The 53,663-nt window shown below is 61.2% G+C and carries 61 protein-coding genes (2 of these 61 cut by a window edge); 37 read left to right on the top strand and 24 right to left on the bottom strand.

Annotation, left to right across the window (positions count from 1 at the left end; translation table 11 throughout):
• A protein-coding gene (locus AAIE04_RS00290; protein WP_498576298.1) for a hypothetical protein crosses the window boundary here: on the top strand, nt 1–134 show its end. It extends 967 nt beyond the left edge of the window; only the last 134 of its 1,101 coding nucleotides appear in the window; the start codon falls outside the window, past its left edge; it ends in the stop codon at nt 132–134.
• Nucleotides 135–137: 3 nt separating this feature from the next.
• Here the strand turns inward: AAIE04_RS00290 and AAIE04_RS00295 are convergent, their stop codons facing one another.
• The 5 genes from AAIE04_RS00295 to AAIE04_RS00315 form a co-directional block, all read right to left on the bottom strand.
• Entirely contained in the window at nt 138–842 is a 705-nt protein-coding gene (locus tag AAIE04_RS00295) for a hypothetical protein (RefSeq protein WP_498576299.1), read from the bottom strand.
• A gap of 16 nt (nt 843–858) precedes the next feature.
• Complete coding sequence (locus tag AAIE04_RS00300) at nt 859–2,034, bottom strand: hypothetical protein (protein WP_019454285.1); 1,176 nt, start codon at nt 2,032–2,034, stop codon at nt 859–861.
• Nucleotides 2,031–3,317 (bottom strand): hypothetical protein, encoded by a 1,287-nt coding sequence (locus tag AAIE04_RS00305; RefSeq protein WP_498576300.1) that lies wholly within the window; start codon nt 3,315–3,317, stop codon nt 2,031–2,033. The genes AAIE04_RS00300 and AAIE04_RS00305 overlap by 4 nt, the downstream gene beginning before the upstream one ends.
• Before the next feature lie 53 nt (nt 3,318–3,370).
• On the bottom strand, nt 3,371–3,895 hold the full coding sequence (gene cybB / locus AAIE04_RS00310; RefSeq protein WP_197667589.1) for a cytochrome b561: 525 nt from the start codon (nt 3,893–3,895) through the stop codon (nt 3,371–3,373).
• A gap of 276 nt (nt 3,896–4,171) precedes the next feature.
• The gene (locus AAIE04_RS00315; RefSeq protein WP_019454282.1) at nt 4,172–5,773 is read right to left on the bottom strand and encodes an ABC transporter substrate-binding protein; all 1,602 of its coding nucleotides are present in this window, start codon (nt 5,771–5,773) and stop codon (nt 4,172–4,174) included.
• A 174-nt stretch (nt 5,774–5,947) separates the two neighbouring features.
• On the opposite strand from AAIE04_RS00315, the gene AAIE04_RS00320 reads away from it, so the two are divergent.
• Nucleotides 5,948–6,529, top strand: a complete 582-nt coding sequence (locus AAIE04_RS00320; RefSeq protein ID WP_019454281.1) for a flavin reductase family protein — start codon at nt 5,948–5,950, stop codon at nt 6,527–6,529.
• Here the strand turns inward: AAIE04_RS00320 and AAIE04_RS00325 are convergent.
• Nucleotides 6,526–6,906, bottom strand: coding sequence for a winged helix-turn-helix transcriptional regulator (locus AAIE04_RS00325; protein ID WP_063918802.1), 381 nt, complete (start codon nt 6,904–6,906; stop codon nt 6,526–6,528). The two genes, AAIE04_RS00320 and AAIE04_RS00325, sit on opposite strands and share 4 nt — an antisense overlap.
• Before the next feature lie 84 nt (nt 6,907–6,990).
• On the opposite strand from AAIE04_RS00325, the gene AAIE04_RS00330 reads away from it, so the two are divergent.
• Nucleotides 6,991–7,758 (top strand): NAD(P)H-dependent oxidoreductase, encoded by a 768-nt coding sequence (locus tag AAIE04_RS00330; protein WP_498576301.1) that lies wholly within the window; start codon nt 6,991–6,993, stop codon nt 7,756–7,758.
• Here AAIE04_RS00330 and AAIE04_RS00335 read toward each other — a convergent pair.
• Complete coding sequence (locus AAIE04_RS00335; RefSeq protein ID WP_019454278.1) at nt 7,755–8,003, bottom strand: hypothetical protein; 249 nt, start codon at nt 8,001–8,003, stop codon at nt 7,755–7,757. The two genes, AAIE04_RS00330 and AAIE04_RS00335, sit on opposite strands and share 4 nt — an antisense overlap.
• A gap of 195 nt (nt 8,004–8,198) precedes the next feature.
• Between AAIE04_RS00335 and AAIE04_RS00340 the strand changes: the two genes are divergently transcribed.
• Nucleotides 8,199–8,603 (top strand): Exc2 family lipoprotein, encoded by a 405-nt coding sequence (locus AAIE04_RS00340; protein ID WP_498576302.1) that lies wholly within the window; start codon nt 8,199–8,201, stop codon nt 8,601–8,603.
• Between the two features lie 108 nt (nt 8,604–8,711).
• Nucleotides 8,712–9,353 (top strand): protein disulfide oxidoreductase DsbA, encoded by a 642-nt coding sequence (locus AAIE04_RS00345; RefSeq protein ID WP_019454276.1) that lies wholly within the window; start codon nt 8,712–8,714, stop codon nt 9,351–9,353.
• A gap of 35 nt (nt 9,354–9,388) precedes the next feature.
• On the opposite strand, the gene AAIE04_RS00350 is transcribed toward AAIE04_RS00345, so the two are convergent.
• The gene (locus AAIE04_RS00350; RefSeq protein ID WP_019454275.1) at nt 9,389–10,111 is read right to left on the bottom strand and encodes an acid phosphatase; all 723 of its coding nucleotides are present in this window, start codon (nt 10,109–10,111) and stop codon (nt 9,389–9,391) included.
• 225 nt (nt 10,112–10,336) lie between these two features.
• On the opposite strand from AAIE04_RS00350, the gene feaR reads away from it, so the two are divergent.
• Complete coding sequence (gene feaR / locus AAIE04_RS00355; RefSeq protein WP_019454274.1) at nt 10,337–11,236, top strand: transcriptional regulator FeaR; 900 nt, start codon at nt 10,337–10,339, stop codon at nt 11,234–11,236.
• A 33-nt stretch (nt 11,237–11,269) separates the two neighbouring features.
• Here the strand turns inward: feaR and AAIE04_RS00360 are convergent, their stop codons facing one another.
• Nucleotides 11,270–12,769: an aldehyde dehydrogenase family protein gene (locus tag AAIE04_RS00360; RefSeq protein ID WP_498576303.1), complete on the bottom strand. Its 1,500-nt coding sequence runs from the start codon at nt 12,767–12,769 to the stop codon at nt 11,270–11,272.
• Between the two features lie 159 nt (nt 12,770–12,928).
• A complete protein-coding gene (leuE, locus tag AAIE04_RS00365) occupies nt 12,929–13,567 on the bottom strand; it encodes a leucine efflux protein LeuE (RefSeq protein ID WP_016928933.1) in 639 nt (212 codons plus the stop codon).
• A gap of 237 nt (nt 13,568–13,804) precedes the next feature.
• On the opposite strand from leuE, the gene ada reads away from it, so the two are divergent.
• Together ada and AAIE04_RS00375 are read left to right on the top strand one after the other, a co-directional pair.
• Nucleotides 13,805–14,860, top strand: coding sequence for a bifunctional DNA-binding transcriptional regulator/O6-methylguanine-DNA methyltransferase Ada (ada, locus tag AAIE04_RS00370; RefSeq protein WP_019454271.1), 1,056 nt, complete (start codon nt 13,805–13,807; stop codon nt 14,858–14,860).
• Entirely contained in the window at nt 14,857–15,570 is a 714-nt protein-coding gene (locus AAIE04_RS00375) for a 2OG-Fe(II) oxygenase (protein ID WP_063918805.1), read from the top strand. Before ada ends, AAIE04_RS00375 begins: the two co-directional genes overlap by 4 nt.
• Here AAIE04_RS00375 and tehB read toward each other — a convergent pair.
• Entirely contained in the window at nt 15,565–16,428 is an 864-nt protein-coding gene (gene tehB, locus AAIE04_RS00380; protein WP_063918806.1) for an SAM-dependent methyltransferase TehB, read from the bottom strand. The two genes, AAIE04_RS00375 and tehB, sit on opposite strands and share 6 nt — an antisense overlap.
• A 178-nt stretch (nt 16,429–16,606) precedes the next feature.
• Between tehB and AAIE04_RS00385 the strand changes: the two genes are divergently transcribed.
• Nucleotides 16,607–17,713, top strand: coding sequence for a DUF1615 domain-containing protein (locus AAIE04_RS00385; RefSeq protein WP_498576304.1), 1,107 nt, complete (start codon nt 16,607–16,609; stop codon nt 17,711–17,713).
• Nucleotides 17,714–17,724: 11 nt separating this feature from the next.
• Here the strand turns inward: AAIE04_RS00385 and AAIE04_RS00390 are convergent, their stop codons facing one another.
• Complete coding sequence (locus AAIE04_RS00390) at nt 17,725–18,567, bottom strand: alpha/beta fold hydrolase (protein WP_498576305.1); 843 nt, start codon at nt 18,565–18,567, stop codon at nt 17,725–17,727.
• Between the two features lie 69 nt (nt 18,568–18,636).
• Here AAIE04_RS00390 and AAIE04_RS00395 point away from each other — a divergent pair, with 69 nt between their 5' ends.
• The gene (locus tag AAIE04_RS00395) at nt 18,637–19,545 is read left to right on the top strand and encodes a LysR family transcriptional regulator (RefSeq protein WP_498576306.1); all 909 of its coding nucleotides are present in this window, start codon (nt 18,637–18,639) and stop codon (nt 19,543–19,545) included.
• A gap of 19 nt (nt 19,546–19,564) precedes the next feature.
• Here AAIE04_RS00395 and AAIE04_RS00400 read toward each other — a convergent pair whose 3' ends face one another.
• Nucleotides 19,565–21,244 carry an alpha-keto acid decarboxylase family protein gene (locus AAIE04_RS00400; RefSeq protein ID WP_498576307.1) on the bottom strand — a complete coding sequence of 560 codons (1,680 nt, stop codon included), beginning with the start codon at nt 21,242–21,244 and terminating at the stop codon, nt 19,565–19,567.
• A 675-nt stretch (nt 21,245–21,919) separates the two neighbouring features.
• Here AAIE04_RS00400 and AAIE04_RS00405 point away from each other — a divergent pair.
• The 4 genes from AAIE04_RS00405 to AAIE04_RS00420 all read left to right on the top strand — a co-directional run bounded on the left by AAIE04_RS00405 (nt 21,920) and on the right by AAIE04_RS00420 (nt 24,078).
• Nucleotides 21,920–22,348 carry a universal stress protein gene (locus AAIE04_RS00405; RefSeq protein WP_498576308.1) on the top strand — a complete coding sequence of 143 codons (429 nt, stop codon included), beginning with the start codon at nt 21,920–21,922 and terminating at the stop codon, nt 22,346–22,348.
• Nucleotides 22,349–22,555: 207 nt separating this feature from the next.
• On the top strand, nt 22,556–23,146 hold the full coding sequence (gene pagP / locus AAIE04_RS00410) for a lipid IV(A) palmitoyltransferase PagP (protein WP_025160075.1): 591 nt from the start codon (nt 22,556–22,558) through the stop codon (nt 23,144–23,146).
• 126 nt (nt 23,147–23,272) lie between these two features.
• Nucleotides 23,273–23,761 (top strand): YjjA family protein, encoded by a 489-nt coding sequence (locus AAIE04_RS00415; RefSeq protein WP_498576309.1) that lies wholly within the window; start codon nt 23,273–23,275, stop codon nt 23,759–23,761.
• Between the two features lie 53 nt (nt 23,762–23,814).
• On the top strand, nt 23,815–24,078 hold the full coding sequence (locus AAIE04_RS00420) for a putative hemolysin (protein ID WP_019454261.1): 264 nt from the start codon (nt 23,815–23,817) through the stop codon (nt 24,076–24,078).
• 35 nt (nt 24,079–24,113) lie between these two features.
• On the opposite strand, the gene AAIE04_RS00425 is transcribed toward AAIE04_RS00420, so the two are convergent.
• The 3 genes from AAIE04_RS00425 to AAIE04_RS00435 are packed head-to-tail and all read right to left on the bottom strand — an operon-like array spanning nt 24,114 to nt 25,526.
• Nucleotides 24,114–24,731 carry a hypothetical protein gene (locus tag AAIE04_RS00425; RefSeq protein WP_019454260.1) on the bottom strand — a complete coding sequence of 206 codons (618 nt, stop codon included), beginning with the start codon at nt 24,729–24,731 and terminating at the stop codon, nt 24,114–24,116.
• Nucleotides 24,667–24,822, bottom strand: a complete 156-nt coding sequence (locus tag AAIE04_RS00430; protein WP_198636236.1) for a hypothetical protein — start codon at nt 24,820–24,822, stop codon at nt 24,667–24,669. The genes AAIE04_RS00425 and AAIE04_RS00430 overlap by 65 nt, the downstream gene beginning before the upstream one ends.
• 14 nt (nt 24,823–24,836) lie before the next feature.
• Nucleotides 24,837–25,526 (bottom strand): ZIP family metal transporter, encoded by a 690-nt coding sequence (locus AAIE04_RS00435; RefSeq protein ID WP_498576310.1) that lies wholly within the window; start codon nt 25,524–25,526, stop codon nt 24,837–24,839.
• A gap of 138 nt (nt 25,527–25,664) precedes the next feature.
• Here AAIE04_RS00435 and AAIE04_RS00440 point away from each other — a divergent pair, with 138 nt between their 5' ends.
• Complete coding sequence (locus AAIE04_RS00440) at nt 25,665–26,447, top strand: DeoR/GlpR family DNA-binding transcription regulator (protein WP_498576311.1); 783 nt, start codon at nt 25,665–25,667, stop codon at nt 26,445–26,447.
• Between the two features lie 2 nt (nt 26,448–26,449).
• On the top strand, nt 26,450–26,833 hold the full coding sequence (locus AAIE04_RS00445; RefSeq protein ID WP_063918813.1) for a glyoxalase/bleomycin resistance/extradiol dioxygenase family protein: 384 nt from the start codon (nt 26,450–26,452) through the stop codon (nt 26,831–26,833).
• Here the strand turns inward: AAIE04_RS00445 and AAIE04_RS00450 are convergent, their stop codons facing one another.
• Nucleotides 26,834–27,742: a LysR family transcriptional regulator gene (locus AAIE04_RS00450; RefSeq protein WP_019454256.1), complete on the bottom strand. Its 909-nt coding sequence runs from the start codon at nt 27,740–27,742 to the stop codon at nt 26,834–26,836.
• A 125-nt stretch (nt 27,743–27,867) separates the two neighbouring features.
• On the opposite strand from AAIE04_RS00450, the gene AAIE04_RS00455 reads away from it, so the two are divergent.
• The 5 genes from AAIE04_RS00455 (at nt 27,868) to AAIE04_RS00475 (ending at nt 30,843) form a co-directional block, all read left to right on the top strand.
• Nucleotides 27,868–28,749: a pirin family protein gene (locus AAIE04_RS00455; RefSeq protein WP_019454255.1), complete on the top strand. Its 882-nt coding sequence runs from the start codon at nt 27,868–27,870 to the stop codon at nt 28,747–28,749.
• A gap of 117 nt (nt 28,750–28,866) precedes the next feature.
• The gene (gene ycaC, locus AAIE04_RS00460; RefSeq protein ID WP_004928476.1) at nt 28,867–29,493 is read left to right on the top strand and encodes an isochorismate family cysteine hydrolase YcaC; all 627 of its coding nucleotides are present in this window, start codon (nt 28,867–28,869) and stop codon (nt 29,491–29,493) included.
• A 154-nt stretch (nt 29,494–29,647) separates the two neighbouring features.
• A complete protein-coding gene (locus AAIE04_RS00465) occupies nt 29,648–29,977 on the top strand; it encodes a hypothetical protein (protein WP_498576312.1) in 330 nt (109 codons plus the stop codon).
• 75 nt (nt 29,978–30,052) lie between these two features.
• Complete coding sequence (locus tag AAIE04_RS00470) at nt 30,053–30,505, top strand: thiol-disulfide oxidoreductase DCC family protein (RefSeq protein ID WP_498576313.1); 453 nt, start codon at nt 30,053–30,055, stop codon at nt 30,503–30,505.
• 86 nt (nt 30,506–30,591) lie between these two features.
• Nucleotides 30,592–30,843 carry a hypothetical protein gene (locus AAIE04_RS00475; RefSeq protein WP_063918814.1) on the top strand — a complete coding sequence of 84 codons (252 nt, stop codon included), beginning with the start codon at nt 30,592–30,594 and terminating at the stop codon, nt 30,841–30,843.
• Here the strand turns inward: AAIE04_RS00475 and AAIE04_RS00480 are convergent.
• The 3 genes from AAIE04_RS00480 to AAIE04_RS00490 form a co-directional block, all read right to left on the bottom strand.
• Entirely contained in the window at nt 30,834–31,379 is a 546-nt protein-coding gene (locus AAIE04_RS00480; RefSeq protein ID WP_019454251.1) for a GNAT family N-acetyltransferase, read from the bottom strand. The genes AAIE04_RS00475 and AAIE04_RS00480 overlap by 10 nt on opposite strands.
• Nucleotides 31,380–31,476: 97 nt before the next feature.
• Nucleotides 31,477–32,229, bottom strand: coding sequence for a DUF2076 domain-containing protein (locus AAIE04_RS00485; protein WP_019454250.1), 753 nt, complete (start codon nt 32,227–32,229; stop codon nt 31,477–31,479).
• A gap of 125 nt (nt 32,230–32,354) precedes the next feature.
• The gene (locus AAIE04_RS00490; RefSeq protein WP_498576314.1) at nt 32,355–33,140 is read right to left on the bottom strand and encodes a helix-turn-helix transcriptional regulator; all 786 of its coding nucleotides are present in this window, start codon (nt 33,138–33,140) and stop codon (nt 32,355–32,357) included.
• A 117-nt stretch (nt 33,141–33,257) separates the two neighbouring features.
• Here AAIE04_RS00490 and AAIE04_RS00495 point away from each other — a divergent pair, with 117 nt between their 5' ends.
• On the top strand, nt 33,258–34,028 hold the full coding sequence (locus tag AAIE04_RS00495) for a class I SAM-dependent methyltransferase (RefSeq protein WP_019454248.1): 771 nt from the start codon (nt 33,258–33,260) through the stop codon (nt 34,026–34,028).
• Nucleotides 34,029–34,084: 56 nt separating this feature from the next.
• Here AAIE04_RS00495 and aqpZ read toward each other — a convergent pair whose 3' ends face one another.
• Nucleotides 34,085–34,780, bottom strand: coding sequence for an aquaporin Z (gene aqpZ, locus AAIE04_RS00500; protein ID WP_498576315.1), 696 nt, complete (start codon nt 34,778–34,780; stop codon nt 34,085–34,087).
• Between the two features lie 427 nt (nt 34,781–35,207).
• On the opposite strand from aqpZ, the gene AAIE04_RS00505 reads away from it, so the two are divergent.
• Entirely contained in the window at nt 35,208–36,569 is a 1,362-nt protein-coding gene (locus AAIE04_RS00505) for an esterase-like activity of phytase family protein (RefSeq protein ID WP_063918818.1), read from the top strand.
• A gap of 199 nt (nt 36,570–36,768) precedes the next feature.
• Here the strand turns inward: AAIE04_RS00505 and AAIE04_RS00510 are convergent, their stop codons facing one another.
• On the bottom strand, nt 36,769–37,944 hold the full coding sequence (locus AAIE04_RS00510; protein WP_063918819.1) for a low temperature requirement protein A: 1,176 nt from the start codon (nt 37,942–37,944) through the stop codon (nt 36,769–36,771).
• A 309-nt stretch (nt 37,945–38,253) separates the two neighbouring features.
• Here AAIE04_RS00510 and AAIE04_RS00515 point away from each other — a divergent pair, with 309 nt between their 5' ends.
• Nucleotides 38,254–38,538, top strand: coding sequence for a YdgH/BhsA/McbA-like domain containing protein (locus tag AAIE04_RS00515; RefSeq protein ID WP_019454243.1), 285 nt, complete (start codon nt 38,254–38,256; stop codon nt 38,536–38,538).
• A 241-nt stretch (nt 38,539–38,779) separates the two neighbouring features.
• The gene (locus AAIE04_RS00520) at nt 38,780–39,337 is read left to right on the top strand and encodes a class I SAM-dependent methyltransferase (protein ID WP_025160073.1); all 558 of its coding nucleotides are present in this window, start codon (nt 38,780–38,782) and stop codon (nt 39,335–39,337) included.
• On the opposite strand, the gene AAIE04_RS00525 is transcribed toward AAIE04_RS00520, so the two are convergent.
• Nucleotides 39,338–39,799 carry a GNAT family N-acetyltransferase gene (locus AAIE04_RS00525; protein WP_498576316.1) on the bottom strand — a complete coding sequence of 154 codons (462 nt, stop codon included), beginning with the start codon at nt 39,797–39,799 and terminating at the stop codon, nt 39,338–39,340. It lies immediately after the preceding gene.
• 217 nt (nt 39,800–40,016) lie between these two features.
• Here AAIE04_RS00525 and AAIE04_RS00530 point away from each other — a divergent pair, with 217 nt between their 5' ends.
• From AAIE04_RS00530 to aroL, 4 genes are all read left to right on the top strand, one after another.
• A complete protein-coding gene (locus tag AAIE04_RS00530; RefSeq protein ID WP_435981125.1) occupies nt 40,017–41,132 on the top strand; it encodes an ABC transporter substrate-binding protein in 1,116 nt (371 codons plus the stop codon).
• Nucleotides 41,125–43,248 (top strand): TonB-dependent siderophore receptor, encoded by a 2,124-nt coding sequence (locus AAIE04_RS00535; protein WP_498576317.1) that lies wholly within the window; start codon nt 41,125–41,127, stop codon nt 43,246–43,248. The genes AAIE04_RS00530 and AAIE04_RS00535 overlap by 8 nt, the downstream gene beginning before the upstream one ends.
• Nucleotides 43,249–43,301: 53 nt before the next feature.
• The gene (locus AAIE04_RS00540) at nt 43,302–43,820 is read left to right on the top strand and encodes a GNAT family N-acetyltransferase (RefSeq protein ID WP_019454238.1); all 519 of its coding nucleotides are present in this window, start codon (nt 43,302–43,304) and stop codon (nt 43,818–43,820) included.
• 109 nt (nt 43,821–43,929) lie between these two features.
• Complete coding sequence (aroL, locus tag AAIE04_RS00545; protein ID WP_063918821.1) at nt 43,930–44,454, top strand: shikimate kinase AroL; 525 nt, start codon at nt 43,930–43,932, stop codon at nt 44,452–44,454.
• 36 nt (nt 44,455–44,490) lie between these two features.
• Here aroL and AAIE04_RS00550 read toward each other — a convergent pair whose 3' ends face one another.
• Nucleotides 44,491–45,231, bottom strand: a complete 741-nt coding sequence (locus AAIE04_RS00550; protein WP_154747764.1) for a helix-turn-helix domain-containing protein — start codon at nt 45,229–45,231, stop codon at nt 44,491–44,493.
• A gap of 98 nt (nt 45,232–45,329) precedes the next feature.
• Here AAIE04_RS00550 and AAIE04_RS00555 point away from each other — a divergent pair, with 98 nt between their 5' ends.
• The 8 genes from AAIE04_RS00555 to AAIE04_RS00590 all read left to right on the top strand — a co-directional run.
• The gene (locus AAIE04_RS00555; protein ID WP_498056845.1) at nt 45,330–45,734 is read left to right on the top strand and encodes a nuclear transport factor 2 family protein; all 405 of its coding nucleotides are present in this window, start codon (nt 45,330–45,332) and stop codon (nt 45,732–45,734) included.
• 47 nt (nt 45,735–45,781) lie between these two features.
• On the top strand, nt 45,782–45,982 hold the full coding sequence (locus AAIE04_RS00560) for a YaiA family protein (RefSeq protein WP_004940491.1): 201 nt from the start codon (nt 45,782–45,784) through the stop codon (nt 45,980–45,982).
• 144 nt (nt 45,983–46,126) lie between these two features.
• Nucleotides 46,127–46,627 carry an RNA polymerase sigma factor gene (locus AAIE04_RS00565; RefSeq protein WP_019454234.1) on the top strand — a complete coding sequence of 167 codons (501 nt, stop codon included), beginning with the start codon at nt 46,127–46,129 and terminating at the stop codon, nt 46,625–46,627.
• 76 nt (nt 46,628–46,703) lie between these two features.
• A complete protein-coding gene (locus tag AAIE04_RS00570) occupies nt 46,704–47,657 on the top strand; it encodes a FecR family protein (protein ID WP_498576318.1) in 954 nt (317 codons plus the stop codon).
• 156 nt (nt 47,658–47,813) lie between these two features.
• Nucleotides 47,814–50,501: a TonB-dependent receptor gene (locus AAIE04_RS00575; protein ID WP_498576319.1), complete on the top strand. Its 2,688-nt coding sequence runs from the start codon at nt 47,814–47,816 to the stop codon at nt 50,499–50,501.
• 78 nt (nt 50,502–50,579) lie between these two features.
• Nucleotides 50,580–51,146 carry a heme acquisition protein HasA gene (locus AAIE04_RS00580; RefSeq protein ID WP_004940479.1) on the top strand — a complete coding sequence of 189 codons (567 nt, stop codon included), beginning with the start codon at nt 50,580–50,582 and terminating at the stop codon, nt 51,144–51,146.
• A gap of 72 nt (nt 51,147–51,218) precedes the next feature.
• Entirely contained in the window at nt 51,219–53,003 is a 1,785-nt protein-coding gene (locus tag AAIE04_RS00585; protein ID WP_498576320.1) for a type I secretion system permease/ATPase, read from the top strand.
• Nucleotides 53,000–53,663 carry the beginning of an HlyD family type I secretion periplasmic adaptor subunit gene (locus AAIE04_RS00590; protein WP_498576321.1) on the top strand. Its footprint extends 668 nt past the window's final position, so 664 of the gene's 1,332 nt are visible here — the first part of the coding sequence; it begins with the start codon at nt 53,000–53,002; its stop codon lies beyond the right edge, outside the window. The genes AAIE04_RS00585 and AAIE04_RS00590 overlap by 4 nt, the downstream gene beginning before the upstream one ends.

Below are 53,663 nucleotides of genomic sequence, written 5' to 3' on the forward strand. Positions count from 1 at the left end.
GGCCGGACGGGCGCGAGCCGCGCGTGGCGGCTCCGCCGGTTCTGGTTGTCGCGGTGAGCTGGCAGGACGCGCCGCTGCAGCTGCCCACGGCGAATAACCGCATGACCGTGCGCTTGCCCAACGCCACGGCATGATGCTTAAGGCAGCACCCTGACTTCGCCGTTCTGCAGGGTCAGCACGGCGATCGGGCTGCCGGAGAAGCATTCCCTGAACGTCCAACCGCTGGGCCGAAACGCCGCCGCTGGCAGCCCGGCTTGCCACTCCTCCCACTGCACGGCCGGCTGATCCGGCGGCAAAAAGAAGGTGACCAGCCAACCGGCTTCGCAGCGTACCGTTTGGCCGCTCGGGCGGGTAAAGGTATGCGCGCTCGCCAGCTCCATCACCGGCGGTGAAACCTCGAAGGCGACGATCGGCACGCCGGCCACGTTTTGCGGCTGAGGGAAGCGCACTGCGGTGACGCCGTTCATCGTAACGGGGCTGTTTTCGCTGCCGGGCAGGCGCGGATCCTGCCGGTTTACCCAACTTCCTTTTGGCAGCGCGATCTCACCAAACGGCCTGGCCTCGTCGAGCGTCAGGTAGCTGCGTTGGTTCCAACGATCTTCAGCCCGTTGGCTCTTGATATCCTGGATGAGGGTGCCGATCAGCGCCAGCATGCATGCCACCGGGTACACCGCCAGCGCCGAGGCGAGCAGATAGCCGCCCCAGGAGAGCGGCGGACGCGGGCGGCCGCAGCGGGCGGCGACGTAGCGCCAGCCCCACCAGGCGATCAGGATGCCGGCGAGCAGCAAGGCCAACAACAGCGCCAGCAGCCCCGCGACGCCGGCGCCATAACCTAACAGCATGGCAAGTTCCTCATGTTCACGGCGTGGTGGCGCGGTAGCGAACGAAGTAAGGCAGCGCCGGGGTATCCCGGGCGTCGTCGTAGTGGCTTTCCGGTTCGACCACGGTCTGGCGTGCGTCGTCGCGCCCGTTGTAGCGATACTCCAACGGTTGCCGGTAGCGCACGTCGGATGAACGCAGATCGAAAATCAGCGAGAGACGCGCATCGCCGTTATCCGTTTGGGCAACCAGCTTGTCGTTGCCCGCCCACAGCTGATACAGCGATTTATCGCCATTTTCCAGCAGTGCCGTCAGCTGCCCATCGGGCTGATAGCGCAGGAGCTGATACAGCCCTCTGTCCAGCGTCTGCGCGATCAGGTAGATGCCGCCATCCGGGGCCTGCGCGCTTTCGTTCACGCGCACCAGTAGCCAATGCCATTCAGTCATCTCGCCGGTTTTGCCGTTAACGGCGATGTGCAACGCGCCGGATCCGAGCACCGGGTTCATCCAGAACAGCACGCGATCGCCATCAACGGCGGTAAAGATCTCGGGCATGGATTTGCGAGCAGCTTTGCCGAAACGCGTCGATGACTCTTCCTCGCCGCGCTCAAAGCCCAGCAGCTGCCGCTCGTCCAGCAGCGCCGGCAGATTCAGCGTCTGTCGCCAATGGGCGCCGAAGTCCGGGCTGTAGAAAATGCCCTCGGTGCTGATGAAATACAGCGCGCGTTTTCCCGGCAGCGCCACCAGTTTGCCGCCGATCAAGGACGGGAGATTGTCATCGCCTTCCGCCCAGGGGAGCAGCGGTCCGATGGTGCCCCGCTGCACATCGACCAGCCGGCGCCCTTTGGACAGAAAAAGCACGCACTCTTGCGCGCTGCAAACCGCATCGTGGATCGATTCGTCGAGCTCCCCCAGCATTTGCAATCCCTTTGGGCCGACGAACAGCACCTGGCTGAGGTAGTTGGCCGCCCAGCCGTAAAAGCTGTTGTAGGCGCTGGTCTCACTTCTTTTGCTGGTGAGCAGCAGAGCGCCGTCCTGTGCCGGGTAGCTGTGGATGAGATCGTAGCGGGCTATCGTCGGCAACGCCTCGTCGCCCTGGGTCCATTGCCACTGTGCGTAGCGTTGCTCAGGAGCGAGGAAATAAAAGCCCAGCGCGCTGGCCAAAAACAGCGTCAGGATGAGAAGAGGTCTTTTATAAAGCGCTAACGTCATCATTTCAGCTCCGTCACCTGTTCCTGCCGCCATAGCCTGCGGCGCAGAGTGCGCAGGTATTTGAACGTCTTAAACGTGCGGTGCTGGTCAAAAGCGTAGAGGCGGCAGATCTGGGCGAAGCCCTCGATCAGCAGCGCCAGGCCGCTGACCATCAGCATCATCAGCAGCAGAATCGGCGGCAACTCGCTGGCGAGGCGCTTCAGGGTCCAGGCATCCAGGTGAAAGCCGGCTGGGGTATCGGCGTTATCCCACACTATCAGGGCGAGCATAATGCACATCATGATCGCGCCGAGAATGAAGACGGCGCGTGCGCACAGGTTAAGGCCGGCTTCGGTGAAGTAGCGATTGCCGCCGATGAGATAGGTCTGGCGGTCGCGGTGATTGATGATTCCACGCACCTTGGGCAACTCGGGAATGACGTCGTTCTCGCAGTACAACACCTGCAGCGGGTCGCCTTTGGCGATGAAAAGCGGATGTTGCCGACGAAATACCGGATGCAGTTTGGTATTGGGGACGTTGAGCGCGCGGGTCGTCAACGCGAAGTGCGTATCCTTCTGACGCCACGCATAAGTGTCCAAATACTGCACCTGCCGCGGGAGCTCATATTGGCAGAGTTCGTAGCTCAGGGCGTTGACCGTCTCGATGCCGGAGGCCTCGACGCCGTTCGGAAGGGGAGGCGCGGTCTGCAGCGGTGCGGTCGCCGGCACGGTGTCTGCGCGGGCGGCCCGGTATTTGATGCCGGGGATTTTCAGGCTGAGTGAGCCGGGTGGCGTGACGTCTTGCCCCAGCAGCACGCGATCCAGCGCCCTGAGCAGGCGTCTGCGGCCGCGGTGCCCGATCAGCAGAAGCTCTGAACCGACGAACAACACCATGCCGACACCGATAAGGCCGGCGATGATGGCGATAAAGAACAGGACGATGGTCAGCCAGGAGTCTTCCCGGTCCATGATGAAAAAGCCCGCTGGGAAACCGCCGGCCAGCACGATGCCCAGCAGCAGCAGGGCAAAGTATTTCAGCTTGTATTTCAGCGTTCTGTCGGGCTCCAGCCGGCCTTTCGTGCCGTGCAGCAGCCAGTGCAGCCAGTAGCTGCCGTCCCGCAGGCGGTGAGCGCCGATCTTCACCCGATCGCCGGCGGCGAGCGTGGCCAGCAGGTTTTCGCTGTCGCTGAAGTCGTCGCGGTAAAAAAAGAACGTCTGGCCGGAAGCGATGAGCCTCACCAGGTTGTCGGGCGCCGTCTGTTGGCAGGCGCATTGCTCGACGGTCACATGAAAAAATTGGGTTTGCATGTCATTCCCTGTCAGCGGGCGTGGCCCGAAAATTCATCCCTGGCGCCGGGTATTCAGCGCTTTTTCATCCACGGCAGCATGCGCACCAGCGCATTGTCCTTGACGATGTAGTGGTGGAACAGCGCGGCGGCGGCATGCAGGCCGATCAGCCAGTAGCCGAATGACGCCAGCGTTTTGTGCCAGCCGATAATCATCCGCGCCTGCGGCCGATCGGCCACCTCGGCGAACGGCATCGGCAGGCCGAACAGGTACCACTCTTTGCCGCCCAGATAGCGCGAATACACTCCCAGCACCGGTAGCGTCAACAGCAGCAGGTAAATCAGGGTATGCGTCAGATGCGCCAGGCCGGTTTGCCACTTCGGCGGCTTGGGCGTGATAGCGGGCGAGGCGTGACGCCAGCGCAGGAACAGGCGGGCGATCATCAGCGCAAACACCGTCACGCCGCAGCTGAAGTGGGTGACGACCAGCACGTACCACGGCGCGCTGCCCGGCTCGGCAAAGCCCCGCAGCTCGATGGCGGCGCAGGTGATGACCAGCAGGATCGCCACCAGCCAGTGCAGGCGGATTTGCCACGGCATGTAGGTGTTTGGCACCGGGTTACCTTCTGATGTTAAAGGGTCTGTGCGCCGATGGTAACGAAATGTTACAGGCGAGGAAAGCGCCTGCATGCAGTTTAAGCAAAATGCCAGGGGGATAGGCTTATTAAGCTATGAATTTAGTGGGTTAAGTGCCTGGCGGCAGGGGAGACAGTTAGCATCGTAAGTTGTGAAGTTAATGCGCGGTAGGTTCAGAGGCTGGCAGCTTATTAAGCGATGAGACGGGGGGCGCCGCAGCCCCGCTGCGGCGCCCTGGGGTCAGTTTAATTTGGCCTTGGCGAAATCGCTGCCGTTCACGTCCACCACATAGCCGCTCAGGTTGCTGCGGGTGGCGTAGAACACCTTGCCGGTGGCCAATGGCAGCCACGGCGCCTGTTTGGCGAAGATCACCTGCGCCTGTTGATACAGCTTGGCGCGCGCCTGCGGCTGGTTTTCCTGGATCGCCTGCTGGATCAGTTTGTCGTAATCCTTATCGCACCAGCGCGCCACGTTGGCGCCGCTCTGCACGCCGGCGCAGCCGAGCAGGGTGGCGAAGTTATCCGGATCGCCGTTGTCCGACACCCAACCGTAAAGCGCGCTCTGCTGTTCACCTTTGCGCAGCCCGGCCAGATACTGGCCCCACTCCCAGGTGACGATCTTGGCCTTCACGCCCACCTTCGCCCAGTCGCTCTGAATCATCTCGGCGATGCGCTTCGAGTTCGGGTTGTAGGGGCGCTGTACCGGCATCGACCAGATGTCGGTCTCAAAGCCCTGCTCCAGCCCGGCCTGCTTCAGCAGTTCGCGCGCCTTCTGCGGATCGTAGGCGTACTCCGGCAGTTTATCGTTGTAGCCCAGCATGCCCGGCGGCAGCAGCGAATTGGCCGGGGTGCCGCTGTCTTTGAACACGGCGGCGACGATCGCTTTCTTGTCTACCGCGTAGCTCAGCGCCTGGCGCACCAGCAGGTTGTCGAACGGTTTTTTCTGGGTGTTGAACGCCAGATAGCCGACGTTCAGCCCGGTAATATCGTGCAGCTGCAGGTTGCTGTCGGCCTTGATGGCGGCGAATTGTTCCGGCAGCGGTGCCGGGATGATCTGGCATTCGTTGGTTTTCAGCTTGGCCAGCCGGGTTTGCGGATCCGGCGTAATGGAGAAGATCAGATGCTTGCTGGCCACTTCGCCCTGCCAGTAGTGCGGGTTGGCGATGTAGCGGATCAGCGAATCCTGCTTGTACTGCTGCAGCGCGAACGGCCCGGTGCCGATCGGCCAGTTGTCGACGTATTCCGGCGTGCCCTTTTTCAACATCGCGTCGGCGTACTCGGCGGACAGGATCGAGGCGAAATCCATCGCCCAATCGGCGACGAAGGCGGCGTTGGGCTGGCTCAGCGTGAAGCGCACGTGATGCTCGTCCACCGCTTCCACCTTGGTGATCAGCTTGTCCAGGCCCATGTCGGTGAAGTATTCATAATTGCCGCCGGAAACCTTGTGGTAGGGGTTAGCGGGATCCTTCTGCCGCATCACGGTGAACACCACGTCTTCGGCATTGAAGTCGCGCGTTGGGGTGAAGTATTTGTTGCTGTTGAATTTCACCCCCTGGCGCAGGGTGAAGGTGTAGGTCTTGCCGTCCGGGCTGACGCTCCACTCGGTGGCCAGCGAAGGAGCGGGCGTTTTATCGCTTTCACGCAGCGTTACCAGCCGGTTGTACAGCACCTGTGAGGTGGCGATAAAGGTCGGCCCGGAGCTGGAAAGCTGTGGGTTGAACGATTCCGGCGAGGCGACGGTGCAGTACACCAGCGCATCGGAAGCGGCCAGCGCGCCGCCCGCCGACAACAGGCCGCAGCCGGCCAGCGCCAATCCGGCGATAGGGTGTTTTAAAAACGTCAAGGCAAGATCCTCAGGTGGAATGGGCCGTTACCGGCGAATTGATTTAACTATAGATAACGGATGGCGAGACGGGGAACAAGCCTCTCATCTGCGCATTCTGTGCGCCCCGCATTGCTTGCCTTTACGGCGTAGATCTACACTGCGGGACAATCACTCACTCGCAAGGATTTCCCGATGAGCCACTTTCGCCCTGTCGCCCTCGAACATGCCAGCCGCCTGCTGAACCACGGGCCGACGGTCTTGATCACCAGTCGCAGCCGCGACGGCGCCAAACGCAACGTGATGGCCGCCGCCTGGTCGATGCCGGTGGAGTTCAGCCCACCGCGCATCGCCATCGTGGTCGATAAAGGCGCACACAGTCGGCAGATGATCGAAGAGAGCGGCGCATTCGGTATTTGCGTGCCGGCGGCGATGTTCATCGACGCCACCTACGCGGTCGGTAGCGTGTCCGGGCTGGACGACGACAAGTTCTCCCGCTTCCACATCGCCGCAGCGCCGAGCGCCACGCTGCAGGTGCCGCTGATCGAACAGGGCTGCGTGGCGTGGCTGGAGTGTCGGTTGCTGCCGGAAAGCGGCGCGCAGGAAAAATACGACACCTGTTTCGGTGAGGTGCTGAGCGCGGCGGCGGACGAACGGGTATTCCAACAGGGGCGCTGGCACTTCACCGCCGCCAATGCGGATCTGCACACCATTCATCATCTGGGGGCGGGCAATTTCGTGCGCAGCGGCGAGACGCTGCGGGCCAAACCGCTTTAATCGGCCTTGCGTCTGCGGTCAGCATCATAGCGCTCGCGGGCGGCGTCCAGCTCGGGGAAATGGTATTCCGCCCACTTATCCAGCGCCGCCAGCGTCTCGACCAGCGAGCAGGCGACGGCGCTGAGCCGGTATTCCACATGCGACTGATTCTTTTCACTTAAATCCAGCCGTTCGAGCAGCCCATTGCGTTCCAATTGACGCAGCGTTTGTGTCAGCACCTTCTGCGAAATGCCGTCGATGCGGCGCAGCAGCTCGCCGTTGCGCATCGGGCGTTGTGCCAGCGCAGGCAGGATCAGCATCACCCACTTGCCGGAAATCAGCGCCAGCGCATCGCGCGCGGAACACTTGCTCGAATAGACGTCGCCGGGATAAGCCATTGGGGGTTACCTTCAGGTGCGTAATTGCCAAGGGGGTGAGAAAGCCACAGCATAACAGCACCACCTTACAACGGGAGAAACAGGATGAACGTGCTGATTGTGCTGGCTCACCCCGAGCCGCATTCTTTCAATGCTCATTTGGCTGAACAGGCGCGGCAGGCCTGGCTGACGCAGGGGCACCAGGTGAAGACGGTCGATCTGTATCAGGAGGGGTTTGATCCGCGCGAGGGCGCCGGCCACTACCCCAGCAGAAAGCAGGCGGACAGATTTGATGCGATGCAGGAGCAGCGCCATCACTGGACGATCCAGGCGCTGCCGGTGGAGATCCGGCGACATATCGAGCTGCTGCGCTGGGCGGATACGCTGGTACTGCAGTTTCCTTTCTGGTGGTTCGGCGCGCCGGCCATCATCAAGGGCTGGATGGATCGGGTGTTCGTTTACGGCGGGATCTACGACAGCCGCCACCGCCATGAGAACGGCGTGATGCGCGGCAAGCGGGCGCTGCTTACCGTCACCGCCGGCGCTTCCGCTCAGGCCTGTGCGCCGGACGGGCGTGACGGCGATATGCGGCTGATGCTGTGGCCAATCATGCATGCGCTGCACTATATCGGCTTTAGCGTGCTGGAGCCGTTCCTGGTCTATGGCGTGCGCGGCGGGTTGACGGACGAGGCTCTGCAGGCGCAGAACGCCGCTTTGGTGCAGGTGACGCAGGCGTATCGGGACGGTTTGAACGCGTTTTCCGCCTGGCCGGCGGTGCCGTTCAACCGCAATGAGGATTTTGACGCCGATCTGGCGCTGAAACCCGATGCGCCGGTCTACAGCCCGTTCGTGCGGCACCGCGATCCGGATTAAAACCCGGCCTTCAGCAGCTCCTCGCGCAAATCGTCGATAATCGCCGGTTCGATGTCGGGGAACTGCTGCTGAATATCGGCGATGGCTTCGGCCACGCTGGGGCCGGCGAAGGTGCCGGAGAAGGGCAGCAGCGGCAGATTGGCGTCGCTGTCCGGCAGTTCACCGCGGATCGTGCCGGTGATCATGCCCGCTTTTTTTTCCGCCGTGAGGTCGTACTCTCCCACGTTTTTGTCGATCGGTTTCATTGGCCACCTCGCTGTCGGTGAGTGTTTTGCCCTGTCTGTTAAAGCATAGTGTTTCAGGCAATGAATACCAATCAATGTATATAATATTAATATAAAACAATAAGATGACTCTCTCCTGCCGTTTGACGTTCGCGGGCGTTCAGCGCTATGCTCGTGGCGCTGAAGGAACCTTCCTCACTGACAGGGATAGACGATATGAAAAGACTGAAAAACGCGGCGCTGTTGCTGCCGCTGTTGGCGCTCAGCGCCTGCACCCAGCATCTCAGCAGCGCCGAGCTGCATGCCAAGCACTACATTTATCAAACCCGCGACGACTTCGAGCCGGGGTTCCGCACCGACGTGAACGGCAGCATTAAAAACGCCGTGCCGATGTTCGAACAATTCTACCAAATGGGGAAAAAGGATCGCGCGGCGGGCGTGGCGCGCAGTGAAGCGCAGAAAAAAGCCGACTATCTGGCCAGCCCGGAATTCCAGCAGAACATGGAACACAAAACCATCTTCATCAACCGCGCCTACAGCGGCTCCGACAATCCTAAACGCCGTCAGGTGCTCTCGCAGGAGGCGGTAGGCGCCTATTGGGACGGCTACGAAGGGCGCTGAACATAATCCCTCACAAATAGAAGGTAATAAAAACTGGTCTTCTGGCGGTTATTTGATTATAAAAACCGCCGCTAAGGACGATGTTCATAGATGAAACCAGGAGTGTTTATGTTGGCAAAAGTTAAGCGTTCGTTCGCCGCCGCCGTCGTATTGATGTTGGCGTTACCCGCAGTTCAGGCCGCGGATTACCGTGCGGGCGAGCAATACACCCGGCTGGATAAGCCGGTGGCCACCGCGCCGGCGGTGGTGGAATTTTTCTCCTTCTACTGCGGCCCTTGCTATCAGTTCGCCGAAACCTATCGCGTAGGCAGCACTGTCGCGCAGGCGCTGCCCGCCGGCGAGAAGCTGACCAAATATCACGTCAGCCTGATGGGCAAACTGGGCAATGAGCTGACCGAGGCCTGGGCGGTGGCGACGGTGCTGGGCGTGGAAGACAAGATTGAAGGGCCGATGTTCGAAGCGGTGCAGAAACAGCGCGCCGTCAACGGCGCCGAGGATATTCAGCGGGTGTTCACGGCGGCCGGCATCGATGCCGCCACCTACGAAAACGCGCGCCACAGCCTGCTGGTCAAAGGATTGATCGCCAAGCAGAACGAAGCGGTGAAAGCGTTCGAGGTGCGCGGCACCCCGTCGTTCTACGTGGCAGGCAAATACAAGATAGACAATGCCGGCATGGCCAGCACCAGCGTTGAAGGCTACGCCAAAGAGTATGCGGCGGTGGTGCGTTACCTGTTGGACAAACAGCCGTAAACCGGGCCGCCTGGGCCCGGTGTTAGCCGCCGGGTCTATTTCGCCGCGGGCAAATCCAACGCCTGACGCAGCTCGTCGCGCGCTTGCCGATACTGTTGCTGGAAATCCTGCTGCTGTGAAAGCTGCTGGCTGATCACGCTGCCGGCGATGCGGCCCATCTCGATATCGGAAGGGTAGTGAATGCCCGCCACTACCCGGTTGTCGCCGTATTGCCAGGCGCGCGTCATGATGGCGGCGCGCTTCTCCGGCACCATGTTGGCCAGGGTAATGCCCATCAGCGTGCCCAGCGTGGTGTGGCCGGAAGGCCAGGAGCCGGAGCTGGAGCGTTTGACGATCGGCTCGATGCGGCTGTCCAGCATATGCGGGCGCGGGCGCTTCCAGAAATCTTTCGCCGGATCGACCACCGCCGCTTCGGTAGCGACGATGCGATCGAAGAAGGCGCTCACGGCCGGCAACGCCTGGGCGTTGAACTTCGGCCCTATCACGTTGCTGTACACCCAAACGTTCTCTTCCGCATCCGCTTTGGCCTGGCTGGCCATCTCCGGCGTGCGTTTCTGTTGCATGTCGAGCACTTCCCGCAGTTCGCGCTGGGTCTGAGCCGAGTCGTTGGCCGGCGGCGGCGGCAGAATGTGGGTCAGATCCACCTGCTGCGCGGTGGTGAACGGTTGGGCTTCCTCTGCCGCCTGCGCGTGGAACGCGGCCAGCGCGCTGGCGGTAAACAAGCACAGCGCCAAAGCGGATTTTTGCAATGATTTCATCGGATCAGGTCCAGGGTGTCAAAGTGAAGGGAACAGCAGCCTTGTATCTTTGATGAGGGTTGTGATGATGCGATGACGGTTTCGTGGCGAATTGATGACAACACGCCCGGTGAATTGTGATCGCGGCGCCAAATCCCCCGTTGATCATTGATTGTGTGTTAACGGATTGTTATGGTGTTTTTCTGTTCAACGGCGCAGCGCTGCTGCTGTTCGAAGGGAGAGATCATGACGGCATTGGCAACGCTCCGGGACGCCGGCTTCGAAGAGTGGCTGGGGAAAATCAACACCGCCTGCGGCAGGTTCTGCGCGAAAACGCTGGGGCCGGGCTTCAGCGGAGCGATGCAGGAATTCCGCGCCCATGCGCTGCGTCTGAGCGTGGTCGATGTGTCCCAGGCCCGGCTGTACCGCACGCCGCGCGAGATCGCCCGCAGCGACGGCGCGCACTTTTTTACCGTTTTCCAGCTGCGCGGCAGTGCGTTGATGGAGCAGGGCGACCGCCAGACGGTGCTCTCTCCCGGCGATATGACGCTGATTGACGCCTCACAGCCCAGCAGTTTCACCTTCCAGCGCGATTCGCGCCAAATTTCTCTGCTGTTGCCGCGCGGCTGCCTGCCGTTGCCGCCGCCGTGCGCGCGGCGTCTGGGGGCGGAGCTCAGCGCGGTGCGTCTCAGCCGCCAACTGGTGCTGAGCAGCATGCAGGATCCGCTGCTCGCCGCGGCGGAAAGCGAAGCGGTGCTGAATGCATTGGCGGCGCTGCTGCGTCCGGCGCTGGCGCTCGAACAGGCGCGGCCGGAGGGGCCTCCGTCGGTTTTCGACAAGGCGTTGGCATTGATCGACAGGCATATCCAGTCGGCGCAGCTGCGCCCGGAATGGGTGGCGGCCGAGTTGGGAGTCTCGTTGCGCAGCCTGTATCGGCTGTTCGCCCGACAGGGGCTGGTGGTGGCGCAGTACATCAGGAACCGCCGGCTGGATCTGTGTGCGCAGGCGCTGCGCAGCGCCGCCGGTCAGGAGAAGTTGGCTGGCATCGGCCTCGACTGGGGCTTCACCGATCACAGCCATTTCTCGACCGCTTTCAAGCAGCGCTTTGGCATGTCGCCGAGCGAATACCGCCGGCAATATCAATAAGTCTGGGCGCGGGGCAGGCCCGCGCCGCTTCACTCAATAGCGGATGCAGACCGATTTCGATTCGGTGTAGGCATCCAGCCAATCCGGGCCGAAATCGCGGCCGCTGCCCGACTGTTTAAACCCGCCGAACGGCATGTTCGGATCGATCAGCGTATGGGTGTTGACCCACACGGTGCCGGCCTGAATACGCGGCGTCAGCGCCATCGCTTTCTGCAGGCTGGTGGTCCACAGGCTGGCGGTCAGCCCGAAGTCGGTGTCGTTGGCCTTGCTCAGCGCCTCTTCGGCGCTCGCCACCCGGATCAGGTTGACCACCGGGCCAAACACTTCTTCGCGCGTCAGGTTCAACCGATCGTCCGGGTTGATCACCAGCGTCGGCGGAATGTAGAAGCCGTTGGCGTCCGGCCCGGCCACGCCGCCGATGAGCTCGGCGTTTTTCGCCCGGGCGTCGTCCAGGTAGGCCGCCACCTTGTTGCGGTGCGCAAGCGACACCAGCGGGTTGATTTGCGCGCCGGCATCCATCCCCGGCCCGACCGACAGCGATTTCACCGCCTGTTCAAAACCGGCTACCAGCTGGTCGTAAATCGGCGCTTCGATATAAATCCGCGAGCTGGCGGCGCACACCTGCCCCTGGTTGAGGAAGCTGCCGAGCATCAGGCCTTCGATCACCTGCTGCGGATCGGCGTCTTTCAGTACGATAGCCGGGTTTTTGCCGCCCAACTCCAGCGTCACGCGGGTCAGGCGATCCGCCGCGGCGCGCGCAATGCTTTTGCCGACCGGCGTGGAACCGGTAAAGCTGACTTTGGCGATCAGCGGATGTTCGGTCAGCGCCTTGCCGCACACGGTGCCGCGGCCGGTGACCACGTTGAACACGCCCGGCGGCACGCCGGCTTCGCTCGCCAGCTCGGCCATGCGCAGCAGGGTGAGCGGGGTGGTTTCCGACGGTTTGATGACGATGGAGCAGCCCGCCGCCAGCGCCGGCATCACTTTCCACATGCCGATCATCAGCGGGAAGTTCCAGGGCACGATGCCGGCGACCACGCCAATCGGCTCTTTGCGGGTATAAACCTGATATTTGGCGCCCGGCGGAATCGGAATGGACACGTCCAGCGTCTGGCCGGTGATTTTGGTCGCCAGCCCGGCGGTGTAACGCATCCAATTCAGGGTGTTGCCGACTTCTAAGCCGCGGGCGATGTTGATCGATTTGCCCTGTTCCAGGGTTTCGAGCTGCGCCAGCTCTTCGGCATGCTGCTCCACCAGATCGGCGAAGCGCAGCAGGATGCGCTCGCGCTCTACCGGCAGGCGCTGCGCCCAGACGCCTTCGCTGAAGGCTTTATGGGCGGACTGCACCGCCAGTGCGACGTCGTGTTCATTGGCGTCGGCGGTCGTGGCGATCTGCTGGCCATTGGCGGGGTTATACACCGCCAGGCGGCCTTCCGCGGCGGACGCGCGCCACTGGCCGTCGATATACAGCCCATGCTGACGATCGAGAAAACGCGATACGCTATCCAGCACGGCTACGGTATTGTCAGACATACATCCTCCGATCAGGCTCATCAGGTTAGGGTTAACCCTGAAAGTCTATATCAGCGGGAAAGCGGCGGCTTTGGTCTGCCTGACATTCGGTTTGCCCTGCGTGTCATTTTGCCGTGACGGACGAGTAAACTGCGGCCGGCGGGCGCCGGCCGAGAGGGATTACGAACTCAGCGTCGCCAGACGGGTGGCGAAACCGAGGAACAGCAGGCCGATCAGGCCATTGCCGAGCTTCGCCAGGCCTTTCTTGTGATTGAAGAAATGCGCCAGCATCGCGCCGGAGAAGATCAGCGTGCTCATGTAGATAAAGCTGACGGCTTCGAGGATCAGCGCCAGAATGGTGAACGACAGCCCGGTGTGTGCGTAGTTGAAGTCGATGAACTGCACGAAGAACGACACGTAAAACAGGATCGCTTTCGGGTTGGTCAGGCTCAGCGTCAGCGACTTGCGCAGAATGCTGTGGCCGCCTTCAATTTGCTGCTGTTGCGCCTGCGCCTTCTGCACGAAGGTGGCGTAGAGGATTTTTGCGCCGAGGAACAGCAGATAAATCGCGCCGAGAAAACGCACCAGGGTAAACAGGAACGGCGTGGTGCGGATCAGCGAAGCCACGCCGATATAGGCGCAGAAGATCAGGATCGCATCGCCGATAAACACGCCCAGTGCCGCGGTGTAGCCGGCGCGCACGCCGCGCGATACGCCGGTTTTCAGCACGTACAGCGTATTCGGCCCCGGCAGAATGATGATGAAGACCACCCCGGCCAAATAGGTCCATAAATTCAGGACGCCAAAACTCTCTAACACAATAACCTCTCCATGCGCGCAACTAACAGGCAAAAACACTGGCCACGCCCGTGGCCGGCCGCGATCCTAACGCCGTGCAAGCGGGTTGGCAACGTAATAAACTTCATGTTGTTGGTTAAAAATTGTCGAAAGATTGTTGAAAACGTCGGCGCCGAATTAAAAAGCAAGAGTCGGCGTGTTTCGCTAACGGCCCGTCACTATGCTGGTTAACACCTAAACCGCAGTGAGGAACGGATGATGAAAAACATAATCGACAGCGCCGATCCGCGCTGGCTGGCGATTGTCAGCCGCGACAAACACGCTGATGGCCGCTTTATCTACGCGGTGAAAACCACCGGCGTGTATTGCTCGCCTTCTTGCCCGTCACGTCAGCCGAATCGGCAAAACGTGGAGCTGTTCGACGACGCGGCGCAGGCGGAGGCCGCCGGCTATCGGCCGTGTAAACGCTGCCGACAGGGGCTAACGCCGCTGTCTGAGCAGCATGCGCAGCAGATCGCCGAGGCCTGCCGCTATATCGAACGAGCGGAGAAAGCGCCGTCGCTGCAGATGCTGGCGCGCCACGTCGGGTTGAGCCAGTACCATTTTCACCGGCTGTTCAAGGCGATCACCGGCCTGACGCCGAAAGGCTATGCCGACGCGCAGCGCAGCCAGCGGTTGCGCTGCGGTCTTAAGCAGCAGGAGACGGTGACCGACGCGATATTCGACGCCGGCTATGGCGCCAATGGCCGCTTTTACCAGCAAGCCAACGCCGCGCTGGGCATGACGCCGAAAGCCTACCGGGCGGGCGGCAAAGGCATGCGCATCCATTTCGCCGTCGGGCGCTGTTCGCTGGGCGAGATCCTGGCGGCGCAAAGCGAAGTCGGCATCTGCGCCATTTTGCTGGGGGACGATGCGCAGCAGCTGGTACAGGATCTGCAGGACAAATTCCCCAACGCCGAACTGATCGGCGGGGACGCGCAGTATGAAACGCTGATGGCGCAGGTGGTGGGCCTGATCGAAGCGCCGGAGAGCGGGCTGGCGCTGCCGCTGGATATTCGCGGCACTGCATTCCAACAGCGAGTCTGGCGGGCGCTGCAGACGATACCGGTCGGTGAAACCGTCAGCTACGCCGATATCGCCCGGCGCATCGGCGCGCCGAAGGCGGTGCGCGCAGTAGCCGGCGCCTGCGCCGCCAACATGCTGGCGGTGGCGATCCCCTGCCACCGGGTGGTGCGCAACGACGGCGCCTTGTCCGGTTATCGCTGGGGCGTCGAGCGCAAGCAAGCCTTGCTGGAAAAAGAGGCGCAGCGATGAGCGGCGCGCTGGCGGCGCGGTTGGTCGAATTGGACTGGTCGGCGATCGAACGCGAACTTGATGCGCAGGGAAGCGCGCGCCTGCCGGGCGTGCTCAGCGCCGAACTGTGCCGGCAATTGGCGGCGCTTTATCCGCATGGCGAACATTTTCGCAGCCGCATCGTCATGGCGCGTCACGGTTTTGGCCGCGGCGAGTACCAGTATTTTGCGTATCCGTTACCGCCCCCGGTGGCCGAAGCGCGCAGCCTGCTGTACGCGCGGTTGGCGCCGTTGGCCAATCGCTGGAATGCCATGCTGGGTCTGGAGACGCGTTATCCCGCCGAACACGAGGCCTACCTGGCTGAATGCCATCAGGCCGGCCAGCGGCGGCCAACGCCGCTGCTGTTGCGTTACACGGAGGGGGATTACAACTGTTTGCATCAGGATTTGTACGGCGAACGGGTGTTTCCGCTGCAGGTGGCGTTCCTGCTTTCCGCCCCCGGGCAGGACTTCACCGGCGGCGAGTTTGTGCTGACCGAACAGCGGCCGCGCATGCAGAGCCGGCCGGAGGTGGTGCCCTTGCAGCAGGGGGACGCGGTGGTGTTCGCGGTGCACCATCGGCCGGTGGCCGGGGCGAGAGGCTACTATCGGGTCAATCTGCGCCACGGCGTCAGCCGGATACGCACCGGGCAACGCCACACGCTAGGGGTGATCTTTCACGACGCGTTATAGCTTGCGCGCCAGCAGGGTGGCGAAGCGCAGCGAGATGCGGTTGCCGGCGGCATCGGTCTTGTGCAGTTGCCCGACGTCCTCGTTGTATTTGAGGATCTGCCAGTCGCGATAATAGTGCTTCAGCTCGCCCGGCTTGAAGGTGAACGGGAACGGCAGCGGGCAGGGATAATCCTCGGTATCCATCGCCGCCACGATCAGGTTATGGCCGCCGGGCACGGTGCTGTCCTGCATGTTTTGCACGATATGCGGGATCTGCTGGCGCTCGAGGAACATCAACACCACGGTGGACAGGATGAAGTCATACTCGCCGCTGAAGCGGTGGATATTGAGATCCTGCACCCTGGCGCTCAGGCGGGTCAATTGCTCGGCGTCGATGATCTGGTTGAGGCGCGCTATCGACGGCGCGTGCTTGTCCCAGGCGGTGACGTCGAAGCCTTTCAGATTGAGATAGAGCGAGTTGCGCCCGCCGCCGCAGCCCAGATCCAGCGCCTTGCCCGGCGCGATGCGTGCCGCCGCCTCGATCACTTCGGAATGGGTGCGCGTCAGTTGGTATTTCTTGTGGTAGTACTCTTCCGGCGAGCAGTAAAACGCCAGCCGACAGGTCATGTCGTCTGAGAAGGAAACGATGCGATGCCACTGCTGCGGTTCGATAAACGGCGGCTGGCTTTCGGGGCTGAACTGCCAGGTCTCGGTGGTGGCGCCATCCTCGGTCATCATGGCGAACGTCAGGCTGCCGCTCAGCACGGTGAGTTTCGCCCAGGTGCCGCTCTGGGTGTTGTGGCGCTGGCGAAAGGCTTCCGGCAGCGTGTCGCTGTTCCATTCCGGCAGGGTTTTATAGCAAAGCAGCTGCTGCTCCATAGGGGGCTCCTCTGGCTGGGCGAGCAAAGTGATTTATATGATGTATATAAAATACATCTTTATCGATCGTTTGAACATAGCGGCCTGACGGAAAGACGCGACGAGATCTTTATACTGGATTGTGCGCGGCGGCTGGGCTAATTTCAGTGCTGTTGATGTCATTACGTTCAGGGAAAAGATGCCGATACGCCGTTTATGCCACCCGATGCCCTTCCGTTTGCTGAGCCTGGCCGCGCTGCTGGCGCTGGCGGGCTGCACCAATAAAACCACCACCACGGCGCCGGCGGCGCGCCCTGCCGACGTCAAAGCTCAACTGATGAAACTGATCCCGGCCAACGCCGGCGACCGTCAGGGCTGGGCCACCGATATCGCCGCCGCCTTCGCCGCGCAGGACATCGAACCGAGTAATGAAAACCTGTGCTCAGTGTTGGCGGTGACCGAACAGGAATCGACGTTCCAGGCCAACCCGCAGGTGCCGGGGCTGCCGAAGATCGCCTGGAAGGAGATCGACCGCCGCGCCGATCAGATGCACATCCCGAACTTTTTGGTGCATACCGCGTTGAAGATCTCGTCGTCGAACGGCCAGAGTTACAGCGAGCGGTTGGATAAGGTGCGCACCGAGAAGGATCTGAGCGATATTTTCGATGACATGATTGACCGCGTGCCGATGGGGCAGAAGCTGTTCGGCCATTTGAACCCGGTGCATACCGGCGGCCCGATGCAGGTGAGCGTCGCCTTCGCCGAGGCGCACGCCAAAGGATACCCTTATCCGGTAGACGGCTCTATTCGCCGCGAAGTCTTCAGCCGGCGCGGCGGCATGTATTTCGGCATTATGCATTTGCTGGGATATCCGGCCGATTACAGCCGGCCGATTTATCGCTTCGCCGACTTCAACGCCGGGTGGTACGCCAGCCGCAACGCGGCGTTCCAAAATGCGGTCAGCCGGGCGAGCGCCATTCCGTTGGCGCTGGACGGCGATCTAATCGACTTCGGCAGCGACAAGCCCGGTGCCACCGAATTGGCGGTGCGCACACTCGCCAAGCGTCTTAACATGAGCGACAGCGCCATTCGCCGGGCGTTGGAGAAAGGCGATACCGCCGGCTTCGCCGACACCGACCTGTATAAGAAAGTCTATGCGTTGGCGGGCGGCAAACTGCCGCGCGAGATGCTGCCGGGCATCCAGCTGGAAAGCCCGAAAATCACCCGCAAGCTGACCACCGCCTGGTTCGCCAAGCGGGTGGACGAACGTCGTCAGCGCTGCATGGCGCGCGCCGGCGGCGGGTAACGGCTGCGCCGTCAGAGCGAGTGAATAAAGTCGATCACGGCTTGCGCCACCGCCTGTGGCGCATCCTCCATCAGAAAATGCCCGGCCTGGGGAAACACCTGCAACCTGGCACCGGGAATATCGCTTTGCAACCGATGAGCGTAGCTGAGCGGTTGCCACTCGTCGTCGGCTCCCCACAGGATCTGCACCGGCAGGTGCAGCGTCGGCAAGCACTCGGAAAAATCGGCGGTATAACGGGCATCGTAGTGGGCGATCTGATGCCGGTAAAACGCCGGTTGGCCGATGACGCCGACGATCGGCGTCAGATAGTGGCGTAGCAGTTCGCCCTCCATCAGCGTTTTGTCGAACACCGCCATTTTCAATTGCCGCGTCATCGCCTGTTCATGCTGTTCCGGCGCCATGACTGCATAGTGTTGATAATGGTCGCGCATGTCGCGCCAGGACGGCGAAGGCCAGGAATCGTAACTGCAGATGTCCGCGATGGTCAGCGAGCGAAAACGCGCGGCATGGCTGAAGGCCGCACGCAGCGACAGCGCGCCGCCGATGTCATGACCGAAGATGTGCGCCGTTTCCAGCTCCCAGTCATCCAGCAATGCGATCAGCAGTTCCGCCTGCGCGGCGATGGAGGTATCCGCCGTCAGCGGCCGCTCCGAGGTGCCGAACCCCAGCAGATCGTAGAGATGAACCCGAAATCCCGCCGCAATCAACGACGGCAGCAGGTGCCGCCAGACGATCGCGTGCGCTGGGGTGCCATGCACTAGCACCAGCGGTTCCCCCGCGCCGTGGACGCCGGCGGTGATGCGATGGCCGTTGATGATCCGGTGTTGGTTAAGCAGATTGGGAAAAGCATTCATGACGAATCTCCAGAGAAGGGATGTTTTTCTACCCTAACCGGCGCCTTTTCATGACGCCAATGACAAGTTATGGTGAACTCATCCCAGTTTTGTCATGGTGGAAACATGAACCAGCGTTTGTCGATAGATGCCTTGCGTGCGCTACTGTGTGTGATTGACACCGGCAGCATGACCCGAGCGGCGCAGCAGCTTAATCTCAGCCAGTCGGCGGTCAGTTGGAAAATCAAACGGCTGGAGGCGCAACTGGGGCGCACATTGCTGGATCGCCAGGGGGCGGCATTGGCCGTCACCGCAGACGGTGAAGTGTTGGCCGAACACGGGCGGCGCATTTTGAGTGCGCACGATCGGGCGCTGGCGCATTTTGCGCCTTCAGCCCTGCAGGGCGCGGTGCGGCTCGGCGCCACGGAGCAGACGCCATTGCCGCCGTTGGCAGCCCTGTTGGCGGCGTTCAGCGATCGGCACCCGCAGGTTGACGTGCAGTTGGTTATCGGCCAAAGCCAGTCGCTGCGCCGCGGATTGGCACAGGGAGAACTCGACCTGATCCTGTACCAGAGGTTTGACGGCCCGCATGATGAGGCCGAGACGTTGCTCGGTAGGGAACGTTTGCATTGGTGTTCGTCGCCTGGCTGGCACTATCGGCAGGGGGAATCCATCAAATTGGTGAGCTACGGACCGGACTGTTTTTATCGTAGCCTGGCGGAACGGTTGCTGAGCACTGCAGGCATAGGCTGCAAAATAACTCTGGAATGCCCTTCAGTTACCGGGATGTTGACGGCGATTGCCGCCGGTATGGGGGTCGGCGTGCTCAATCAGCGATGTCTGGATCGACGAGTGCGAATCGATAGGACGCTGGAACGTTTGCTGCCGCTGCCGACGGTGGTGAATGCGCTGCGTATCGGGGAGGGGCCCCGGCGTTCGCTGGCGCAAACGCTGGGGAGCGAGATCGCGGCGGCGTTGCAAACCGATACCGCTTCCTGAGAAGCGGCACGGTAGCGCCTCAGGCACTGCGGCGTGGGTTGGTCAGGCCGAAGTTAAAGCTGTTGCAACGGTTGCAGAACTCTTTCATCACCGGCGGCGTGTCCATCATCGGCACTTTCACCTCGATAAACGCCAGCCGATCCTGCCGCGAGGCGTGTTCCAGCGCCATTTCCAGCTGTTGTGTGGTTTCCACCGCCACGCTGAACGGCTGCGCCTGGGTATTCAGCACCGCCGGCAGTTTGGCGTAGTCCCACGGGCTGATATCGTTGTAGGACGAGCTTTCGCCGAGGATATAGCGCTCGATGGTGTAGCCATCGTTGTTGATCAGGAAGATGATCGGCTTTTGATCGCAGCGCAGCAGGGTGGAGACTTCCTGGGCGGTGAGCTGGAAGGAGCCGTCGCCGATGAACAGCAGGTGTCGGCGCTCCGGGGCCGCCATCAGGGTGCCGAGCAGCGCCGGTAGGGTATAGCCGATCGAGCCCCAAATCGGTTGGTTGACCACCTTGACGCCGTCGGGCATGCGCATGCCGCCGATGGCGGCGCCCGAGGTGCCGTTTTCGACCACCACCACGTCATCCGCCCGGATGAAACGTTGGATCCGTTGCCACAGATAGGCCTGGTCGATGGGGGCGTCGCTCGGCGTCGCCAGCTTGTCACGCGGATCGGCCAGCGGCGGCAGGCGTTGCGCCGGCGCATCTTCGCTCAGCTCCAGCAGCGCCTGCAGCAGATCCGCCGTCGATACCGCCGGGTAGGAGGTGTTGTCCAGTTTCATCGAGAACGGCTGAATGTCCACCTGAGCGGCGGCGGGAATTTGCTGCGAGAAATAACCGGTGGTGGAATCCACCAGACGCACGCCGAAGCTCAGCACGCAGTCTGAGTGGGCCATGCGGTCATACAGTTCGGGGCGCGACAGGTTGCCGCTGTAGCCGCCCATCCAACCGGCGGTGTTTTCCGGGATAATGCATTTGGCGGTCGGCATATTGGTCAGGGGAATGGCAAAGCGGTGAGCGACATCGATAACCAACTTCTGCAGCCGATAACGATCCACCATTTGGTCGACCAACATGATCGGGCGCTGCGCGCGTTTTATTTTGGTTAACAGCGCCATCGCCGCTAATTGCACATTGTATTTATCGCTGGCCGGCAACTGCGGTGCCTTCGCCGCTTCGGCGACTTCAATTTCGACATCGCAAATATCTGACGGCAGCTGTAAATACACCGGTTTCTTCTCTATCCAGGCGCGGGAAATAACGCGTGGGATTTCCTGCGCGGCATTTTCCGGCGTAATCAGAGCCTGAGCGACGGTGAATTGCTTAAAGCAGTTCATGACGTTGTCGAAATTGCCGTCGCCAAGGGTATGGTGTAAGAGCTGATGATTTTTCATCGCGTGCAGCGGCGGCGTGCCGGCGATGCAGATCACCGGCGAAGATTCGGCATAGGCCCCGGCAATGCCGGACAGCGCGGCCAGATCGCCGACGCCATAGGTGACGATCAGCGCGCCGGCGCCCTTCATCCGGGCGTAGCCGTCGGCGGCGTAGGAGGCGTTCAACTCATTGCAGTTGCCGACAAACGTCAGCCGTTCATCGCTTTCCAGCAGCTCCAGCAGGCTGAGGTTATAGTCGCCGGGCACGCCGTAAATGCGATCGACGTCCAGGGCGTACAGCTGTTGCAGAATGAATGACCCGATAGTTATTTTCATTGATTGCTCCGGATTATTTATCTTTATTTTGTCAGGCGAAAATCAGCAAAAATAAATTGCTGGCGATGTTGTGTCGTTAGCATTAACAGTTATTTAAAGTGGCGGCTTGTTCAAGATAGGGGGAGCAGGCGATGAATAGGCGGTTTGTATTCGGGGCTTTACGCGATGGCTTTATGTATAAATAGTGTGGTTATTGGGTGTCAGAGCCGAGCGGTATTTTTCATTGACGGTATATCGGCGGAAAAATGGCGGCGTAGTGGCATTTGGCATGATGCAGGACGAATGATCCGGTACTTCTGACGCCGCGTAAAATCCCATTGGGCGCTGCAGCGCGTTTTGCCTGAGAAAGAAATGCATAACCTCACGTAAGGACGCATTTTGGTGATCCGTCGCACGCTTATTTCACGAAACCATTCCGTAACCATCCAAAAACAAAAATTTAACAATGAGGTTTTTTTATTCGGGCAGGGTTGTCAGTTTTGCTTTACGGATGCCGCAATGCGCGCGGCGTCGGGCCGGGGTAAAAATGTGCCGTCACGGGCGCTAATATAACGTGGCGGCCATCACATTCCGTGCGAACTGATACGTAAACTTTTCTCTACGTGCGCGCAGATGGCGTATACCTACCAGAGAGGGCGGCGCCCCAGGGGCACTGACCGGCGGGGAGAAAGAGCGATGAAAAGCTATCGACATATTCTGGTGCTGATTCATGATGAGCATGATGGGCTGCCATTGCTGCGTCAAACGGTGGCGATGGTGCGCGGGCTGTCTGTCGCCATCACCGTCGGCCACCTTAACGCCGACTACGCGGAGCTGGAATACGGCAGCGACGCGTTGGTCAAGGATCGTCAGGCGCAGGAAGTGATCGCCGCCAAGGCGATGCTGAGCCGGCTGGTGAGCGCCGTCGATGCGCCGGTTGCGGTTAAAGAGATCGTCACCATTCGGCGCTTTAAGGACGTGAGCGATTTTATTCGCCAGGCCGGTATCGATCTGGTGGTGGTCGGGCACCAAAATCGCCTGTTCGGTCTTTACTCCTCCTATTCCCTGGAGTTTGTGAACCGTCTCGATGTCGATGTTCTGGTCAAGCACCTTGCTCGTGAGTAGCGTGCGACAAAGCGGACTTTTCCCACGGTTTTGCCGCCCGAAAGGCGATAATATGCAGCTGCCGGTGCAAGCTGTTATAAACCAAAGTGAATTTTCCGGTGCTAAGCTTAACCAAAACACAACGGGCGTTGGATAAATTAGATACAGCTTGATCTTGCCTGGGCTATCGGTAAAAATCTGCGGCCGTATTTTTACAGGAGCTTTACGATGTTTCTCAAACGGACTCTTTTGGCATGTTCTCTGGCGTTGATATTTCCTGCACTGCCTTCTTACGCTGAGGTTAGTACAGAAAGTGGCAATACCGCGCAAGCTGAGAAACCGGGTCTATGGCAGCGTTTTACCCATAACGTGGCGGAGACCTGGAACAATTCGCCTAACCACGATCTCTATATCCCGGCCATCACCTGGCACAACCGTTGGACTTACGATGATGAACATATCGATAAGTACAACGAGCGCCCGTGGGGCGCCGGTTACGGCATCTCCCGCTACGACAGCGACGGTGACTGGCACGGCATCTACATCATGGCGTTCAAGGACTCCTTCAATAAATGGGAGCCTATCGGCGGCTACGCCTACGAGAAGATCTGGCGCCCGCTGGACGACAAGGATTTCCGCCTGGGGCTGGGCTTCACCGCCAGCGTCACCGCACGCGACAACTGGAAATACATTCCTATCCCGGCGCCGCTGCCGTTGGCCTCTATCGGCTATCAGCGGCTGACGTTCCAGGCGACCTACATTCCCGGCACCTATAACAACGGTAACGTGTTCTTCGCCTGGCTGCGCTGGCAGTTCTAAACTTCCTGAATTCCGAAAAACGGCGCGGCGGCGAGATAAAAGGAACTTGTCGCCGCCGGCGGCGTCGGAAAGGTATCCCGGCGCGCTGCGCCGATCGCATGCCGTTCTTACAGGAGTTTTACCACTATGATCACCAAACATCGTTTACTGCTGGCTTTGGCGCTGTCCGCGACCCTGGCCAGCGGCGCCACCCAGGCCGCCGGTCTGATGGATTCTCTCAGCAGCGCGGCGGACGAACTGAGCAAATCGGGCGGCGACAGCGGCGGCGGCATGTCGCTCTCCTCGTTGACCGGCCTGCTGAACGGTGGCGACAAAGCGTTGAGCTCCAGCAGCATGACCAACGCCGCCGGCATCCTGCAGTACTGCGTGAAAAACAACGTGCTGTCGGCTAACGGCGCCGAAGGGGTGAAAGATCAACTGCTCAGCAAGCTGGGCATCACCAGCACTGAAAACGCCAAGAGCCAGGATTATCAGCAGGGCCTGGGCGGCTTGCTGCAGACCGGGGAAGGCAAGAGCCTGGATCTGAACAGCCTGGGTACCTCGCAGATCACCGAGAAGGTGAAACAGAAAGCCTGCGATCTGGTGCTGAAACAGGGCAAATCCTTTATTTCATGATCAGCGAATGGCGGAGCGCGCTCCGCCGTTCGTTTTTTGCATAAGCTGGAAAAATGAAAAAAACGTTGATGCTTTCCCTGCTGGCAGGGATGACGATGTTGCAGGGGTGTTCCGTGAAATCCAACGATGCGCCGCCACCGCCGCAGGTGAAACCGATCGGCATGGCGAACCCGGCTGACGTGTATTGCACCAAAATCGGCGGCAAGCTGAACGCCAAAGAGAACGCGGCGGGCCAGTATTCCACCTGCACGTTGCCGAATGGGCAGGAAATAGAAAGCTGGGAGCTGTTCCGGCGCGATCATCCAGTGAAAAAGTAACCCGCGCGGCGCCGGTTTTTCTGCCCGGCGCCCGATCAGAATTGGCGATCGCCTATCGGCTGCAGCTGCAGGCTGCCGTCCTTTTGCAGCGATAGCGGCAGGCGCCAATCGCTCTGCTTATCCAGGTTGAACGGCCTGGAACGGAACATGCAGCCGGTCTTGATGTTCTTGATTTTCATCACGTGTTCCGCATCCGCATTGATTTTCACCTCGAAGCTGCCGGCGGCCGGAATAAAAACTTCCGCCAGCTGTTGCGGCGCCGCCGGCGTTTCCAGCTTGACCAGCACCGCGAAACCGTTGTCCCGGTTGTCCAGCGTCAGCCGATGAAGGCCGGTGGCAGGCAGCTGAGTCGGCTGATGCAGATAGCCGGCTGACGCAGGCCAAGCTTGCCCGGCATTATCATGCAGTGGTCCGCCGCACTGCTCACGCGCTTCGCGCTGCGGCAGTTCGCGCTTGATCGCGCGGTTGTAATCGGTGGGCGCGGCGAGGCTGAATTCGTCGTCATACTGGTGGGCGCGCAGATAGCGCTTGGCGCCGAGCACCCCGACGGCAACCAGCATGAAGAACAGAAATATCCTCAGGCGATTTTTAAAAATCAGCCCAAACAGCTTCCCGGGTAATTGGAACAGCCACCTTGCGATCGTCAATAACATCGTTTTCCCTTTGCGCCCAAGCCGTTACGTCTGCGGTAACTTCGCTTGCCTCAGTATAGCCAAAGCGTTGCCACCGGGCGGCATGCGCCATGAAATTCCTGTTTTTTACCCCAAACCTTCCTCTAACAGCAACAGCAGCAGGAAGCCGGCAAAGAACATCGCGGTGGCGAACGGGGTCTCTTTCCCGCCCTCATGCGCTTCGACCAGCAGCTCCTCGGTCACCAGGTAGAGCAGGGCGATCAGGCCAAAGGCCAGGAAGGCGGTCAGCCAAAATGCGCCCAGCATGGCCACCGGGGCCCCCAGCAGGCCGCCGATGGGCAGCAGCAGCGCCAGCCCGACGATCGCCGCCATGGCGCGCAGCCGTCTGCCGAGGAAATCTTTCAAATCGCTGACGATCGACAACCCCAGGAACAGCACCTCCAGCGTTAACGCCAGCGTCAACAGCAAACCGGCTTTGGCGCCGGCCGCGAAGGCAATGCCCAGCACCAGCCCATCGATGAAGATATCGACGCCGACTGCGGCGATAAAGCCGACCGGCCCCTGTGCCTTTTCGCCCAGCCGGCGAACCAACAACATCAACAGCACCCCCGCGGCACCGCCCAGCAATACGGCCACGGGCGACTGCTGTTTGAGATCGGGCAGGATCTCAGTGGCTGCGGCGGCGAAAACGATGCCGGCGGTAAAGTGATGGATGACGCGCATCGTGGCGTCGCCGGGGCGACGATAGAGCGCCACCGCCGCGCCGATGACGGTAGCTGCGGCGGGAAACAGGGTATAAAGCACGGCGGAGGTCATCGCGTAATAATCCCTTTATCTGTGATGTCTCTCTCAGTCTAGATGAGCGCCGTCGATTCAGCGTGGTGAAAAAATGTTTGTACGATTTTGTTCATTTGTGTACATTTGTGATCACTTTAGCATCAGCGGGCTTATGTGATGTCCAAATTGTTACCGAATGAACGCCACCAGGCTATTCTCGAAACGCTCCGCCAACAGGGGCGGGTGCTGGCTCTGGAGATGGCGCAGCGGCTGAATACGACTGAAGCGACTATCCGTCGCGATCTGCGCCAGCTGGCGGCGCAAAACCTGTGCAAGCGCATCTATGGCGGCGCGTTGGCGCCAACGCCGGCCGATGGCCCGGTTGCGGCGCGCATGGCGCTCAGCGGCGATGAGAAGCTGGCGCTGGCGCAGACCGCGCTGGCGCTGATCGGCGAAGAACAGCTGATTTTCCTCGACGCCGGCAGCACTCACCTGTATCTGGCGGAGTTGTTGCCGCGCGATCGGCGTTTGACGGTGGTGACCAATGCGTTGAGCATTGCCGTGAAAATGCTGGAACGGCCGGAGATCCGCACCATTCTGATCGGCGGTGAACTGGATGAACAGGTCGGCGGCTGCGTGGACGCTAAGGCGGCGGAAGAGATCGACGGCTTTCATTTCGATCTGGTGTTCACCGGTATCTGCGCCTATGACCCGGACGGCGGTTTTTCCGCGCTGAGCTATCAGGACGCCACCTTCAAAAAGCGGCTGCTGAAGCGCGCCGGCAGCGTGGCGGTGCTGTGTACCCGCGACAAACTCAATACCTACGCCCCTTATCCCTTCCTGCCCGCCGGGCGGGTGGACCATCTGGTGACGGCGCGCGGCGCGCACCCGCAGCTCGAGTTGCAGGTGGCGCAAGGCGGCGGCCAGGTTTGGCACAGCGACTTATCGACCGGAGAATGATGATGAAAATAGCCCATGTTGCCCTGTGGACCCGCGACATCGACGCGCAGCTGACGTTCTGGCAGCGTTATTTCAACGGTGAGGCGGGCGAGGAGTACGTCAGCCGCAATCGGCCGGGGTTCGTTTCCCGTTTCGTCAGCCTGGCGGCCGGGCCGACGCTGGAGATCATGCGCGTGCCGACGTTATTGCCGGCGCAGGCTCAGGAGGAACGGGTGGGCTGGGCGCACATCGCGCTGTCGCTGGGGGATGAGCGGCAGGTCGATCTGCTGGCGCAGCGCGCACAGCAGGAAGGCATCTTGCTGTCCGCGCCGCGCTGGACCGGCGATGGCTTCTACGAGGCCGTCCTCCGCGATCCGGACGGCAACGCGATCGAAATCACCGCCTGATCACTCTTCTTCGATGCTGGCGAACTGCTCGCCCAGATAATCGAGCAGCAGCCGCACCGCCGGCAACAGGCCGCGGCGCGACGGGTAGACCGCATGCACCACGCCGCCCTGCGGCTGCCAGCCCGGCAGCAGCTGCACCAGCTCGCCGCGCAGCATATCGTCGCGCATCATCATCGCCGGCAGCTGAACGATGCCGGCGCCGGCGATGGCGGCGGTGCGCAGCATCAGCATGTCGTCGGTGACCAGCCGCGGCGTGTGCTCCCATTCCACCTGTTCACCCTGCGGGCCGGTCAGCCGCCATTGGTGCTGAGCGCGCGCCGGGCCGAGATCGAGCGTCGGGTATTTGCGCAGGTCTTCCGGCGTTTGCGCCGGCCCGAGAGTGCGCACCAGCGCCGGGCTGGCGGCGACGCACCAGGTGCGTTGCGCCAGGATCTTCAGCACCAGATCGCTGTCCTCCAGCGGTGGCGGCCGCACGCGGATCGCCAGATCGAGCCCTTCACCTACCACGTCCACCCGGCGGTTAGTGGCCTCCAGATGTACCGTCACCTTGGGGTAATCGGCCATAAAGGCCGCCACCATGCTGCCGACGCGGGTGTGCAGGATCGCTACCGGACAGGACATGCGCACCGTGCCGCAGGGTTCGGCGCGCGTCTGTTCGATCGCCTGCTGTGCCGCTTCCGCTTCCACCAGCATCGCCTTGCAGTGCGCATAATAGGTTTGGCCGATCTCGGTCACTGAGAAACGCCGCGTCGAGCGCTGGATCAGGCGCACGCCCAGCCGCTCTTCCAGCAGTGCCACGCGGCGGCTGAGTTTGGATTTGGGAATGCCCAACGCCCGGCCGGCGGGGGCGAATCCCTGGTGATCGACCACGCTGGCGAAGAAAAACAGGTCGTTCAGATCGGTCTGCATCGTAGCCCTTATCGTTCCACCAGTAGAACGCTGAGTGTACATCTTGCCTACTACTGCAGCAAACCCCGGCAGATTAAACTTCTGGCATCAACTTAAGGCCGTGAGGTCTGAAACGGGAGTTCAAGATGAAAAAAATCCTCGGTATTCACAACAGCCCGGAAGCGCACTGGGTCGGTAACGGTTTCCTGGTGAATTCGCTGTTCTCTTATAACGATTTGGGGGCGGAAATGAGCCCGTTCCTGCTGCTGGATCACGCGGCGCCGACCAAATTCCGCTCCGCCTCCGGCACCCGCGGCGTGGGTCAGCACCCGCATCGCGGTTTTGAAACGGTGACCATCGTCTATCAGGGCGAAGTGGAGCATCGCGACTCGACCGGCAGCGGCGGGGTGATTGGCCCCGGCGACGTTCAGTGGATGACCGCCGCCTCCGGCATCCTGCACGAAGAGTTCCATTCGCGGGACTTCTCGCGCAACGGCGGCACCATGGAAATGGTGCAGCTGTGGGTCAACCTGCCGGCCAAGGACAAAATGGCCGAGCCGGGTTACCAGACGCTGCTGAACGCCGACATTCCGGTGGTTCCGCTGGCGGACGGTGCAGGGCAGGTGCGGGTGATCGCCGGTGACTTCGGCGGCCATGCCGGACCGGCGCGCACCTTCAGCCCGCTCAACGTGTGGGACATGAAGCTGAATGCCGGCCACACCACCACGCTGACGGTGAAAGAAGGCCATACGCTGGCGCTGGTGATGCTGCACGGCGCGATCCTGGTCAACGGCGAAGAAGTCGTGCGCGAAACCCAAATGGTGCGTTTCGACCGGGCGGGGGACTCGATCACTATCGAAGCCAACAACGACGTCGCGCTGCTGGTGCTGAGCGGTGAACCGATCGATGAGCCTATCGTCGGCTACGGCCCGTTCGTGATGAACAGCGACGCGGAAATCCAGCAGGCGTTCCGTGACTTCAACAGCGGCAAGTTCGGCAGCATGAAGGCCGAAGCGAGCGTCGGTTGATGCCTGCGCCTGGGGCGGGAAGTGCTCCCTGGCTCAGGCGCTACACTTAAACCTCAATGCCCCGTCACACCGGCGGGGCATTTCATCCGCAACATCAAACCCCACAGGAGTAAAACCATGACTGCAAATTACAAACGCCTCGACAAGGACCAGGCCGCCGTATTGCTGGTGGATCATCAGGCAGGGCTGCTTTCGCTGGTACGCGATATCGATCCCGATCGGTTTAAAAACAACGTGCTGGCGCTGGGTGATTTAGCGAAGTATTTCAACCTGCCGACCATTTTGACCACCAGTTTTGAAAACGGCCCCAATGGCCCGCTGGTGCCGGAACTGAAAGCCCAATTCCCCGATGCCCCCTTCATTCCGCGTCCTGGCCAGATCAATGCCTGGGACAACGACGACTTCGTCAAGGCGGTGAAAGCCACCGGCCGCAAGCAGCTGATCATCGCCGGCGTGGTGACCGAAGTGTGCGTGGCATTCCCGGCGCTGTCTGCGCTCAATGAAGGTTTCGAGGTATTTGTCGTGACCGACGCCTCCGGCACCTTCAATGAACTGACCCGTCAGTCGGCATGGAGCCGCATGGAGGCCGCCGGCGCGCAGTTGATGACCTGGTTCGGCGTCGCCTGCGAGCTGCATCGCGACTGGCGCAACGATATCGAAGGCCTGGGCACGCTGTTCTCCAACCATATCCCGGACTACCGCAACCTGATGACCAGCTACAACACGCTGACCAACGGTAAGTAACGCGACGGCCCTTTACCCAACCTTTCGCCTTTCATCACGTTAGACGCGGGATGTAAGCAAAGCGCAGCGGGGCGAAAAGGTAGCGAAAAGCGGCTTTCTCATTGGCCGGGGGCGGGGTAGCGTAATCCCGAACCCGGCAAATGAGGCTAATTCAATGAAACAAGCAATCAAGATCCTGGCGCTGCCCTGCATGGGGGCGGCGCTGCTGTTCAGCGCGAGCGCGATGTCGGCGCCTGAGAAGCCTGCGGCCAATGCGCTGCCGCCTTTGATGGACGCGCCGATGCGCATGCCGCCTTTCCCGGGCGGGCACCCGCCCAAGCCGGGTTTCTGCCGCGGTGGCGAGCTGTTCTGCGCCACCTCGGCCAGCGATAATCCGGTGGAGACCATCAACAAACTGACGGCGGTGATCCCAGCCGGCACCGCCAAACACTATGAAGTGCGCATCGCGGTAGTGGCCGTGCCTGACGCGCCGCCTACGCCTTAACGGGCCTTGTCATCCCGCTCTGGCCCGTACGCTCAAGGCGCGTTAGGCTAAGGCGAGCGTTTATCGGGAGGCGGGATGACCCCTTTATCACAGCTGCCTTACCTCCAACCCGGCGATCGCGCGCTGTTGTTCGACGGCGAATGCAATCTGTGTCATGGGCTGGTGAGATATTTGATTCGCGCCGATCGGCAACGGCGCATTTTGTTGGCGACGGTGCAATCCGTCGAAGGACAGGCGATCCTGCAGGCGTTGGGATTGCCGACCGATCGTTTCGATTCCGTGGTCTATGTTGAGCAGGGGCGTTATTGGCTGCGTTCGGCGGCGTTGTTTCAGGCGCTGCGCCAATTGGCTTGGCCATACCGCGCGCTGGCGCTGGGGCGTTATCTGCCGTCGAAGCTGGCGGACAAGGTGTACGACGCGGTCGCCGGCAATCGCTACCGGCTGTTTGGCCGTAGTGACGGCGCCGGTCTGCCGGGTGCCGATCAGCCCGGGCGCTATCTGCCGCGGCGACGGGAACCGCCGGCCTGAGCTTTACGCTTCTTTACCATCCAACCGCTTGAAATATCAGCACTCCAGCTCCATATAATGGAACGTTCAGCCAACAAGGAGCGCGTATGGGAATCAGTGAAGAAGAGCACATCCGCCGTTTGACCCAGGAGAAAAACGACATGGGCAATACGGCGAAATGGGTGGCGATCGTTTCCGCCGTGTACTTTGCCTTGATGGTGTTTTACGGCCATCCGACCGGCGTGCTGGCGATGTCGGGCGCGGTGTTCATCGTCTCTGCCACCACCTGGTTGAAAAAACGCCAGAAGGTCAAATCTTATCGCCTGGCGTTGGCCAAAATCAGCGACGATCAGCCCTGATAGTCGCAGCGCCTTAGCGTATACACCAGGCTCGGCGCCGCGCCGGGCACGTCATCCAGCGTATCCGCCCGCTGCATACCGATCTTTTCCAGCACTCGCCACGATGCCTGATTCTCCGCCCGCACAATGGCGGAAATCTCCTCCAGACCTAATCCGATAAAACCGTACCGCAATGAAGCGCGCGCCATTTCGGTGGCTAGCCCCATGCCCCACACGCGGGTGTCGAAGCGATAGCCGAGGTTCACGGTGCGCTGCGCGCCGAGCGGTTTCCAGGACAATCCGCCAAAGCCGATAATCCAATCCGGCCGTTCGCGCAGCGCGAGCGCCCAGGAGCCGTAGCCGTGTTGATGCCAGCCGGCGAGCCGGTCTTGCAGCGCCGAAGCGGCCTGCGCTTCGCTGGTAAGCGGGCCGGCGGGGTTAAAGCGCTGGGTTTGTGGATCGCCGAAGATGGCGTAGAAGCGTTCGAGGTCCGCCATCACCGGCGGGCGCATCTGCAGGCGTTCACTGAAGAACGGATCTGAAGGCGTAAAGCTCATCGTCGTTTCTCCTGACTGGATAAATGAACAGCGTTCACTGTAGTCCAGATCGGCGAAACGGGAAATCCCCCTCTCAGGGCGAGAGGGGGAACGGGCATTACAGGAAGGAATCGTCGTCGTCGTTGTAATCGTCGTCGGCGTAGTCCGTGTCGTCCTGATAGTTGGCGTTTTGGAAGCCGTTGTCCTGGTTCAGGAAGCTGCCGCCATCGCCGTTGTTGAAGGTATCAAGGTTGTTGGAGGCGTCGAAATTGCGCATCGCGCTGTCGTCCAATTGCGCCGGGGTCTCTTCGATAATGTTCACGATTTCCTGCGGCTGCGAATGGCGGAACATGCCGGTCAGCATGTCGGCCAATACCACGCCGCCGGCGACGCCGGCCGCCGTTTGCAAGGCGCCTCCCAGGAAGCCGCCGGCGCGTGAAGGCGCCGCCTGCTGAGGTTGGGCATAGGCAGGCTGTTGCTGCTGCTGTTGCGCGTAGCCCCCCTGCTGCGCGTTGTTCCAGGCCGCCGTATTTTGCTGCTGCGCCTGATACTGTTCACGCGGGCTCGGCGTGCTGCGGTTGCCGCCGCCGAACAGCCCGGCGAGGAAGCCGCCGCTGCTCTGCTGGCCGTTGGCGTTTTGCTGCAACTGCGCCACCTGGGCCTCAAGCTCTTTGACCCGCTGGTCCATCTGCTTGAGCGCCGCTTCCTGAATGATCATCGCCTGCGCCATGTAATAAGGGGCGGAAGGTTGCTCGCGAATATGCTGATTGATTTGCTGCTCTGCCTGGAGATCCCGTGGGCCAGTCTTGGTCTCGGCTTCTTTCAGGCGGCCAAACAGACCATCGATAAGGCGTTGTTCTTCGGATTGCATAGGAGTACCTCAGGAGATAAATAACGGTGCTGGATGATCACTATCATCGGTAACAATCACCCTAGCGCGTTTGCGTGAACCAATAAATAAATGGTGGGTAAACCTGTCTATGAATTTGTTACCAATTACGGCAGCGGGATCAGCATCACCAGCTTCAGGCCGCTGTGTTCCGCCGGGTGAAAGGTGAGCTGGCGATAGCGCAGCGCGCCTTGCTGAGGATGCTCGAAGGTTCTTTCGCCGCCTTCGCGCGCCATCACGTCATGCTGCTTCCACCAGTGATTAAAGTCCGCGCTGTTGTGCGTCATGTTGCGCACAAAGGCGCGCATCTCTTCGGTATTTTGATGATGGCTGGTCTCGGCGCGAAACTCGGCCACCACGCGGCGCGCACGTTCTTCCCAATCGCTGACCAGCGTTTTCGCCAGCGGGTGGAAGAACATGAAGTGCAGCAGGTTGGGGCTGTTGGCCGCATCCAGCCAGCCGCTGAACAGCGTCGCCGCCTGCGGGTTCCAGGCGACGACGTTCCAGGTCACGTCCAACAGATAGCAGGGGACCGTCATCTGATGCACGCTTTGCAGCACCGCGTCATTGGCGGTTTCGCGGTGCGTTTCCTGCTCAGGATCGGCGACGCGCGCCAGGGTAAACAGATAGTGGCGTTCGGCGGGGCCGAGCCGCAGCGCCCCGGCGATGCGCGCCAGCGTGAAGGGGGAAATGGACACCTCGCGCCCCTGTTCTATCCAGGTATACCAGGTGGCGCTGATGCCGCTGATCTGCGCCAGCTCTTCGCGCCGCAGGCCGCTGGTGCGGCGCCGTGAAGAGCTGGGCAGGCCGATCATTTCCGGCGTGATGCGTTCGCGGTGCGCGCGCAGAAACGCACCGAGGGCTTTTGGCCCGGATAAGGCTTCTGATAACATTGCATGGTACCTATTTATACCAGGATAACTGCTCATATTGTACCCGTATATCAGCCTGATTATAGTAGCCGAAAGCCTTCAGGCACAGGCGCAAGCCGGATAATAACGGGAGCAAACATGAGCATCAGCAACAGTCACAAAAACGCGGTAGACCGGCAGTTCGGCGAGCAGGCCAACGCTTATTTAACCAGTGCGGTGCATGCGCAGGGCAAGGATTTGCAACGTCTCACGCAGTTGCTGGCGCCGCACGCCGATGCGCGCCTGCTCGATCTGGGCTGCGGCGCCGGGCACGCCAGCTTCACGGCGGCGGCCAGGGTGGCGCAGGTGGTGGCCTACGATCTGTCGGCGCAAATGCTGGCGGTGGTGAAGCAGGCGGCGGCGGAAAAAGGCCTGGGCAACATCCAACTGCAACAGGGGGTGGCGGAGTCGTTGCCGTTTGAGGACGCCAGTTTCGATCTGGTGATCAGCCGTTATTCGGCGCACCACTGGCACGACGTTGGCCAGGCATTGCGCGAAGTGCGGCGGGTGCTCAAACCGGGCGGCAAAGCGATCTTTATGGACGTGGTTTCGCCGGGGCATCCGCTGTTGGATATCTATCTGCAAACCGTGGAAGTGCTGCGCGATACCTCGCACGTGCGCAACTATGCGCCGGGCGAATGGCTGACGTTGCTGACCGAGGCCGGGCTGGTGGTGCGTGAGGTGACGTCGGATCGGTTGGTGCTGGAGTTCGGCAGTTGGGTGGCGCGTATGCGCACGCCGGCGCATTTCGTTACCGCGATCCGCGCGCTGCAGCAAAGCGTGTCGCAAGAGGTGGCGGCGCATTTCGCCATTCAGCCGGACGGCTCTTTTACCAGCGATATCATGATGTTTGAAGCGACGAGAGGCTGAAAGCAACGGGGCAGCCGATAAAGGCTGCCTCGCGAAACGCTATCGACAAGATGCGCTTATTTTTTGTCTTCCAGCAGGCAGCGGTAGATCAGGCCGCCGATAATGCCGCCGACCAGTGGCACCAGCCAGAATACCCACAGCTGCTGCAGCGCCCAGGTGCCCTGGAAGATCGCTACGCCGGTGCTGCGCGCCGGGTTGACGGAGGTATTGGTCACCGGGATGCTGATCAGGTGGATCAGGGTCAGCGTCAGGCCGATCGCCAGCGGGGCAAAGCCTGCCGGCGCGCGCTTGTCGGTTACGCCGTGAATAACGATCAGGAAGAAGGCGGTGAGCACCAGCTCAATCACGATCGCGGCTTGCAGAGAATAACCGCCTGGTGAGTGTTCGCCGTAACCGTTGGAGGCGAAACCGCCTGCGGTGGCGTCGAAACCGGCTTTGCCGCTGGCGATCAAATACAGCACCGCCGCTGCGGCGATACCGCCGATGACCTGAGCGATAACGTAAGGAATAACGTCTTTCGCCGCGAAACGGCCGCCGGCGAATAAGCCGACGGTGACCGCCGGGTTAAAATGCCCGCCGGAAATATGGCCGACGGCATAGGCCATCGTCACTACGGTCAGACCGAAAGCGAGCGCGACGCCGAGGAAACCAATACCCAGCTGTGGGAATGTCGCTGCTAATACTGCGCTACCACAACCACCAAACACCAACCAAAATGTGCCAAAAAATTCAGCAAAAAGTCGCTTTGACATAGATTCCATCCTGCGGAATAGACTAACGGGCGTTAGCACTAAAAACTATAGAACAGCTTTTTCAGTTCATGCAGATATTCTATAGAATTTTCTTAATGCACCTTGAATAACGGCGGTATTAAATCCCCGGTATTTTATTTTGTCTATGGGAAAAACACCGTTTTTCACCGCGCCGGCGCGCGTTTGCCGATTTTTTTATCTTCGCTATGAGAATTTACCCTAAGCGAAATGACGGGCTATTTCCGGGCATTTTTTTCCAGCGGTTTTCTCCATTCAATACGCTCGGGTTAATTGCTAATTTCTATTTGCCAGCCAATCATATTGCCTGTTTTACATTTGACGAAGCGCCTATTGTCATCTAAGTGTCATGCTAAATTAATATCGTCTTCTGCCTGACAACGCTTCATTCAACCTCGGGTAAAAAAACATGAAAATAAAATCGCTCTCCCTGCTGTTGGCTTCACTGTTTCCTGTATTGGCTCATGCTGCTGATATTGAGGTGGCGCGTTATGTGGTCGGCTTCCCCGGCGGGGAACGCGTCGCCTATCAGGGGGCGTTCGCCAAAAATTTCCCGCAGGGATTGCCGGTGGGAATCGGCTCCGGGCTGACGTTCAACCGGAAACAGGGCGACGATCTGGTGCTGACGACGCTGACCGATCGCGGCCCTAATGCCGATGCCCCGGCGGTGGGCAAGCAAGAAGCCAAGATTTTCGCCAATCCGCAATTCACGCCTCTGTTGATGGACATCCGCATCGGCGGCGGCAAGGCCGTGGCCGAGAATGCACGGCCTTTGCATGACGAAAAAGGGCCGATTAGCGGACTGCCGCTGCCGAGCGAGCTGATTGGTTCCACGAACGAAGTGGCGTTGAATGACGCATTGCAGGCGCTGTCGGGCGATCGCCGCGGGTTGGATACCGAGGGCATTACCAGTGACGGCAACGGCGGTTACTGGCTGTGCGATGAGTACGGCCCGTTTCTGATCCATATCGACGGCAAAGGTAAAATTCTCGCCAAATACGGCCCAACGCCGCAGGCCGGCGAACAGGCGGTGGCGGGCGGTTTGCCGAACATCCTGAAGTGGCGCCAGCCTAATCGCGGTTTTGAGGGGCTGACCCGGATGCCGGATGGGCGCATTTTGGCGGCGGTGCAGAGCACGCTGGATGTCGATGGCAAAAGCAAAAACAAGGCGCAGTTTACCCGGTTGGTGAGCTTCGATCCGCGTAGTGGCAAAACCGCCATGTACGGCTATCCCATCGATGTCGACAGCTATAAAAAAGCCAAAGACGCCAAGATTGGCGATGTGGTGGCGTTGGACAATCAGCGCATCTTGTTGATTGAACAGGGCAGCGGTAAAGACAAAACGATGATCAACAAAATCTACCTGGTGGATCTCGCGCAGGCCAGCGATCTGAGCGCGTTTGACGGCCAGGGGAAAGCGCTGGAGTTCGACGACGCGAAAGATCTCGCTAAACGCGGCGTGAAGCTGGCGCAGAAACGGGAAGTGGCGGATCTGCGCCAGTTGGGCTGGCGTCAGGAGAAAGCGGAAGGGTTGGCGCTGATCGACGATCGCACGCTGGCGGTGATCAATGACAATGATTTCGGCTTGCAGGCGAAGCTGGTGGATGCGTCGCCAAAGAGCAAGAAAATCGGCGACTATCAGCTGGAGAAAGAAGGGCGGTTGAGCCTCGACGGTGACAAGACCGACGCCCGCATCGAATTGCGCCCGCTGGAGCAGCCGGAATCGCTGAGCGAGCTCTGGGTGCTCACCTTGCCGCAACCCTTGCAGTGACCGATATCGGGGGCGACAGCGCCCCCGTCAGACCGTTGACAAAGGAGGAAAAAACGTGGTTTTTCCTCCTTTGTGGCCATCATCCGAAAATCAATAAATTGATTTTCCTTGTTTTTTATCCGCTGCTCTTTGCAAACCCGGCAATGGCATGAGTTTTGTCATCAATCTCACAGCGGGGGCGACAGCGCCCCCGTTTGCTTCAGGCTTCCGCCTGCCGCTGCGGCGCTCTGCCGCGCGAGATGCTCTCCCACACCGCCACCATCACCATGATCAGCGTCGTCAGGCCATTGACCATCAGCAGATCGGTTAAATAGGCGAAAGGGGCCAATACCGCCAGCGCCAGCAGCCCGACCAGATGCGACAGCGGGAAACGGTGATACACCAGCCGTTTGTACAGCGCATTGGCGAGCAGGTAAATCGCCGGGCCGAGCAGCAACACCGCCGCCGTGGCGTGTTGGATGCGGCCGTCGGGATGGGCGATCACCAGCTCGTTGGCCACGGCGCAGACGATGATCGCCCCCACCAGCGCAACGTGGACGTAATGGAAGTAAGCGCCCAGCTGGCCGGGGTTTTCCGCCTGGCTGATGGCGTGGCTGCCGGCTTTGCTGCTGGTGTCGAAGTAGACCCACCACATCGCCAGGCTGCCGAGAAAGGCCACCAGCGAGGCGATAAGCACCGGCGGGCTCCAGCTTTCCATCTCGCTCAGGGTGGCGCCGGTGATCAGAATGGTCTCCCCCAGCGCCACGATCACGAATAGCTGGCAGCGCTCCGCCAGATGGTGGCCTTCGATGGTCCATTCGCTGCTGCTGTCCGAGCGCCCCAGCACCGGCAGACGGAAACCGAACATCGGCGAGACGTATTCGCACAGTACGGCGATCGCCCACAGCGCCGGGCGCGCGCTGCCCTCCGCCAGCCCGCCGGCGATCCAGAAGACGGCGGAGATGCACAGCCAGCCGAGGATGCGGCGAAAGTTTTGCTTTAACGGGTGGCCGGGCTCCAGCAGGCGCAGCACGGTAATGGAACGCCCGACCTGGATGGCGACGTAGAACAGGGCGAAGATCAGGCCGCGTTCGCCAAACGCCTGCGGCAACGCGGCGGCGGCGAACAGCCCCAGCAGCATGATCGCGAACAGCAGCAGGCGGATCTGACGGGTATCCGGGTTAAACCAGTTGGTGACCCAGGCGGTGTATTGCCAGGCCAACCAGACGGCGAACCACAGCAGCAGGGTTTCCAGCGCCCCGGTCAGCGTCAGGTGATGTAGCAGATAGTGGGAGAGTTGGGTCACGGCGAAAACGTAGATCAGATCGAACAGCAGCTCGGAGAATGAGACCGAAGCGCCATGACCGTCACGCACGCGCAGCAGGTTTTGCGACATAAGCGTTCTTCCTTAAAAGGGTAAGCCACAAAATCAGCGTAGCTCAGCGCGCTCCGGCGGGTAAAAAATCTTAAATAGCGACGGCGCCCATTCTTTATCTCGCACCGTCTTTAATTGTTCATCAAATAGGGGTAAGGTGAGGTATATAAAGTCATTCCCGCCTGAAAATACACACTCGCTCTCACTTCCTCCTTATTCTCCTCACAATGATTGATGTTCTTTACGTTGCATGACGTCCGTTTTCATTGGCTAGCGGATAATTAACATCACTGACCACGAGCTAATAAACAAGAACACCTGGAGTCAATCATGAAACTTATCCCAAGCATCGCAGCAGTCTTGATCGCCGCCGCCTCATTCTCCACTTTCGCCGCGCCGCTGTCGTCGGTGAAACAGGTTAACAGCGAGCAGGCCGCCAATCTGCAAAGCCTCGGCGTGGTGTCGGTTTCCGGCATTAGCGGCTCACCGCATGACGCCATTCACGCCCTGAAAGAAAAAGCCGCGGCGGACGGCGCCAGTCATTACCGCATCATCGGTCTGGACACCCCCGGGGACTCCAGCAACTGGCGCGGCAATGCGGAAATTTATCGCTAAGCGTTGACTTTTTACCCTTTGGCCACGGCAACGTGGCCAATAAAATAAACGGTCGTAATAATTATCTGGTAAGTCGGCGTATAAGCGGCTTATTTTCAGGTCATTATTACGACCGTTTTTATTTGTGCCGCTGCCGCTGAGGTTGCATTTGATTACAACTGTGTTCGCCGCTTTCGGAATCATGTTAATGAAGACTTAAGAAATTCGGTTCACATTGGGGGCTTAACCCAAGGAGGCCTCAATGTTAAATGCGACCCGGCTACAACTGATGAATCACTTCGCTTACCTGCAGCAATTTATGGCTTCACCGCGCACCGTCGGTACGCTGGCGCCTTCCTCCCCGTGGCTGTGTCAGGCGATGTTGAACCAGGTGGAGTGGACCCGGGCGCTGTCGATCGCGGAGCTGGGCGCGGCGGACGGCGTACTGACCAAACGCATCCTGGGGCGGATGCGCGCCGACGCGACTCTGGAGGCTTTCGAGATCCAACCCCATTTCGTGCATCGGCTGCGCGGGATTGACGATCGGCGGCTGCAGGTGATGGCCCATTCGGCGACCCGGATGGCCACGGATTACGACGTGGTGTTTTCCTGTCTGCCGCTGCTGTCGATCCCGCTCAGGATCAGCGCGCGCATTCTTCAGCAGGCCCGGCAACGGCTGCTGGCGCGTGACGGCACGTTGGTGCTGTTCCAATACAGTCACCTGTCGGAAAAATTGCTGTCACGCTATTTTCACTGGAAACGCCTGCGGGTAGTGCGCAACTTCCCGCCGGCGCTGGTGTATGTTTGTACCCCGCGTTAACTACAGTTTCTTCGCCATCACCACTACCTCTTCGTCGTACTGCCGGCGGCGTTCAAGGGGATGCCAACCCCAGCCGGCGTACAGCGCTTCCGACTTGTCGGTGATCAGATGCAAGACGGGATGATGGCGCTGCCGCGCCGCCTCGACGATCGCCATCTCCAGACGGTGGGCGATGCCCTTGCGGCGGTGATCGGGATGCACGAAGACGCCGGCCAGCCACGGGGTGAGGTCCTGGCGCTGATGATCGTCGCTGGGCCACAGGCTGGCCATGCCCACCGGGCGATCGCCGTCGATCATCATCAGCGTCAGGTGATCGTCGCTCGGCCGGCTGCATTGGGCGAAGCGCAGCTGGGTGCGCTCCAGCGAGCCGCCGCGCTGTGAGCCCCACTGGCCGAAGGCCCAGGCGGCGCACACATCGGCAAACTGCGGGCAATCCGACAGCGGAATGATGCGTTGAGTCATGGATGTCTCCCGATTCTTTTCTGGGTTCCCACCCCATTTAACCTATTTTTCGGCCATTTTTTTAACTTTTTAAAGCCGTTCTTTTAGCGGTTTCGCGGTGTTTCGCCCCGCGCCCGGCGTCGTTTCCCGGATTTCTTTTGGCAATCGCGGTGCAGGATTGCAAGTGCTAATGAGAGTGATTATCATGCGCACACTATTTCTCCGTTTCGGCTCAATCATGCGCAATTCCCTCATTTTACTGCTGCTTTCCCTGTGGTTCGGCCTGTTCCCCGCCCAGGCGAAAACGGTCACCGACATCACCGGCCGTCAGGTCGTGGTGCCGGATAACCCGCAGCGTATCGTGCTGGGAGAGAGCCGCATGCTGTATACGCTGGCGCTGCTGGAGCCGGGCAACCCGGCGCAGCGCATCGTCGGCTGGCCGGCGGATCTGGCGCGCTTCGATGCGCAAAGCTGGCAGCTTTATACGCAGAAGTTTCCGCAGATCGCCGCGATCCCCGTTATCAGCGGCAACAATTTTCGCCAGGTCAATATCGAAAGCCTGCTGCAGCTGAAGCCGGATCTGGTGATCCTGGCGCGCTACGCGCGTGAAGACGGCGACAACGATCTGCTGGTTTCCGCGTTGAACAAGGCCGGCGTGGCGGTGATCTATGTCGATCTGCGCATCGATCTGCTGAACAACACCGTGCCGAGCGTGCGGCTGCTGGGCGACGTGCTCAATCGCCAGGAGCGCGCCGAGCAGTTCATCGAATTTTATCAGCAGCATATGGCGGTGATTCAGCAACGGCTGGCGGGCTATCAGGGGGCGAAACCCAAAGTGATGCTGCACCTGCATCTGGGGCGACGCGACACCTGCTGCACCACCGCCGCGCACGGTAATCTCGGCGATCTGCTGACCTTCGCCGGCGGTGACAACATCGCCAACGCCAGCGTCAAAGGCGTGTATGGCGAACTGAACCCGGAAACCATTCTGAGCGCCAATCCCGACGTTTACCTCGCCACCGGCATGGCCGGGCCGCAGGGCAAACGGCTGTCCGACTTGCGCCTCGGGCCGCAGGTCAGCCCACAGGAGGCTGCCGCCAGCTTCCGCCAGTTGATCGCCAAACAGCCGATGCTGGCCAGCCTGCAGGCGGTGAAAAACCACCGTGCCTGGAGCGTCTGGCACAATTTTTACCTCAGCCCGTACCACGTGGTGCTGGTCGAGATGTTCGCCAAAGCGTTTTACCCGGATCTGTTCGCCGACATTAACCCGCAACAGACCTTCCAACAGCTGTATCAGCAGTTTTTGCCGTTACCTTTTTCAGGGACCTATTGGAGTCAGTTAGATAATGAATAACAACAAGCGCGGTTGGTGGTGCGCATTGCCTTTGGCGGCCTGCGCGACATCGCCGACGTGGGCGGCGGAAAAAGCCGCGTCGCAGGACGAGAACCTGGTGGTGATCGGCCGTAAAGACGCCGACGGCGTGCAGAGCTATCAGCCGTTGACCAGCGTCACCGGCACCCGCAGCGAAACCAACCTGCTGAACGTGCCGCAGGCGATCGACGTGGTGCCGCAGCAGGTGATTACCGATCAGGCGGTCAGCAGCCTGGACGAAGCGTTATACAACGTCAGCGGCATTACCCAGGCCAACACGCTGGGCGGCACTCAGGACGCGGTAATGAAGCGCGGCTTCGGCGACAACCGCGACGGCTCCATTCTGCGCGACGGCGTGCGCTCGGTGCAGGCGCGCAACTTCACGCCGACCACCGAACGGGTGGAGGTGCTCAAGGGGCCGGCCTCGATGCTGTACGGCATGGGCGAGCCGGGGGGGATGATCAACATGATCACCAAAAAGCCCCAGCTGCAGCAGCATACCCACGTGGAGGGCTGGGGCAGCAGTTTCAACGGCGGCGGCGGCCAGCTCGACGTCACCGGGCCGCTCGGCACGTCGGGATTCGCCTATCGGATGATCGTCGATCACGATGAAACCGACTACTGGCGCAACTTTGGCCGCAATCGTCAGACGGTGATCGCGCCCTCGCTGATGTGGTACGGCGAGAACACCACCGTGCGGCTGGCCTACGAGCATATGGAATATCTGGTGCCGTTCGATCGCGGCACTATTATCGATTCGCGCACCGGCAAACCGGTGAATACGCCGCGCGATCGCCGTTTCGACGAGGCTTACAACGCCACCCGCGGCGATCAGGACAGCGTCACTTTGCAGATCGATCAGACGCTCAACGAGCGCTGGAAAAGCTCGCTGACCTACGCCTATAGCCGCAACAGCTACAGCGACAACCAGGCGCGCGCCACGGCGTTGAACCCGGAGAACGGTAAATTGAGCCGCCAGGCCGACTCGACCGCCAACGCCGTCAGCCATGCCAACGCGGTGCAGCTGACGCTCAATGGCGACGTGGACTGGGGCAGCATCAACCACCAGATGCTGTTCGGCTTCGATTTTGAGGATAACCGCACCTACCGCGGCGACATGATCCGCGGCAAAAAGAACGGCGATTTCAATATTTATCATCCGGTATACGGCCTGATGCCGCCGTCGACGGCGGTCAGCGCCAAAGACAGCGACCAGCGGGAAAACCTCACCAGCTACGGCTGGTTTATGCAGGATTCTATCCAACTGACCGATAAATGGCTGGTGATGGGCGGGCTGCGTTACGACGCTTTCGACGTCTATGCCGGCAAGGGGCGGCCGTTCCAGGCCAACACCGACAGCTCGGACGGCAAGCTGGTGCCGCGCGCCGGGGTGGTGTACAAGCTGACGCCTTATGTGTCGCTGTACAGCAGCTATACCGAGTCGTTCAAGCCGAACTCCTCCATCGCCACCCAGATCGGTTCGCTGCCGCCGGAGCAGGGCAAATCCTGGGAAGTCGGCGGCAAGCTGGCGCTGCCTAACGGCGTCACCGGCACCCTGGCGCTGTTCGACATCACCAAGCGCAACGTGATGGTCAATGAGCTGGTGGAGGGCGAAACCGTGACGCGCACCGCCGGGCGCGTGCGTTCGCAGGGCGTGGAGCTGGACGTGGCCGGCAATCTCACCGATTCGCTGAGCCTGATCGGCTCCTATGCTTATACCGACGCCCGCGTGGTGGACGATCCGGACAACAAGGGCAAAGAGATGACCAACGTGGCGCGCCACACCGCCTCGCTGTTCCTGACCCAGAACCTGGGCAGTCTGGGCCTGTACAGCGGCGATGAGGTGCGCATCGGCGCCGGCGCGCGCTATGTCGGCCGCCGCCCGGGTGACGCTGCCAACAGCTTCTACCTGGATAATTACACCGTTGCCGATGCGTTCGCCGCTTACACCATGCCGATCAACGGCTATCGGGTGAAATGGCAGCTGAACGTGAAGAACCTGTTCGATAAAACCTACTACCCATCCAGCGGGGGCAACTTGCGCGTGGCGGTGGGGGAGCCGCGTGAGGTGGTGCTGCGCGGCAGTATCGATTTCTAAGCCACGGGCGGTGAAATTTGCTTAAATAACCGCCCCAACGTTAAGGAGAACGCATGAGCCTGCAGATTCGTTTGGCGCAGCAGCGGGATATCGCGCATCTGATGGCGGTTGAACGCTCGGCGGCGCAGCTGTTTCGCCAGCAGCCGACATGGCGCTTTATCGCTGAAGGCGAGGTGATGACCCCGCAACAGCACGCCGCATTTATTGCCGATCGCCGTGAATGGCTGGCGGAAAGCGACCACGGCGAGTGCGCCGGTTTTATCGCCGTGCAGGCTCAGGGGGAAGATTGGCACATCGCCGAATTGTCGGTCGCCGGCACCTGGCAGCGGCAGGGCGTCGGCCGCCGCCTGATCGGGGCGGTGGCGGAAGAGGCCAAACGGCAAGGCGCCTGTCGCCTGACGCTCACCACCTTTATTGACGTGCCGTGGAATGCGCCTTACTACCGGCGGCTGGGATTCCGGCCGCTTGAAGGCGCGCAACTCACGGTCGCCCTGCGGCGGCATCTGGATGAGGATCTGGCGCATGGCTTTGCCGCCGGCAGTCGCTGTGCCATGGAATTTACACTATCGTAAATATTGAAATACAGAGCGGGCAGGGTATGATGCTGCCACCACGCCATCGCACCCGTTCGGTATTTTGGTATGCAATGCACTCAAGTCACCGTATAAGGGACAACCCGTAATGACACAAACCCTGTTCATGGTAGGCGCTCGCGGAGCCGGCAAGACCACGGTAGGCAGCGCATTGGCGCTGGCGTTGGGCTATCAGTTCGTCGATACCGATCTGTTTATGCAGCAGGCGGCGCAGATGAGCGTGGCGGAAATGGTCGAGCGCGAAGGTTGGCTGGGGTTCCGCCGCCGCGAGACTATCGCGTTGCAGACCGTGACCAAACCGTCAACCATAGTTGCCACTGGGGGCGGCGCGATCCTGGCGGAGGAGAACCGTCAGTTTATGCGTCAGCATGGCACCGTTATCTACCTGCGCGCGCCGGCCAGCGTGTTGGCGCAGCGGTTGGAAGCCTATCCGGAAGATGCGCAGCGCCCGACGCTCACCGGCAGGCCGATCGCCGAGGAGATGCTCGAGGTACTGGCGGCGCGCGAAGCGCTGTATCAGGACGCCGCGCATTACGTGATGGATGCGGCGGCCGATCCGCAGCGGGTGGTGGAACAAATCCTCGCGGTGCTACCGCGTGAGACGGTGAAATAACCTTTTCTTCTCTTCGGGCGCCGTGCGCCCGTTTCCCTATTCCGTTAGCCGAACTGCCGCAAAGTAGGCACCGGGCGTGACGCCGAAGCGGCGGCGGAAGGCGGCGATATAGGCGCTGACGTTGTCATAGCCACAGGCGTCGGCCACCTCGCCGACCGCTTCGCCGCGTGATAATCCCTCCAGTGAACGCAATACCCGCGCCTGCTGGCGCCACAGCGCGAAGCCGATGCCGGTTTCCTGCAGAAAGCGGCGGCTCAGGGTGCGCGGGCTGAGCCCGGCCCAGACGGCCCAGTCGCGCTGGCTGCGCAGGCTGGCGGGATCGTTCAGCAGCGCGCGGGCGATGTTCAGCAACCGGGCGTCCTGCGGCAGCGGCAGTTGCAAAGGGGCGCCGCTCGCCGCGTGCATTTCGTCCAGCAGCACCTGCAGCAGCCGCCGTTGCGGCGCACTCAGCGGGCCGGCAGGGAACTGCGCGATGCGTTCCACCAGCGCCTGCAACAGCGCAGAGGCCGTGAACAGCTGCGGCTGCAGCGGCATCTCCGGCGCGCTTTCCACCGGCAGATACAGACTCCAGCCCGCCACATCGCCGCAGGCCAGGGCCTGATGGGCGCACCCCGGCGGCAGCCAGCCCAGCGTGCCGCCGGTGATCGCCCATTGCCGGCCGGGCAGTTCCAGCGCCAGCATGCCGCGCGTCAAGAGATAGATCTGGCCGCCTTGGTGCTGATGCCAGGGCGTCAGGTGCTTTTTTTCATGCTGAAGGCGTTGGCTGCGGATCTGCATCGTGTTGGCCGTTTAACGTTATTGAAAGTCCTGATGCGGTTATTATGCCATCACCCGACCGAGATAGGATCGCCATTCACCCTATTCGGAGAAACGTGATGACTCAACTTACCCCATTGAATCTGGTGCTCGATACGCTGCGGCAGATCGTCGCCAACCCGGAGCATCGGCCGGCCCAGCTCGCCGCCCGCTTCAGCGCGGACTACCGCCAGCAGGTGGATGGCAAGGTGCTGCACTTCGAGCAGTTTGAGCAGCATATGGCGCTGCTGAAGCGGCAAACCCGCCGCATGACGCTGAGCATCATCGCGGCGGCGGAGCAGGGCGAGGCGGTGCTGACCCACCATCTGGTCGAGGTGGAAAAGCGCGACGGTACCTGCAGCCGCGTGCGGGTGCTGGCGCACTTCACCGTGCGTGAAGGCCGCATTTGCGCCTGCGAAGAACTGACCGAGCTGTTGGCGGGCGCTCCCGGCGATCGCGATCTTGGCTCGCGCGTGTCGGAATGAGGGCGGCTGCTATACTTGCTACTGTGTGAAACACACGGGAGAACGGCATGCGCGAAAATGATCAACCTGCTTATCCACGGAGTGCCCGCGTCGTAGAGGTGTTTCGAGGCGACCCGAACCTGCATCTGCGCCGCTTTGAGGTGCGCACCGACGACATTGAGCCGAATACGTTGCTCAGTGAACATGAAACCGAGCAGGAAGCGCTCGACGCCAAGCATCGCTATGAAGACGAGGCGTTAGAGCTCTGACCTGCAGCCCAGCGGAAACCGGCGTCAGGCCGGTTTCCTGTTTATCCCCGCCTTAGCACATATTTCCCAGAACAATATTGATAATGATAATCATTTATGTGATTTTTATCGCCCCTATTGGGTGTTTCACTTCTGGGAAAAGAGATGTCCAATTCCGAGTTGCAGGCGCTGTTTCTGCGCCATATGCGGCCGCTGCAAGCCTACTTGAACGCCAAACTGCGCGACCCTCAGCTGGCCGCGGATTTGGCGCAGGAAAGTTTTACCCGCCTCACCGAGCAATACCCGCAGGGCAATATTCTCGATATCGAGGCTTACCTGTATAAAACCGCCAAGAATCTGATGCTTGATCATCTTCGGCAACAGCAGCGGCGACAGACTGATGCGGTAGAGGATGACATTCTGGCGCAGTATCCCTCCGGCGAACCGGCGCTCGAGCAGCTGGCGATTGACAGCCAAATGCTGCAGCTGTTGCAACAGGCGCTGGCGGGCATGCCGCCGCGCACGCAGCAGATTTTCCGGCTCAACCGGCTCGACGGGCTGACCCAGGCGCAGGTGGCGGCTCAACTGAGCGTATCGCTCAGTACGGTGGAGAAGCATCTGGCCAGCGCGCTGGAGCGGCTGATGACGTTGATGGACGATCAATAATGACAATTTTTTTACGGGTTTATCCGCCTTCAGACGTCTTAACCTATAACCAGAAAAAACAGGGGTCTATGCCATCATGAATCCGCTAACCGCGCAGTCGCGGCAACAGGCGGCCGCCTGGGCCGTGCGCCTGGCCGAAGGGGTGCTGGCCGCCGACCAGCGGCGAGCGTTGGAGGCCTGGCTGGCCGATGATCCGCAGCATCCGGCGGCGCTGCGTCAGGCTCGCTTGCTGTGGGCGACGCTGGGGCAACTGCCGCCAGAACAGCGACAGGCGCTGCAGCCGCAGGTAGCGGCGCTGAAAACGCCATTTCGCCGTAGAGGAGCCCGCTGGGCGATGGCGGCGGCGGTGGCGATCGCCGTTTCCTTCGGCGTTTATCGCGGGCCGGATATATGGATCGGCATGCAGGCGGATTATCAAACCGTTCGCGGCGAGGTGCGCGAAGTCACGTTGCCGGACGGCAGCCGGGTGGCGCTGGACAGCGGCAGCGCGATCGCGCTGGCCTATTCCGCCAACGAACGCAAGGTGCGGCTGCTGAGCGGCGCTGCCTATTTTATCGTCGCACCGGTGAACGGGCCGGAAAAGCGCCCGTTCAGGGTAGAGGCGGAAAACGGCGTCACCCAGGCGCTGGGCACCGAGTTCAGCGTGGCGCGCACCGGGCAGGGCGTCGACGTCAGCGTGCATCAGCACAGCGTGCGGGTGACGCTCGAGCGCGGTGAGCGCTCGCTGGTGGTCGCGCAACGCCAGGCGGCGCATTACCGCAGCGGCCTGCTGTGGCTGACGCGGCAAACGGCCGGCGATGATGCCTGGCGGCGCGGCTGGCTGGTGATCGACCGCCAACCGCTGACGCAGGCGCTCGCGCAGCTCAACCGCTATCGCGAGACGCGCATCGTGGCTGTCACCCCTGCGCTGAGAGCGCGCACGGTAAGCGGCGTGTTCGCGCTCAATAAACTCGACGACGGTGTCAGCGCCATTCGTCAGGAACTCGCCGCCCGCCAACTGAATCTCCCCGGCATCACGCTGCTTTACTGAGCGGCGCAGGTGGGCCGGGACGCCCGTTTCGCCGCTATTTTCACTTTCTGTAAAAAATCTTTACGGGTTTTCACCCTCCGGAACGTCCTTATGTTTAAACGAGATTGATTTCCATTATCACTTGGTTTGGCATTCTTTCGGGTGGAACACACACGCATGTTTATTCACAAGGGAACCACGCCGGCCGGCCGCTTGGCCACGGCGGTACGCGCTGCGTTGGCGGCGATGGTGCTGACTCAGCCTGTTGTGGCGATCGCCGCGCAGGCTGAAGCGAGCGGCGCGCAGGCCGCACAGCAAAAGAATTTCAACATTGAAGCGCAGCCTCTGCAGAGCGCCATGCTGCGCTTCGCCGAGCAGGCCGGCATGCAGGTGTTTTTCGACGAGGTGAAGCTCGACGGCATGCAGGCGGCGGCGTTGAACGGCAGCATGAGCGTTGAACAGGGCCTGCGGCGCTTGATCGGCGGCAATCCGGTGGCTTTCCGCCTGCAGCCGCAGGGGCAGATCGTATTGAGCCGGCTGCCGGCGGCGAACGGCGATGGCGGCGCGCTGGCGCTGGATAGCCTGACGGTGCTGGGGGCTGGCGGCATGAGCGTCAACGACTGGGTTTACGACGAACCGCGCTCGGTCAGCGTCATCAGCCGCGAACAGATGGACAACCGCCCGGCGCGGCACGCGGCCGATATTCTGGAACAGACCACGGGCGCCTATTCCAGCGTCAGCCAGCAAGATCCGGCGCTGTCGGTCAACATCCGCGGCATACAAGACTATGGCCGGGTGAACATGAATATCGATGGCATGCGGCAGAATTTTCAAAAGAGCGGTCATGGCCAGCGTAACGGCACCATGTATATCGATTCCGAGCTGCTGTCCGGCGTAACCATCGACAAGGGCACCACCGGTGGCATGGGCAGCGCCGGCACGCTTGGCGGCATCGCGACGTTCAATACCGTCAGCGCGAGCGATTTCCTGGCGCCGGGCAAAGAGCTGGGCGGCAAGCTGCACGCCAGCACCGGCGATAACGGCACCCACTTCATCGGCAGCGGCATACTGGCATTGGGCAACGAAACCGGCGATATCCTGCTGGCCGCCAGTGAGCGCCACCTCGGCGACTATTGGCCCGGCAATAAGGGCGACATCGGCAACATTCGTATCAATAACGACACCGGCAATTACGATCGCTACGCCGAGAGCATCAAGAACAACAAAATCCCCGACACTGATTACCGCATGCACTCGCGACTGGCCAAGGTGGGCTGGAACCTGCCCGCCAACCAGCGCCTGCAGCTGAGTTATCTGCAGACCCAGACCGCGTCGCCGATCGCCGGCACGCTGACCAACCTGGGTACCCGGCCGCCCTATGAACTGGGCTGGAAGCGCACCGGCTACAGCGACGTGATGGCGCGCAACGCGGCGTTCGACTATAGCCTGGCGCCGGAAGGCGTCGACTGGCTCGATTTTCAGGCCAAGCTGTATTACGTCGATACTCAGGACGACAGCGATACCTACAGCACCAGCACGCTGCTGAACAACGGCTACGCGACGCGCACTCGCCTGCGCACCTATGGCGCACAGGCGCAAAACACCTCGCGTTTCAGCCTGGCACCGGGGCATGACTTCCGCGCCAACTACGGGCTGGAGTTCTATTACGACAAGGCCACCAGCGACTCTTCCCGTCAGGGCATGGAAGGGGTAACGCCGGCCGGCAACCGCTCGGTCGGCAGCCTGTTCGCCAACCTGACCTACGACTACGACGGCTGGCTGACGCTGGAAGGCGGGCTGCGTTACGACCGCTATCGCCTGCGCGGCCAGACCGGTCTGAGCTACGCCGACTTCCCGTATACGGCGGAGAATCCCTGCAAACAGCTGCGGCTGCGCAACTGTCTGGCGACCACCACGCAGCAGGAGTGGAACGTCGATCGCGATCAGGGCAAGCTGTCGCCGACGCTGGCGCTGGCGGTGCGTCCCGGCGTGGAGTGGCTGGAGCTGTATACCACCTACGGCAAATCCTGGCGGCCGCCGGCGATCACCGAAACGCTAACCAACGGCAGCGCTCACAGCACTTCTACGCAATATCCCAACCCCTTCCTGCAGGCCGAGCGCTCGCGCGCCTGGGAAGTGGGGTTCAACGTGCAGCAGCCGGATCTGTGGTTTGAGGGCGATCGATTGGCGGCCAAGGTGGCTTATTTCGACACCAAAGTGGATAACTACATCAACCTGGCAATTAACCGCGACAAGCCGGGGCTGGTGCAGCCGAGCATCGGCAACGCCGCCTACGTCAACAATCTGTCGAAAACCCGTTTCCGCGGGCTGGAGTACCAGCTCAACTATGACGCCGGGGTGTTTTACGCCGACCTGACCTACACCCACATGATCGGTAAAAACGAGTTTTGCTCCAGGAACGCCTGGCTGGGCAATCGCCTGCGTTACGGCGCCAACTCCCGGCCGGGCAACTTCTACGCGGAGCAGGATCCGACGGCGAATGACGCCGTGTCCTGCGACGGCGGCTCGCAGTTCGGCACCGCCGCTTACCTGCCGGGCGATCGCGGCTCGGTGACGCTGGGCGGCCGCGCTTTCGATCGCAAGCTGGACGCCGGGGTGACCGTGCGCTTCGCGCCGGGCTATCAGGACAGCTCGGTGCCGTCCAACTACCCGTATCTGGCCGACTGGCCGAAATACACTCTGTTCGATCTGTACGCCAGCTACAAACTGACCGACAGCCTGACGCTGCGCGGCTCGGTGGAGAACCTGACCAACCGCGCCTACGTCGTCAGCTACGGCGAGACGCTGGCCAATACCCTGGGGCGCGGCCGCAGCGTGCAGGGCGGGGTGGAGTACCGTTTTTAAGCAGTAAAAGGGCGTTGCTCATCGTTGAGCACAGAGGTCGCCTCGCAAGGGGCGCCGTTCATCAATGGAGATAGAGAAATGGCATTTTCAGTCAATTATGACAGCAGTTTCGGCAGCTACAGCATCCATAACTATCTGAACGAGTGGGCGTCGTCGTTTGGCGATATCAACCACACCAACGGTAATGTCACCGACTCCAACAGCGGCGGTTTCTACGGCGGCAGCCTGTCCGGCAGCCAATATGCCGTGACCAGCACCGCCAATAACATCACCTCGTTCGTGGCGGGCGGCAACCTGACCTACACCCTGTTCAACGCACCGGCGCACACCCTGTACGGTCAACTGGATTCCCTGTCGTTCGGCGACGGCCTGAACGGCGGCGGCTCTACGCCGTACAACATCCAGGTGCCTGACGTCAGCTTCGGCGGCCTGAATCTCAGCAGCCTGCAGGCGCAGGGCCACGATGGCGTGGTACACCAGGTGGTGTACGGCCTGATGTCCGGCGATACCGGCGCGCTGGAAACCGCGCTGAACGGCATCCTCGACGACTACGGTCTGAGCGTCAACTCCACCTTCGATCAGGTGGCGGCGGCGACGGCGGTGGGCGTGCAGCACGCCGACAGCCCGGAATTGCTGGCGGCCTGATCGCGGCCGTTTGCCCGCCGGCGCCGCGTGCCCCGGCGGGCGTTTTCTCGTTTTTAGCCGATGGAAAACGCCATGAAAAACGCCGTCAGGCGCGGAGAAGTGATGAGCGTGCTGGGCGCATACCGGCGCGGATTTTGGGGCATTGCGCTGTTTACCGCAGTGATCAACCTGCTGATGCTGGCCCCGGCGCTGTACATGCTGCAGGTCTACGATCGCGTGTTGCCATCGGGCAACCGTATGACGCTGGCGATGCTGACCCTGATGGTGGTCGGCCTTTATCTGTTTATGGGGCTGCTGGAGTGGGTGCGCAGCCAGGTGGTGATCCGCCTTGGCGCCCAGATGGATATGCGCCTCAATCAGCGGGTCTACGACGCCGCCTTCGAAACCAACCTGAAAACCGGCAACCCGCTGGCGGGGCAGGCGCTGAACGATCTGACCAACCTGCGCCAGTTCGCCACCGGCAATGCGCTGTTCGCCTTTTTCGATGCCCCCTGGTTCCCGGTTTATCTGCTGGTGGTTTTTCTGCTCCATCCCTGGCTTGGCGCGTTGGCCAGCGCCGGGGTGATCGTGCTGGTGCTGCTGGCCTGGCTCAACCAGCGGGTGTCGCAAGCGCCGCTGGCGGAGGCCGGCCGCGTCGCGCTGAGCGCCACGCAACAGGCCAACGGCAACCTGCGCAATGCCGAAGCTATCGCCGCCATGGGCATGTTGACCGACTTGCGCCTGCGCTGGCTGCGGCAGCATCAGCAGTTCCTGCTGCTGCAGAACCGCGCCAGCGAGAAAATCGCCGCGGTCACCGCCTGGTCGAAAACCGTGCGTCTGGCGCTGCAGTCGCTGATGTTGGGCTGCGGCGCGCTGCTGGCGGTCAACGGCGACATTACGCCGGGCATGATGATCGCCGGATCGATCCTGATCGGCAGGGTGTTGGGGCCGATCGATCAGCTGATTGGCGCCTGGAAGCAGTGGTCATCGGCGCGCCAGTCCCTGCAGCGGCTGGAGGTTATGTTGGTCGCTAACCCGCCACGAATGTCGAGTCTGCCGCTGCCGGCGCCCGGCGGTACATTGGCCGTGAATCAGTTGACCGCCAGTGCGCCAGGCGGCACGGCGCCGGTGTTGCACGGCGTCAGTTTTCGTCTGGAGGCCGGCGAGGTGCTGGGCGTGATTGGCGCGTCCGGCTCCGGCAAAACCCTGCTAATGCGCCAACTGGTTGGCGCGCTGACGCCGCTCAGCGGCGACGTGCGGCTGGACGGTGCAGACATTCAGCAGTGGGACAAGCAACAACTCGGGCCGCATATCGGTTACTTGCCGCAGGATATCCAGCTGTTCGCCGGCACCCTGACGGACAACATCGCTCGCTTTGGGCAGGTCGACGCCGAGAAGGTGGTGGCCGCGGCGGCGCTGGCCGGCGTGCATCAGCTGATCCTGCATTTACCGAAAGGCTATGAGACCGAGCTGGGTGAAGGCGGCAGCGGCCTGTCCGGCGGCCAACGTCAGCGGGTGGCGCTGGCGCGCGCGCTGTATGGATCTCCGGCGCTGGTGGTGCTGGACGAACCGAACGCCAACCTCGATCGCGAAGGGGAAGGGGCGCTGCAGCAGGCGATCGAAGCGCTGAAGGCGCGTGGCACCACCATCGTGTTGGTGACCCACAAACCGGCGATCCTGGCGGCCACCGACAAATTGCTGGTGCTGAGCGCCGGCCAGATACAGCACTTCGGCCCCAGCGACGCCATCCTGAAAAAACTGCCTGGTTTTGCGCCCGCCGCTGCCGCTGCATCGGCCAATGCCGGGCGCAGCAACGGCGGCTTCAACGTCAATTACGCCAACTTCGCCAAAACGGCCAGCGGTGAACGAAAAGTATGAGCAATCAGAGTGTGATTCCCGGCGATATCGACACCCTTTCCCGGCAGTTCGACGAAGGTCGCTACCTGCGGCTGGGAGGCTGGCTGGTGGGGCTGGGGTTTGGCGGTTTCCTGCTGTGGGGGCTGTTGGCGCCGCTGGACAAAGGCGTGCCGGTTTCCGGCAGCGTGGTGGTGGCGGGCAATCGCAAGGCGGTGCAGCACCCGAGCGGCGGCGTGGTGTCGCAGATTCAGGTGCATGAGGGCGACCGGGTCAGCGCCGGGCAGGTGCTGTTGTTGATGGATACCGTCGACAGCCGCACCCAGCGCGATGCGCTGCGCAGCCAGCAGTTGAGCAATGCCGCACAGCAGGCGCGGCTGCAAGCCGAGCGCGACGGCCTGCAAGCGATCGCTTTCCCGCCATCGCTGCAAGCGCGGCGAGAAGAGCCGGAAGTGATGTCACTGATGCTGCTGCAACAGCAGCTGTTCACCAGCCGCCGTGCGGCACTGCAGAGCGAGCTGGCGGCGATCGCGGAAAGCATCGCCGGATCGCAGGCGATGTTGGAAGGGGTTCGGCAGTCTTACGCCAGCAAACAGCGGCAAAAGGCCATGCTGCAGGAGCAGCTGGGCGGCATGCGCAAGCTGGCGGCGCAAGGGTATGTGGCGCGCAATCGGCTGCTGGATC

Source organism: Serratia sp. Ae19-1 (assembly GCF_059801225.1).

Excerpts from the sequence above, each read along its gene's own strand:
- AAIE04_RS00350 (WP_019454275.1), bottom strand. The coding sequence starts at position 10,111 with ATGAAATCATTGCAAAAATCCGCTTTGGCGCTGTGCTTGTTTACCGCC.
- AAIE04_RS00300 (WP_019454285.1), bottom strand. The coding sequence starts at position 2,034 with ATGATGACGTTAGCGCTTTATAAAAGACCTCTTCTCATCCTGACGCTG.
- AAIE04_RS00335 (WP_019454278.1), bottom strand. The coding sequence starts at position 8,003 with ATGAAACCGATCGACAAAAACGTGGGAGAGTACGACCTCACGGCGGAA.
- AAIE04_RS00495 (WP_019454248.1), top strand. The coding sequence starts at position 33,258 with ATGAGCATCAGCAACAGTCACAAAAACGCGGTAGACCGGCAGTTCGGC.
- AAIE04_RS00560 (WP_004940491.1), top strand. The coding sequence starts at position 45,782 with ATGCGCGAAAATGATCAACCTGCTTATCCACGGAGTGCCCGCGTCGTA.
- AAIE04_RS00425 (WP_019454260.1), bottom strand. The coding sequence starts at position 24,731 with ATGTTATTGACGATCGCAAGGTGGCTGTTCCAATTACCCGGGAAGCTG.
- AAIE04_RS00320 (WP_019454281.1), top strand. The coding sequence starts at position 5,948 with ATGAGCCACTTTCGCCCTGTCGCCCTCGAACATGCCAGCCGCCTGCTG.
- AAIE04_RS00465 (WP_498576312.1), top strand. The coding sequence starts at position 29,648 with ATGAAACAAGCAATCAAGATCCTGGCGCTGCCCTGCATGGGGGCGGCG.
- AAIE04_RS00340 (WP_498576302.1), top strand. The coding sequence starts at position 8,199 with ATGAAAAGACTGAAAAACGCGGCGCTGTTGCTGCCGCTGTTGGCGCTC.
- ycaC (WP_004928476.1), top strand. The coding sequence starts at position 28,867 with ATGACTGCAAATTACAAACGCCTCGACAAGGACCAGGCCGCCGTATTG.
- AAIE04_RS00430 (WP_198636236.1), bottom strand. The coding sequence starts at position 24,822 with ATGGCGCATGCCGCCCGGTGGCAACGCTTTGGCTATACTGAGGCAAGC.
- AAIE04_RS00375 (WP_063918805.1), top strand. The coding sequence starts at position 14,857 with ATGAGCGGCGCGCTGGCGGCGCGGTTGGTCGAATTGGACTGGTCGGCG.
- AAIE04_RS00515 (WP_019454243.1), top strand. The coding sequence starts at position 38,254 with ATGAAACTTATCCCAAGCATCGCAGCAGTCTTGATCGCCGCCGCCTCA.
- AAIE04_RS00440 (WP_498576311.1), top strand. The coding sequence starts at position 25,665 with ATGTCCAAATTGTTACCGAATGAACGCCACCAGGCTATTCTCGAAACG.
- pagP (WP_025160075.1), top strand. The coding sequence starts at position 22,556 with ATGTTTCTCAAACGGACTCTTTTGGCATGTTCTCTGGCGTTGATATTT.
- AAIE04_RS00570 (WP_498576318.1), top strand. The coding sequence starts at position 46,704 with ATGAATCCGCTAACCGCGCAGTCGCGGCAACAGGCGGCCGCCTGGGCC.
- AAIE04_RS00435 (WP_498576310.1), bottom strand. The coding sequence starts at position 25,526 with ATGACCTCCGCCGTGCTTTATACCCTGTTTCCCGCCGCAGCTACCGTC.
- AAIE04_RS00295 (WP_498576299.1), bottom strand. The coding sequence starts at position 842 with ATGCTGTTAGGTTATGGCGCCGGCGTCGCGGGGCTGCTGGCGCTGTTG.
- feaR (WP_019454274.1), top strand. The coding sequence starts at position 10,337 with ATGACGGCATTGGCAACGCTCCGGGACGCCGGCTTCGAAGAGTGGCTG.
- AAIE04_RS00420 (WP_019454261.1), top strand. The coding sequence starts at position 23,815 with ATGAAAAAAACGTTGATGCTTTCCCTGCTGGCAGGGATGACGATGTTG.
- AAIE04_RS00520 (WP_025160073.1), top strand. The coding sequence starts at position 38,780 with ATGTTAAATGCGACCCGGCTACAACTGATGAATCACTTCGCTTACCTG.
- ada (WP_019454271.1), top strand. The coding sequence starts at position 13,805 with ATGAAAAACATAATCGACAGCGCCGATCCGCGCTGGCTGGCGATTGTC.
- AAIE04_RS00385 (WP_498576304.1), top strand. The coding sequence starts at position 16,607 with ATGCCGATACGCCGTTTATGCCACCCGATGCCCTTCCGTTTGCTGAGC.
- AAIE04_RS00325 (WP_063918802.1), bottom strand. The coding sequence starts at position 6,906 with ATGGCTTATCCCGGCGACGTCTATTCGAGCAAGTGTTCCGCGCGCGAT.
- AAIE04_RS00525 (WP_498576316.1), bottom strand. The coding sequence starts at position 39,799 with ATGACTCAACGCATCATTCCGCTGTCGGATTGCCCGCAGTTTGCCGAT.
- AAIE04_RS00585 (WP_498576320.1), top strand. The coding sequence starts at position 51,219 with ATGAAAAACGCCGTCAGGCGCGGAGAAGTGATGAGCGTGCTGGGCGCA.
- AAIE04_RS00395 (WP_498576306.1), top strand. The coding sequence starts at position 18,637 with ATGGTGAACTCATCCCAGTTTTGTCATGGTGGAAACATGAACCAGCGT.
- cybB (WP_197667589.1), bottom strand. The coding sequence starts at position 3,895 with ATGCCGTGGCAAATCCGCCTGCACTGGCTGGTGGCGATCCTGCTGGTC.
- AAIE04_RS00455 (WP_019454255.1), top strand. The coding sequence starts at position 27,868 with ATGAAAAAAATCCTCGGTATTCACAACAGCCCGGAAGCGCACTGGGTC.
- AAIE04_RS00490 (WP_498576314.1), bottom strand. The coding sequence starts at position 33,140 with ATGTTATCAGAAGCCTTATCCGGGCCAAAAGCCCTCGGTGCGTTTCTG.
- tehB (WP_063918806.1), bottom strand. The coding sequence starts at position 16,428 with ATGGAGCAGCAGCTGCTTTGCTATAAAACCCTGCCGGAATGGAACAGC.
- AAIE04_RS00400 (WP_498576307.1), bottom strand. The coding sequence starts at position 21,244 with ATGAAAATAACTATCGGGTCATTCATTCTGCAACAGCTGTACGCCCTG.
- AAIE04_RS00530 (WP_435981125.1), top strand. The coding sequence starts at position 40,017 with ATGCGCAATTCCCTCATTTTACTGCTGCTTTCCCTGTGGTTCGGCCTG.
- AAIE04_RS00405 (WP_498576308.1), top strand. The coding sequence starts at position 21,920 with ATGAAAAGCTATCGACATATTCTGGTGCTGATTCATGATGAGCATGAT.
- AAIE04_RS00550 (WP_154747764.1), bottom strand. The coding sequence starts at position 45,231 with ATGCAGATCCGCAGCCAACGCCTTCAGCATGAAAAAAAGCACCTGACG.
- AAIE04_RS00535 (WP_498576317.1), top strand. The coding sequence starts at position 41,125 with ATGAATAACAACAAGCGCGGTTGGTGGTGCGCATTGCCTTTGGCGGCC.
- AAIE04_RS00450 (WP_019454256.1), bottom strand. The coding sequence starts at position 27,742 with ATGCAGACCGATCTGAACGACCTGTTTTTCTTCGCCAGCGTGGTCGAT.
- AAIE04_RS00580 (WP_004940479.1), top strand. The coding sequence starts at position 50,580 with ATGGCATTTTCAGTCAATTATGACAGCAGTTTCGGCAGCTACAGCATC.
- AAIE04_RS00480 (WP_019454251.1), bottom strand. The coding sequence starts at position 31,379 with ATGAGCTTTACGCCTTCAGATCCGTTCTTCAGTGAACGCCTGCAGATG.
- AAIE04_RS00330 (WP_498576301.1), top strand. The coding sequence starts at position 6,991 with ATGAACGTGCTGATTGTGCTGGCTCACCCCGAGCCGCATTCTTTCAAT.
- AAIE04_RS00305 (WP_498576300.1), bottom strand. The coding sequence starts at position 3,317 with ATGCAAACCCAATTTTTTCATGTGACCGTCGAGCAATGCGCCTGCCAA.
- AAIE04_RS00345 (WP_019454276.1), top strand. The coding sequence starts at position 8,712 with ATGTTGGCAAAAGTTAAGCGTTCGTTCGCCGCCGCCGTCGTATTGATG.
- AAIE04_RS00390 (WP_498576305.1), bottom strand. The coding sequence starts at position 18,567 with ATGAATGCTTTTCCCAATCTGCTTAACCAACACCGGATCATCAACGGC.
- aroL (WP_063918821.1), top strand. The coding sequence starts at position 43,930 with ATGACACAAACCCTGTTCATGGTAGGCGCTCGCGGAGCCGGCAAGACC.
- AAIE04_RS00470 (WP_498576313.1), top strand. The coding sequence starts at position 30,053 with ATGACCCCTTTATCACAGCTGCCTTACCTCCAACCCGGCGATCGCGCG.
- AAIE04_RS00475 (WP_063918814.1), top strand. The coding sequence starts at position 30,592 with ATGGGAATCAGTGAAGAAGAGCACATCCGCCGTTTGACCCAGGAGAAA.
- AAIE04_RS00540 (WP_019454238.1), top strand. The coding sequence starts at position 43,302 with ATGAGCCTGCAGATTCGTTTGGCGCAGCAGCGGGATATCGCGCATCTG.
- AAIE04_RS00485 (WP_019454250.1), bottom strand. The coding sequence starts at position 32,229 with ATGCAATCCGAAGAACAACGCCTTATCGATGGTCTGTTTGGCCGCCTG.
- AAIE04_RS00510 (WP_063918819.1), bottom strand. The coding sequence starts at position 37,944 with ATGTCGCAAAACCTGCTGCGCGTGCGTGACGGTCATGGCGCTTCGGTC.
- AAIE04_RS00445 (WP_063918813.1), top strand. The coding sequence starts at position 26,450 with ATGAAAATAGCCCATGTTGCCCTGTGGACCCGCGACATCGACGCGCAG.
- AAIE04_RS00505 (WP_063918818.1), top strand. The coding sequence starts at position 35,208 with ATGAAAATAAAATCGCTCTCCCTGCTGTTGGCTTCACTGTTTCCTGTA.
- AAIE04_RS00360 (WP_498576303.1), bottom strand. The coding sequence starts at position 12,769 with ATGTCTGACAATACCGTAGCCGTGCTGGATAGCGTATCGCGTTTTCTC.
- AAIE04_RS00555 (WP_498056845.1), top strand. The coding sequence starts at position 45,330 with ATGACTCAACTTACCCCATTGAATCTGGTGCTCGATACGCTGCGGCAG.
- AAIE04_RS00565 (WP_019454234.1), top strand. The coding sequence starts at position 46,127 with ATGTCCAATTCCGAGTTGCAGGCGCTGTTTCTGCGCCATATGCGGCCG.
- AAIE04_RS00575 (WP_498576319.1), top strand. The coding sequence starts at position 47,814 with ATGTTTATTCACAAGGGAACCACGCCGGCCGGCCGCTTGGCCACGGCG.
- AAIE04_RS00415 (WP_498576309.1), top strand. The coding sequence starts at position 23,273 with ATGATCACCAAACATCGTTTACTGCTGGCTTTGGCGCTGTCCGCGACC.
- aqpZ (WP_498576315.1), bottom strand. The coding sequence starts at position 34,780 with ATGTCAAAGCGACTTTTTGCTGAATTTTTTGGCACATTTTGGTTGGTG.